Annotated in this window: 46 protein-coding genes (2 of these 46 only partly in view); 24 read left to right on the plus strand and 22 right to left on the minus strand. The window is 65.0% G+C overall.

Annotation, left to right across the window (positions count from 1 at the left end):
* On the plus strand, positions 1-82 hold the end of the coding sequence (locus BRAD285_RS21000) for a DUF2147 domain-containing protein (RefSeq protein WP_006613863.1). It extends 548 nt beyond the left edge of the window; 82 of the gene's 630 nt are visible here — the last part of the coding sequence; its start codon lies off the left edge, out of view; its stop codon occupies positions 80-82.
* Positions 83-155: 73 nt separating this feature from the next.
* Here BRAD285_RS21000 and BRAD285_RS21005 read toward each other — a convergent pair whose 3' ends face one another.
* A complete protein-coding gene (locus BRAD285_RS21005; protein WP_006613862.1) occupies positions 156-2,744 on the minus strand; it encodes an MMPL family transporter in 2,589 nt (862 codons plus the stop codon).
* A 479-nt stretch (positions 2,745-3,223) separates the two neighbouring features.
* Between BRAD285_RS21005 and ispH the strand changes: the two genes are divergently transcribed.
* Positions 3,224-4,150: a 4-hydroxy-3-methylbut-2-enyl diphosphate reductase gene (ispH, locus tag BRAD285_RS21010; protein ID WP_035647839.1), complete on the plus strand. Its 927-nt coding sequence runs from the start codon at positions 3,224-3,226 to the stop codon at positions 4,148-4,150.
* A 34-nt stretch (positions 4,151-4,184) separates the two neighbouring features.
* Positions 4,185-5,333: an adenosyl-hopene transferase HpnH gene (gene hpnH / locus BRAD285_RS21015; RefSeq protein ID WP_006613860.1), complete on the plus strand. Its 1,149-nt coding sequence runs from the start codon at positions 4,185-4,187 to the stop codon at positions 5,331-5,333.
* Positions 5,334-5,584: 251 nt separating this feature from the next.
* On the opposite strand, the gene BRAD285_RS21020 is transcribed toward hpnH, so the two are convergent.
* From BRAD285_RS21020 to BRAD285_RS21040, 5 genes are all read right to left on the minus strand, one after another.
* Complete coding sequence (locus tag BRAD285_RS21020) at positions 5,585-6,349, minus strand: phosphorylase (RefSeq protein WP_371507209.1); 765 nt, start codon at positions 6,347-6,349, stop codon at positions 5,585-5,587.
* A gap of 564 nt (positions 6,350-6,913) precedes the next feature.
* Complete coding sequence (gene hpnE / locus BRAD285_RS21025; protein ID WP_006613858.1) at positions 6,914-8,155, minus strand: hydroxysqualene dehydroxylase HpnE; 1,242 nt, start codon at positions 8,153-8,155, stop codon at positions 6,914-6,916.
* Complete coding sequence (gene hpnD / locus BRAD285_RS21030) at positions 8,155-8,994, minus strand: presqualene diphosphate synthase HpnD (protein WP_006613857.1); 840 nt, start codon at positions 8,992-8,994, stop codon at positions 8,155-8,157. The genes hpnE and hpnD overlap by 1 nt, the downstream gene beginning before the upstream one ends.
* A complete protein-coding gene (gene hpnC / locus BRAD285_RS21035) occupies positions 8,991-9,866 on the minus strand; it encodes a squalene synthase HpnC (RefSeq protein WP_006613856.1) in 876 nt (291 codons plus the stop codon). Before hpnC ends, hpnD begins: the two co-directional genes overlap by 4 nt.
* Before the next feature lie 222 nt (positions 9,867-10,088).
* The gene (locus tag BRAD285_RS21040) at positions 10,089-10,322 is read right to left on the minus strand and encodes a hypothetical protein (protein WP_006613855.1); all 234 of its coding nucleotides are present in this window, start codon (positions 10,320-10,322) and stop codon (positions 10,089-10,091) included.
* Between the two features lie 462 nt (positions 10,323-10,784).
* Between BRAD285_RS21040 and BRAD285_RS21045 the strand changes: the two genes are divergently transcribed.
* Complete coding sequence (locus tag BRAD285_RS21045) at positions 10,785-11,279, plus strand: hypothetical protein (RefSeq protein ID WP_006613854.1); 495 nt, start codon at positions 10,785-10,787, stop codon at positions 11,277-11,279.
* Positions 11,280-11,385: 106 nt separating this feature from the next.
* Here BRAD285_RS21045 and BRAD285_RS21050 read toward each other — a convergent pair whose 3' ends face one another.
* From BRAD285_RS21050 to BRAD285_RS21060, 3 genes are all read right to left on the minus strand, one after another.
* Positions 11,386-13,143 carry a tetratricopeptide repeat protein gene (locus BRAD285_RS21050; protein WP_244422313.1) on the minus strand — a complete coding sequence of 586 codons (1,758 nt, stop codon included), beginning with the start codon at positions 13,141-13,143 and terminating at the stop codon, positions 11,386-11,388.
* Positions 13,144-13,508: 365 nt separating this feature from the next.
* Entirely contained in the window at positions 13,509-15,866 is a 2,358-nt protein-coding gene (locus BRAD285_RS21055; protein ID WP_006613851.1) for an RND family transporter, read from the minus strand.
* A 374-nt stretch (positions 15,867-16,240) separates the two neighbouring features.
* A complete protein-coding gene (locus tag BRAD285_RS21060) occupies positions 16,241-17,827 on the minus strand; it encodes a B12-binding domain-containing radical SAM protein (protein WP_006613850.1) in 1,587 nt (528 codons plus the stop codon).
* A 558-nt stretch (positions 17,828-18,385) separates the two neighbouring features.
* Here BRAD285_RS21060 and BRAD285_RS21065 point away from each other — a divergent pair.
* From BRAD285_RS21065 to BRAD285_RS21105, 9 genes are all read left to right on the plus strand, one after another.
* On the plus strand, positions 18,386-20,122 hold the full coding sequence (locus BRAD285_RS21065; protein WP_006613849.1) for a methyl-accepting chemotaxis protein: 1,737 nt from the start codon (positions 18,386-18,388) through the stop codon (positions 20,120-20,122).
* Between the two features lie 109 nt (positions 20,123-20,231).
* Positions 20,232-20,852, plus strand: coding sequence for a GTP cyclohydrolase I FolE (gene folE, locus BRAD285_RS21070; RefSeq protein WP_006613848.1), 621 nt, complete (start codon positions 20,232-20,234; stop codon positions 20,850-20,852).
* Between the two features lie 207 nt (positions 20,853-21,059).
* Positions 21,060-21,605: a sigma-70 family RNA polymerase sigma factor gene (locus tag BRAD285_RS21075; RefSeq protein WP_006613847.1), complete on the plus strand. Its 546-nt coding sequence runs from the start codon at positions 21,060-21,062 to the stop codon at positions 21,603-21,605.
* The gene (locus tag BRAD285_RS21080) at positions 21,602-22,252 is read left to right on the plus strand and encodes a ChrR family anti-sigma-E factor (protein ID WP_006613846.1); all 651 of its coding nucleotides are present in this window, start codon (positions 21,602-21,604) and stop codon (positions 22,250-22,252) included. Before BRAD285_RS21075 ends, BRAD285_RS21080 begins: the two co-directional genes overlap by 4 nt.
* A 159-nt stretch (positions 22,253-22,411) precedes the next feature.
* Entirely contained in the window at positions 22,412-23,011 is a 600-nt protein-coding gene (locus tag BRAD285_RS21085; protein ID WP_006613845.1) for an RNA polymerase sigma factor, read from the plus strand.
* Between the two features lie 8 nt (positions 23,012-23,019).
* The gene (locus tag BRAD285_RS21090; protein ID WP_006613844.1) at positions 23,020-24,552 is read left to right on the plus strand and encodes a cryptochrome/photolyase family protein; all 1,533 of its coding nucleotides are present in this window, start codon (positions 23,020-23,022) and stop codon (positions 24,550-24,552) included.
* A 110-nt stretch (positions 24,553-24,662) separates the two neighbouring features.
* A complete protein-coding gene (gene nhaD / locus BRAD285_RS21095) occupies positions 24,663-25,946 on the plus strand; it encodes a sodium:proton antiporter NhaD (RefSeq protein WP_006613843.1) in 1,284 nt (427 codons plus the stop codon).
* A 9-nt stretch (positions 25,947-25,955) separates the two neighbouring features.
* Positions 25,956-27,995 (plus strand): sorbosone dehydrogenase family protein, encoded by a 2,040-nt coding sequence (locus tag BRAD285_RS21100; RefSeq protein WP_006613842.1) that lies wholly within the window; start codon positions 25,956-25,958, stop codon positions 27,993-27,995.
* 307 nt (positions 27,996-28,302) lie between these two features.
* Entirely contained in the window at positions 28,303-29,208 is a 906-nt protein-coding gene (locus BRAD285_RS21105; protein ID WP_006613841.1) for an SMP-30/gluconolactonase/LRE family protein, read from the plus strand.
* Between the two features lie 259 nt (positions 29,209-29,467).
* Here the strand turns inward: BRAD285_RS21105 and BRAD285_RS21110 are convergent, their stop codons facing one another.
* The 4 genes from BRAD285_RS21110 to BRAD285_RS21125 all read right to left on the minus strand — a co-directional run bounded on the left by BRAD285_RS21110 (position 29,468) and on the right by BRAD285_RS21125 (position 36,709).
* The gene (locus BRAD285_RS21110; protein ID WP_006613840.1) at positions 29,468-29,848 is read right to left on the minus strand and encodes a hypothetical protein; all 381 of its coding nucleotides are present in this window, start codon (positions 29,846-29,848) and stop codon (positions 29,468-29,470) included.
* A 101-nt stretch (positions 29,849-29,949) separates the two neighbouring features.
* Positions 29,950-30,828, minus strand: coding sequence for a transglutaminase family protein (locus BRAD285_RS21115; protein WP_006613839.1), 879 nt, complete (start codon positions 30,826-30,828; stop codon positions 29,950-29,952).
* A complete protein-coding gene (locus BRAD285_RS21120) occupies positions 30,825-33,362 on the minus strand; it encodes a circularly permuted type 2 ATP-grasp protein (RefSeq protein ID WP_006613838.1) in 2,538 nt (845 codons plus the stop codon). The genes BRAD285_RS21115 and BRAD285_RS21120 overlap by 4 nt, the downstream gene beginning before the upstream one ends.
* Before the next feature lie 32 nt (positions 33,363-33,394).
* Positions 33,395-36,709, minus strand: coding sequence for a DUF2126 domain-containing protein (locus BRAD285_RS21125; RefSeq protein ID WP_006613837.1), 3,315 nt, complete (start codon positions 36,707-36,709; stop codon positions 33,395-33,397).
* A 435-nt stretch (positions 36,710-37,144) separates the two neighbouring features.
* Here BRAD285_RS21125 and BRAD285_RS21130 point away from each other — a divergent pair, with 435 nt between their 5' ends.
* Entirely contained in the window at positions 37,145-37,342 is a 198-nt protein-coding gene (locus tag BRAD285_RS21130) for a hypothetical protein (protein WP_006613836.1), read from the plus strand.
* A gap of 196 nt (positions 37,343-37,538) precedes the next feature.
* Here the strand turns inward: BRAD285_RS21130 and BRAD285_RS21135 are convergent, their stop codons facing one another.
* The 4 genes from BRAD285_RS21135 to hpaR all read right to left on the minus strand — a co-directional run bounded on the left by BRAD285_RS21135 (position 37,539) and on the right by hpaR (position 41,847).
* On the minus strand, positions 37,539-39,062 hold the full coding sequence (locus BRAD285_RS21135; protein WP_006613835.1) for a UxaA family hydrolase: 1,524 nt from the start codon (positions 39,060-39,062) through the stop codon (positions 37,539-37,541).
* Positions 39,063-39,169: 107 nt separating this feature from the next.
* On the minus strand, positions 39,170-39,949 hold the full coding sequence (locus BRAD285_RS21140) for an HpcH/HpaI aldolase/citrate lyase family protein (protein ID WP_006613834.1): 780 nt from the start codon (positions 39,947-39,949) through the stop codon (positions 39,170-39,172).
* A gap of 120 nt (positions 39,950-40,069) precedes the next feature.
* Positions 40,070-41,155: a malate/lactate/ureidoglycolate dehydrogenase gene (locus BRAD285_RS21145; RefSeq protein ID WP_006613833.1), complete on the minus strand. Its 1,086-nt coding sequence runs from the start codon at positions 41,153-41,155 to the stop codon at positions 40,070-40,072.
* Positions 41,156-41,331: 176 nt separating this feature from the next.
* Positions 41,332-41,847 carry a homoprotocatechuate degradation operon regulator HpaR gene (gene hpaR, locus BRAD285_RS21150; RefSeq protein ID WP_006613832.1) on the minus strand — a complete coding sequence of 172 codons (516 nt, stop codon included), beginning with the start codon at positions 41,845-41,847 and terminating at the stop codon, positions 41,332-41,334.
* A gap of 115 nt (positions 41,848-41,962) precedes the next feature.
* Here hpaR and hpaH point away from each other — a divergent pair, with 115 nt between their 5' ends.
* From hpaH to BRAD285_RS21175, 5 genes are read left to right on the plus strand one after another with little or no spacing between them, the layout of a single operon-like run.
* Positions 41,963-42,769 (plus strand): 2-oxo-hept-4-ene-1,7-dioate hydratase, encoded by an 807-nt coding sequence (hpaH, locus tag BRAD285_RS21155; RefSeq protein WP_006613831.1) that lies wholly within the window; start codon positions 41,963-41,965, stop codon positions 42,767-42,769.
* 24 nt (positions 42,770-42,793) lie between these two features.
* Positions 42,794-43,186 (plus strand): 5-carboxymethyl-2-hydroxymuconate Delta-isomerase, encoded by a 393-nt coding sequence (locus BRAD285_RS21160; RefSeq protein ID WP_006613830.1) that lies wholly within the window; start codon positions 42,794-42,796, stop codon positions 43,184-43,186.
* A 15-nt stretch (positions 43,187-43,201) separates the two neighbouring features.
* Positions 43,202-44,740 (plus strand): 5-carboxymethyl-2-hydroxymuconate semialdehyde dehydrogenase, encoded by a 1,539-nt coding sequence (gene hpaE, locus BRAD285_RS21165; protein ID WP_006613829.1) that lies wholly within the window; start codon positions 43,202-43,204, stop codon positions 44,738-44,740.
* A gap of 12 nt (positions 44,741-44,752) precedes the next feature.
* Entirely contained in the window at positions 44,753-45,622 is an 870-nt protein-coding gene (locus BRAD285_RS21170) for a fumarylacetoacetate hydrolase family protein (RefSeq protein WP_006613828.1), read from the plus strand.
* Between the two features lie 19 nt (positions 45,623-45,641).
* Positions 45,642-47,270 (plus strand): thiamine pyrophosphate-dependent enzyme, encoded by a 1,629-nt coding sequence (locus BRAD285_RS21175; RefSeq protein ID WP_006613827.1) that lies wholly within the window; start codon positions 45,642-45,644, stop codon positions 47,268-47,270.
* Here the strand turns inward: BRAD285_RS21175 and alkB are convergent, their stop codons facing one another.
* A complete protein-coding gene (alkB, locus tag BRAD285_RS21180; RefSeq protein ID WP_006613826.1) occupies positions 47,271-47,924 on the minus strand; it encodes a DNA oxidative demethylase AlkB in 654 nt (217 codons plus the stop codon).
* Between the two features lie 3 nt (positions 47,925-47,927).
* Positions 47,928-48,671 (minus strand): 2OG-Fe(II) oxygenase, encoded by a 744-nt coding sequence (locus BRAD285_RS21185; protein WP_006613825.1) that lies wholly within the window; start codon positions 48,669-48,671, stop codon positions 47,928-47,930.
* A 229-nt stretch (positions 48,672-48,900) separates the two neighbouring features.
* Here BRAD285_RS21185 and BRAD285_RS21190 point away from each other — a divergent pair, with 229 nt between their 5' ends.
* The gene (locus BRAD285_RS21190) at positions 48,901-49,659 is read left to right on the plus strand and encodes a transglycosylase domain-containing protein (protein ID WP_035647834.1); all 759 of its coding nucleotides are present in this window, start codon (positions 48,901-48,903) and stop codon (positions 49,657-49,659) included.
* A gap of 15 nt (positions 49,660-49,674) precedes the next feature.
* Here the strand turns inward: BRAD285_RS21190 and BRAD285_RS21195 are convergent, their stop codons facing one another.
* The gene (locus tag BRAD285_RS21195; protein ID WP_006613823.1) at positions 49,675-51,027 is read right to left on the minus strand and encodes an amidase; all 1,353 of its coding nucleotides are present in this window, start codon (positions 51,025-51,027) and stop codon (positions 49,675-49,677) included.
* Between the two features lie 6 nt (positions 51,028-51,033).
* On the minus strand, positions 51,034-51,369 hold the full coding sequence (locus tag BRAD285_RS21200; RefSeq protein ID WP_035647861.1) for a hypothetical protein: 336 nt from the start codon (positions 51,367-51,369) through the stop codon (positions 51,034-51,036).
* A 190-nt stretch (positions 51,370-51,559) separates the two neighbouring features.
* Between BRAD285_RS21200 and BRAD285_RS21205 the strand changes: the two genes are divergently transcribed.
* From BRAD285_RS21205 to BRAD285_RS21220, 4 genes are all read left to right on the plus strand, one after another.
* On the plus strand, positions 51,560-51,973 hold the full coding sequence (locus BRAD285_RS21205) for a Zn-ribbon domain-containing OB-fold protein (RefSeq protein ID WP_006613821.1): 414 nt from the start codon (positions 51,560-51,562) through the stop codon (positions 51,971-51,973).
* Positions 51,974-51,977: 4 nt separating this feature from the next.
* A complete protein-coding gene (locus BRAD285_RS21210; protein WP_006613820.1) occupies positions 51,978-53,117 on the plus strand; it encodes a thiolase in 1,140 nt (379 codons plus the stop codon).
* 242 nt (positions 53,118-53,359) lie between these two features.
* Positions 53,360-54,274 carry an SDR family oxidoreductase gene (locus tag BRAD285_RS21215; protein WP_006613819.1) on the plus strand — a complete coding sequence of 305 codons (915 nt, stop codon included), beginning with the start codon at positions 53,360-53,362 and terminating at the stop codon, positions 54,272-54,274.
* 128 nt (positions 54,275-54,402) lie between these two features.
* Positions 54,403-55,518, plus strand: a complete 1,116-nt coding sequence (locus BRAD285_RS21220; RefSeq protein ID WP_006613818.1) for an SMP-30/gluconolactonase/LRE family protein — start codon at positions 54,403-54,405, stop codon at positions 55,516-55,518.
* A gap of 1,479 nt (positions 55,519-56,997) precedes the next feature.
* On the opposite strand, the gene ppc is transcribed toward BRAD285_RS21220, so the two are convergent.
* On the minus strand, positions 56,998-57,671 hold the end of the coding sequence (ppc, locus tag BRAD285_RS21225) for a phosphoenolpyruvate carboxylase (protein ID WP_371507210.1). The gene runs 2,095 nt beyond the window's last position; the window shows 674 of its 2,769 coding nt (coding positions 2,096-2,769); its start codon lies beyond the right edge, outside the window; its stop codon occupies positions 56,998-57,000.

Raw genomic sequence — 57,671 nt, forward strand, 5'->3', positions numbered from 1 at the left:
GGTTGCGGCTAAGCCGGCGGGCAAGCCCGCCGACCAGGTCGGCGACATCTGCCTGCTGCCGGAGGTCGCGCGCCCACACTGACGCGTCCCGCCAACCCAACAAAAAAGCGGCCGATTTGCATCGGCCGCTTTTTTCTTGTTGCGAATAGTTCGCCTTATTCATGCACCTCGCGGGGCTTGCCCATCAGCGCCGGCTGGAACAGCAGCACCGCGGCCAAGGTCGTCACCAGCGACAGCGCCAGCAGCTTGCCCATGCTGGAGGTTCCGGGATGGCTCGACAGCCAAAGGCTGCCGAACGCCGTCGCCGTGGTCAGTGCGCTGAAGAAGATCGCGCGGGTCAGGCTGGTCTGCAGCAGGTCGGTCCGGCCGCCGCGCCACGCCACCACGTAGTAGATCTTGAACGCCACACCGATGCCGAGCAGCAGCGGCAGGGCGACGATGTTGGCAAAGTTCAGCGGCAGCTTGATCAGCACGCAGATCTCGAGCGTGACGGCACCGGCAACCAACAGCGGCACCAAGGTCATCAGCACGTCGGAGAAACGCTTCAACGTGACCCACAGCAGCAGGCTGATCACGACCAGCGAGTAGATGCCGGCGTGGATGAACGCCTTCACGATCGTGTCACCCGACTTCAGGATCGACACCGGACCGCCGATTGCGTTGGGCTCGGCGCTCAGCACGGCATTGGCGAACCGCCGGAGATTGTCGTTGTCGTTCGGATCGCCCTTCGGCTGCGCCTCCACCCGAATCAGTCCGTCTTTGCTCTTCCACTGAGACACCAGCTCGGGCGGCAGGTTGGCGAGCGTCACCGGCTGCGCCTGCAGGGCGGCGCCGAGCTGCGTCAACGTGATCTTCCAGGGCTCGACAAACACGTCCTGCGCCTTGTTGCGCACGGCCTCGCTGGCGCCGGCCAACTTGGCGAGTGCGTCGGCCAGACGCCGTGATGCAACGGCGCCGGGACCCTTGCCGTCGCCGGCGGTGCGGCGGAGATTGTCGACGGTCGAGTTCAGCGCGTCGACATTCTCCTTGTCGGTCGGCGCCGCGTCGATCTGATCCGGATTGAGCGCGGGCCCGAGCACCTTCGCGCCCTGCGCGATCAGCTTCAGCTTGGTCTGCTGGTCCTCAGGCACGAAGCTGTCGAGCGACATCACGCGCGCCACCTCCGGCAGCTTCTCGAGCTTGGCCTCGATCGCCTTCGCCTCGGCCTCCGAACGCGTCAGCACGTCGATGGCATTGGCGCCGGTGTTCGGATCCTTGCGCAGGTCCAGATAGGTCGCAATCGATTCGGCGTGCGGGTTGCGCAGGTTCATCGGGTTGAAGTCGAACTTCATGTAGTAGAGCAGCGGCAGGCCGGCGATGACCAGGCCGAGCGTCCCGACGATGATCGGCACGCGGTGCTTTTCCAGGAAGTGGTCGACCGGCGCCAGGAAGGCGTAGCCGACCGGCTCCTTCTCGCCGGGCGGATTGAGGATCTTGAGCAGCGCCGGCAGCACGGTGATCGACGACAGGAAGGCGATGATCATGCCGGCGCCGGCGATCGCGCCGAGCTCGGAGATGCCCTTGTAGTCGGTCGGCAGGAAGCACAGGAAACCGGCAGCGGTGGCCATCGCCGCGAGCGACAGCGGCACCGCCGAGCGCCGCGCCGCTTCCGCGAGCGCCTCCGGCAGATTGTCGTTCTTGAACCGCTCGGAGCGATAGCGGACGCTGAACTGGATACCGAAATCGACGCCGAGGCCGATGAACAGAACCGCGAAGGCGACCGACAGCAGATTCAACGAGCCGACCATCATCAGGCCCACGGCCGTGGTGAGGGCGAGGCCGATGAACAGGTTGATGAACACGGCCGAGATGATCTTGGCCGAATGCAGAGCGAGCCACAGAATGATCAGCACGACGACCACGGTGCCGATGCCGTTGACCACCGCGCCCTCCTGCACGGTGGCGTATTCCTCGTTCGCGATCGGCACCGGCCCGGTCAGCCTGACGCGCGCGTGAAAGCGGTTCGGGAAATCGAGCTCGGCGGCCGCCTGGCGGATCGCGTCGGTGGCAGCCTTGCCCGGCTCCAGGGCCTGATAGTCGAGGATCGGCTTGAATTGGATGAAGGCGCGCTTGTCGCTGTCGGCGAGCGGCTTGTCGGAGATCAGCTGGCGCCAGGAGAAGGTGGCGTCGCCCTTGTCGAGCACGGTCTCGACGGTCTGCGAGATGTAGTCGAACGGCCGCGCGGTATTGTCGAGCTGAACCTGGCCGCGCTTGACGCCGGCAAGGCCGGTCTCCAGCGCGCCGGTCAGGCCGCGGATCGAGGGATCGCCAGCCATGATCTCGACCAGCGGCGCGGCCGCGGCGAACTGCTCGGTCAGCTGCTTGACCTGATCGGTCGGCAGGAACAGCAGGCCGTTCTTGGCAAAGAACTCGCCGCCGCCGAGCAGCTCGACCGAGGAGAAATTCGCGGTGTCGCCCTTCAGCTTCTTGGCGAGCGCGTCCGCTGCCACGCCGGTCAGCTCCGGCGTCGCCGCCTCGACGACGCCCAGGATCATGCGGTCACGATCGAACGCCTGCTCGTATTGCTGGTCGCGCTTGCGCCAGTCGAGATCGGGGGAGATCAGCTTGTTGATGTCGGTATTGATGGAGAAATGGCGGGCCGTGTAGACCCCCGCTCCCACCGACAAGAGCAGGCCCACAATCAATGTCGGCCACGCAAACCGGGTGCAGGCCCTGACGATCGAGACGACAAACGTTGTCAGCACTTCGTGACTTTCTAAGGTTTAAAGAGCTGGGCGGAAACGTCCGCTTCATGGCGGAGTTCCCAGGCCAGCGCCAAGCTCGGAGCATGCCCCGGCCGGGTCTGGCCCAGCCTTCGGAGACGAGGTTGGTCCCTGGACGGCGGATCAGGTGGAACGATGCACGGAACCGTCGGGGCGGCTGATATAGCGGCTGTTCTCGGCGGTAAAGTGACGAACGAGTGAGATCATAAGCTACTCAATTGATTGAATTAATCTATAATTACTTAATTACCTCCAGCCGGATTCCGGCTGTGTGCGCGCGATCACATGCGAGCGAGTTGCAAACCGGCTTTCCTATCTGCTCGATTTTTGACACAAAGCCCTGCGCTTCCATGCTCATCGGCGGGCAAAATGGGGCAATCGCTTGGTGCGGATATTGCAAACCCATCGCACGCACGGAGGTGGCAGGTCGAAAGTGAGGCAACGTGGCTGACGGACGTCCCTTGCAGGTGTATCTCGCGCAACCGCGCGGGTTTTGTGCTGGCGTGGTGCGCGCGATCGAGATCGTCGAGCGCGCGCTGGAGAAGTATGGCCGGCCCGTCTATGTGCGCCACGAGATCGTGCACAACAAGCACGTGGTCGAAAGCCTGAAGGCCAAGGGCGCCGTTTTCGTCGAAGACCTCTCCGAAGTGCCGCCGCGCGCCGTGACCGTGTTCAGCGCCCATGGCGTGGCGCGGACAGTGGAGGAAGAGGCCGCCGCGCGCGACCTGCCGGTGCTCAACGCAACCTGTCCGCTGGTGACCAAGGTCCACAACCAAGGCAAGCGCTATGTGTCGAAGGGCCGGACCCTGGTGCTGATCGGCCATGCCGGCCATCCCGAGGTCGAGGGAACCATGGGGCAGGTTCCCGGGCCGGTCTATCTGGTCCAGAATACCGCCGATGTGGCCGCCCTGCCCCTGCCCGTCGACACGCCGATGGCCTATATCACCCAGACCACGCTCAGCGTGGACGACACCAAGGACATCATTTCGGCCCTTCAGGCCCGGTTTACAGACCTTCAAGGTCCCGATATCCGGGATATCTGCTATGCGACACAAAACCGGCAATCTGCGGTAAGGGACTTAAGCAAGCTGGTGGACGTTATCCTCGTGGTAGGCGCCGCCAACAGCTCCAACTCGAACAGGCTGCGCGAAATCGGCACCGAGGCCGGCGTCGACAGCTATCTGATCGCAGATGGCAGCGAGCTCAACCCGGATTGGCTGAAGCATGCCAAGGCCGTCGGCATCACTGCCGGCGCCTCGGCTCCGGAAGTGCTCGTCGACGACGTCATTGAAGCCCTGCGGCGCATCGGACCGGTCGAGGTCGCGGTGGTCCCGGGGCGGGAAGAAAACATCGAATTCCGCCTGCCGGCCGAGTTGGTCGCGGGCTGATCGGTCCTCGTTTGGTCCAGAAAGAAGAGACGTAATGGCAATCCCCTTCCATAAGGAACTGCGTATCGGGGCCTATCTGATGAAGCAGAAGCTTCTCGGCCGGAAACGCTATCCGCTCGTGCTGATGCTGGAGCCGCTGTTCCGCTGCAACCTGGCCTGCGCCGGCTGCGGCAAGATCGATTATCCTGATGCGATCCTCAACCGCCGCATGAGCGCGCAGGAGTGCTGGGACGCTGCTGACGAGTGCGGCGCGCCGATGGTCGCGATCCCGGGCGGCGAGCCGCTGATCCACAAGGAGATCGGCGAGATCGTGCGCGGTCTGGTCGAACGCAAGAAGTTCGTCTCGCTCTGCACCAACGCGCTGCTGCTGGAGAAGAAGCTCGATCTGTTCGAGCCGTCGCCCTATCTGTTCTTCTCCGTGCATCTCGACGGCCTGCGCGACCACCACGACAAGGCGGTGTCGCAGAAGGGCGTGTTCGACCGCGCCGTCTCCGCGATCAAGGCAGCCAAGGCGCGCGGCTTCACGGTCAACGTCAACGCCACGGTGTTCGACGGCCACCCGGCCGAGGAGATCGCGAAGTTCCTGGACTTCACCACCGAGCTCGGCGTCGGCGTCACCATGTCGCCCGGCTATGCCTATGAGCGCGCGCCGGACCAGGAGCACTTCCTGAACCGCACCAAGACCAAGCAGCTGTTCCGCGACGTCTTCAAGCTCGGCAAGGGCAAGAAGTGGAATTTCATGCATTCGGGCCTGTTCCTCGACTTCCTCGCCGGCAACCAGGAATTCGAGTGCACGCCCTGGGGCATGCCCGCCCGCAACATCTTCGGCTGGCAGAAGCCCTGCTATCTGCTCGGCGAAGGCTATACCAAGACCTTCAAGGAGCTGATGGAGACCACCGACTGGGACTCCTACGGCACCGGCAAGTACGAGAAGTGCGCCGACTGCATGGCGCATTGCGGCTACGAGGCCACCGCCGCCAACGCGGCGCTGAGCAACCCGATCAAGGCGATGGCGGTGTCGCTGCGCGGCATCAAGACCGAGGGCCCGATGGCGCCGGAGATCGACCTCTCCAAGCAGCGCCCGGCGCAATACGTGTTCTCCTCCGAGGTGCAGAAGCGTCTGTCGGAGATCCGCAAGGACGAGGCCATCGAAGCGCAGCAGAAGGCCTCGACCGCGGCCTGATCCGCTGACAATCAAGAAAACAGCAAAAAGGCCGCCGAGCAATCGGCGGCCTTTTTCGTTTTCGCCTGTCCCCACGTCGTCATGGCCGGGCCTGTCCCGGCCATCCACGTCGTTCGGCACACTGAGAACGACGTGGATGCCCGGGACAAGCCCGGGCATGACGGAGTAACTAATTAACAGAAGCGTTAGTCGCGACAGCGCGCATATCAATGCGCAATAGGTCCTGCCGCTTTTAGAAGCTCGACGCGGCCTCACGCCTCGGCGGCGGCCAGCGTCTCGGTCTCGAGGAAATGCTCGGCGGCGAGCACGCCGCTCAGCAGAAGGTCGCGGGCGCCGCGGAGTGAGCGGAGAGCGCGGTTGAACTCGATGCCCGTCGACACCAGCCCACCCAGCACGGTCGGATTGCGGGCGACGCCGCGCAGGATCATCGGCAGGTCGATGTCGCCGTTCGGCTTGATCGCGTCCTTGGCCAGCGACGGCAGCGTGCGGTGGGCCGGATCGGAGATGACGCGCAGCGCCGCGAACGGCAGACCGTATTCGGCGGCATAGGCGGCTGCGATGTGGCTCTCCATGTCGACGGCGGCAGCGCCGGTCTTCATGCGCAGCGCAGCCTTGCGGGCCTTCGCCACCACCACTTCTTCGGCGCCTGCGAGCACGCCGCGGACCACGCGGCGCTTCTTCAGCGCGGCGCGGGCAATATGTTCTTCACGAAGGGACAGGCCTGAGAGCCAGCGCGCGTCGCCGGCCGTGACCTCGGTCGCGACGACGATGTCGCCGGCCTTGAGGCTCGGATCGAGACCGCCGGCGACGCCGAAGCTCACCACGCCGCGGATCGATGTCGGGTCGAACACCGTGAGCAGCGAGCGCAATTGCTTGGGATCGCTCGAGCTGCAGATCACCATCATGCCGGGCCCCGCAGCGATGCGAGCCTCCTGCACAAGTCCCGTCACGACCAAGACCGGCCGCGGATCAATCGGGCGATCCGTGGACGTTTCGTCCCCCATCCCCAACTTCACAATCCGACCCCTGACACCTTCTCGGACGTCGCGAAATCCGACGTCTCCGTCTCTTGTTTCAAAGCCTTAAGCCGCGGCGGCGCCAGAGCGGAAAGACCTTAACAAACCGAGGATTACGCAGAAAAAATCCGCGAGGAAACCCCGTTTGCGCCGCACTGCACCGGCACGTGATGCCTTTTTTACCCGGTGTTGCCATTTAGTCCCGCCGGCGCCTGTTCCATGCTGGAACAGAAGCGACGCAGCATCACCGCTGTTGGAACTTTAAGCAAAAACTGCGCCACGAAGATGTGAGACTCGCGTCATCGCCAGTCTCGCGCAAACAATCGGTGTCGTCCCGGACAAGACCGGCAACGCGCAGCGTTGGCGGGCGCCGATCCGGGATCCATACGCCGTGAAGCCCGTTGGTTGAACCCGCTCGACCGGCATCGCATGCGAACCACAACCGCCGCGGCGTATGAGTCCCGGCGCGGAGGCCGGGACGACACCGATGATGGGGCGCCCTGCTCGGCAGATCCGAAGGTAGGAGCGGGATCGACGACCCGCAGCCGGGTCGGGCGGTCATCCCTACCCTAGCAACAGATCCGCAGCCCGATCACCCGATCGGACCGAGCCCTCGATCGTGGCCGGCAGGCCGGTATCGGTCCAGTCGCCGGCCAGGGCGAGATTGCCGAAGGCGGTCTTCACACCCGGACGCAGCGCGTTCTGCTCCGGCGTCGCCTCGAAGGTGGCGCGGCGCTCGCGGACGATCTGCCAGGGCGGCAGCTCGGCCGAGATGCCGGCCGCCTTGCAGACGTCCGCCCAGATCGCGCTGGCGAGCTCCTCGCGGGGCATGTCGACCAGCCGGTCGCCATTGCTGATCGTCACCGACAGCCGCTGCGGGAAGGCAAACAGCCATTCTATGAGGCCGCCGACGACGCCGAGCAAGGCCGGCGAATCCTTCGGCGGCGTGATGCGGAAATGAGCATTGACGATGGCGCGGTACTTGGTCGGCCCGGTCAACCCGGGCAAGAGCCCCATCGCCGGCCGCGGCGGCACCGCCAGCACGACGACATCGGACGGCCCGAGCGCGACTGTCTCGTCACCGAACTTCAGGCCGGTCACGCGACCGCCCGCACTCTCGAGTCCGCGAAGCTCGCGGCCGATTCGCACGCTGCCACCCCTGCCTTCCAGGAACTTCACGGCCGGATCGATCAGGACGCCCGACAGGCCGTCGCGCGCGATCAACGGGCGGCAGGCTTGCCCGCCAGCCAGCAAGGTCTCGCGCACGATGGCGCCGGCGAGCCCTGCCGAGCCTTCCGGCGGATCGCAGTTCAGCGCCGCCAACAGCAGCGGCTGGACCAGGCGGTCATACAGCGTCCCCTTGCAAGGGATAGTGCTGCCGATGGTCTTGGAGGTGCCGGCCCAGATCAGCGGCGACAGCGCCAGATAGTCGCCGAGCTTGGTGTCGGGCACGCGGCGGCTTTCGTCGAACACCCACAGCGGCAGCCGGCCGCTGCCGAGATCGAGCAGCCAGCGCTGCCCGGTCTTGACGTCGACGAAGGCGAACTGCGCCTGCTTCGGCCCGACCAGCCCCGCTTCCGAGCCGATCGTGCGGGCATAATCCAGCACGTGATGGTTGGCCGACAGCAACAGATGGTTGCCGTTGTCGATTACGAGATCGGTCGCAGCATCATAATAGGAGCGGCAACGGCCGCCGAGCTGCTGCGTGGCCTCGTGGACATGGACGGTGTAGCCCGCATTGGCGAGCCGCACGCCGGCGGAGAAGCCGGAGATCCCGGCGCCGATGATGTGAGCGGTCTTGGTCATCAGATGAAAGCGTAGCGGAGGATGATGCCGATCTTGGTGAGCTTGCTCACGCGGACGGGCTCGCGCGGCAGCGCGAAGCCGCGGTCCATCAGGAGATCGAACACGGCGCGATAGTATTTCGACATGATGCGCGGCGCGCGCACCGCGCGGCGGCGATTGCGCCGCATGATCTCGTCGGCCTTCTCGAAGTGCGTCTTCGCCCGGACGGCGACGGAGTTGCAGACCTTCGGCAGCGCGCGCTCCTGCATCACCTTGGCCGGGTCGTCACCGGTGATGCCGGCGAACAGTAGCGCCTCGCGGGGAAGATAGAGCCGGCCGATGCCGGCATCCTCGTCGATGTCGCGCAGGATGTTGGTGAGCTGGAGCGCGCGGCCGAGATGATGGGCCAACAGGATGCCGTCCTCCTCGGGCATGCCGAAGATGCGCACCGACAGACGGCCGACAGCGCTCGCGACGCGGTCGCAATACAGGTCGAGCGTCGCCAGATCCGGCGCGCGGATCTCCTGCGGCACGTCCATCTCCATGCCGTCGATGATGGCGAGGAAATCCTCGCGCTTCAGCCCGAACGTCTTCACCGAATTGACGTAGTCACGCAGCCGCGGCGGCGGGTTGCCCCGGTACAGCGCGTCGATGTCGTCACGCCATTTCTGCAGCGCCGCCAGCCGCTCGGGGCGCGGGCCGTCGGAATCGGCGATGTCGTCGACCTCGCGGCAGAAGCTGTAGACCTGGAACATCGCGTCGCGCTGCGCACGCGGCAGGATGCGCATGGCGGCATAGAACGAGCTGCCGGAGGCCGCCGTGCCATGATCGATATTGTCTGCGGTTGCTTCGAGGGTCATGCGCCCGCCGATTTGGTCTGGGGGTGGCGACCGGCGACGCGGCGGCCGATCTCGCCCACCACCGACGTGAAGGTGAGGCCGAGCATGCCAGCCGGCGAAAGGTGCACGCGCTCGCTGAGCGGATCCCGCACCTGGAGCAGCGCGACGATACGGTCGGCAAACGCCTGAATGACCGCGATCTCCAGCCCGAAGCGGAAATCCTTGACGCCGCTGTTGAGGTCCCTGCCCTCCTCGAGCAGCGCCGCGTTGCGCACGGCGAGCTTCTGCAAACAGCTCAGCAGCTGAGGGGATGACTTGGCCTCGCCGAGCATCTCGACGGTCGCGCCGGCCTCCGCCAGCGCGTCGCGCGGCAGATACACGCGGTTGATCGCCTTGTAGTCCTTGCCGCAATCCTGCAGGTGGTTGTTGATCTGCAGGCCGGCGCAGATCGCATCCGAGGCCGGCCAGGTGGCGGTGGATTCACCGTGCACGTCGAGCATGAAGCGGCCGACCGGCATCGCCGAATAACGGCAGTAGTGGATGACCTCGTCCCAGTTCTCGTAGCGCAGCTTGGTCACATCCATGCGGAACGCGACCAGCAGATCGAGCGCATGGCGGGGCGGCATGCCGCGCTCGGCCAGCGCTCGGCGCAGACTGACGGCGACATCCTGGGTCTCGCCCGTTCCCGTCAGCTCGGCCTCGAGCAGATCGAGCAGCCGCAGCTTCTCATCGCCCGGCAGGCTGGGGTGATCGGCGATGTCATCGGCGGTGCGCACGAAATTGTAGAACGCGAGAATCAACGCCCGGTGCTCCGGACGGATGATCCAGGAGGCAACCGGAAAGTTCTCGTCCCGGTGTGTCTTGCCGGATCGCAAATCGCTCGCGGTGGTCATGGACGAAACAGCTATCAGGTTGAAGGGGCTTACGGAAAACAGTGCCCGCCGCTTCGCTTATGCGAACGGATTGCTGGCCCCCCATATAGGGCAAGATCCGGCCAAAACCAATGCAATCGATGCCGGGCCGCCCATACGGCGCGGCCGCCGTCCACCCCTGACGGGCGGGCCGACGGCCGTTAACCAAGATGGATCGGAAGCGCGCTCCCGATCGGCAACCGCTTACTGGTTGTGGTTCTTGAGCACCTTGTCGCAATCGGGGCTGATCTTGGGGCGGTTCTCCTTGAGACACGCCAGGATGGTGAAGTCGCCCTGATCGATCACGGAACGGCAGAACTTCTGAACGTCGCGGGTGCAGGCCGCCTGCTCCTCGGCGGTGCCACGCGCGCCTTGCGCGAAGGCGCCGGTGGAAACGGTCAGCGACAGCAGGGAAAGTGCCAGGCAAATCTTACGCATCGTGTTCCTTCATTTTGACAGCAGAGGCCACCTCCCGGGATCGCCGATGCGGACCGGGAAACACCTGTTTGGTTCGGCAAGGACCGCAAGCCCCCCAGCGCCGGAGCTACGCTGCCAAATGCGGCCAAATTCGCGCCCTATGTTGCCGAGCGATCAAGCTCGGCGATCACAGCTTTGGCACAAACAAGGCGTTGATACTAGGGCATTATTCTGACGCCACGTTTTTCGCATTTGGCTGTTGCAAGCATGCCGCGCGGACCGTTAGATGCAGCGCCGTCGGAGCTTTGAGAGCGAGCTCTGCAGCCGTTTTTCGCGCGGGCGCGGTCACGGCAGGCACGTGATGCCGTCTTGCAAAGCGCCGGACCGGTCGTCATTTGAACCTAACGTTCGGCGAGAACACCAAGTGTTCGAAGCGGCGACACACGCCGGCACAACGGTGTCATTTTGGATGGGAAACTCGATATGAAACTGTTCGGCTCACCTCTCTCGGGACGCCTCGTCAAGGCCGCCGGTCTCGGCGTCGCGCTCATTGTCTCGGCGTCGGCCGTTCATGCGCAGTCGGGCCCGTTCGCCGGCTTCGACGGCTCGTGGTCCGGCAACGGCACGGTCGCGCTGTCCGACGGCACCACCGAGCGCATCCGCTGCAAGGCCAGCTACAAGGTGGCCGGCGCCAATCTCAAGCAGAGCCTGCAATGCGCCAGCGACAGCTACAAATTCCTGCTGACCAGCGACGTCACCAGCCAGGGTGACCGCATCTCCGGCAATTGGAGCGAATCGAGCCGCAACGTGAACGGCGAGCTGCAGGGCACCGCCGGCAACGGCCAGATCGACGTGTTCGTCCAGGCCGCCGGCTTCGCCGCCAGCATCAACCTCCGGACCAACGGCAACAAGCAGGTCGTGCAGATCTCCTCCAAGGGCGAGATCCGCGGCGTCAACATCACGATGTCGAAGACCTGATCGGCTCGATCGGCCTCTGAATATGCAAACGGCCCTGACGATGTCAGGGCCGTTTTGTTTTGGGCGGCTGGGCTGTTGAATCCGGGCGCCGTTTGAAGTCCCACTGTCATTGAGCGGAATTACCGGCAAACAACGGCCTCCGGGCGATCACCTCGTGAAGAGTTGTTCTGACCTGCTCGACGACTTCCGCCCAGTCGCGTCTCTCGCGCTGCCGAAAAAGGCGCATCGTCGGGTACCAGGGGCTGTCGTCACGGTCGAGCAGCCAGCGATAATCCGGCGTGTACGACAGAAGCGTCCAGGTGGGACGACCAAGCGCGCCGGAGAGATGGGCGACACTGGTATCGACCGTAATCACGAGATCGAGGCAAGAGATCAGTGCGGCGGTGTCCGCGAAATCGGTGAGATGGCCTGTCAGGTCCAAGATCCGACTCACCTCTTGCAGCGCAGCCTTGTCTTCCGGCTTGGGCTCTTTCTGCAGGCTGATGAACGTCGCCTCGTCGCTGAGCAAGCGGGACAGCGTGGTCAACGGGATGGAGCGATTGTGGTCGTCCAGATGATTTGGATTTCCTGACCAGACCAGACCGACACGCAGCTTTTCATGCGGACCGAGACGCTCCTCCCAGAACTGGACCCGTTTCGGATCGGGCGCAGGCAAATAGGAGACGGGTGCAGGAATCGTCTCCAGCGATGTTCGACATGCGAAAGGAAGGCTCATGATCGGGCAATGGACATCGATCGCCGTTAGCTCGGCCGCCTCCGAAACCGAAATACACTGCGAAACCCCTGGCATATTCAACAAGAGAGGAAGCAACGACTTCTGGACCGCGAGAATGACGCGCGCGCCGAGCGCTGCGACCATGGGCACATAGCGGGCAAACTGAATCGTATCGCCCAGTCCTTCGTCGGCTGCGATGACGATGGCCTTGCCTGTTATGTCGCCCTGCCCCTGCCACATCGGCTGCCGGAACCGGGGATAGGCACTCGGCAATTTCCAACGAGCCTCTCGCCCCGCCCAGCCCGCGTCGAAATGCCCCAGCAAGAGGTTCAGATGCGCCGTTCCCAAATCGGCCAAAGCATCGTTTGGATCGACGTCTTTCAGCCGCCTGTAAATGTCGAAAGCCTCGTCGAATCGACGAAGCTTGGTCAGAACGGCAGCCTTGTCGTGCAGCGCATTCCTGGAGTGAGGTTGAAGAGCGAGCGCTCGCTCGAACCATTCCAAAGCTTCTTCATCCCGGCGCATCGTGCGCAAGACAATGCCGGTCTTGACGCAGATATCGGAGTTACCAGGCTCGATCGCGTGAGCTCGCTGACAGATCGAAAGAGCCTCATCGAAGCGCTTCAGGGCGTTCAGAAGCGCACCACGCATCAAGAGAGTTGGCACATGATTGGGCCGCAAAGCGTCGCTCAGATCGAGATAGGCGAGCGCTTCGTCGAGTCGCCCCAACCGTTGGAGTGTGATGCCGCACTGGTTTGCAGCATCCCAATTCTGCGGATTCAGCTCCAGCACGCGTTGAAAGCTCGATACGGCGTCGGCCAGCTGCTGCAGACCAATCAGGGCATTGGCCCTCAGCATCCATAGATCGGGGCTTTCAAGACCGAGCGTCCGTGCCTTATCGAAGACCTTGATCACCTCATCAGAGCGTCCCTGGACCTGCAGCACCGTACCAAGGGTCAGGAGGTATTGCGGCTGAACATCCTGCTGAATCGCGCGGGATACCCACTGGAGCGCGGCATCATGGTGCCCAGCCTGCAGCGCAAGGATACTCAGCAGGTTGAGTGTCGGCGCATGCCCTGCATCGATCGCAAGCGCCAAATGGCAACAGCCTTCGGCGTCCGCATGGCGCCCATTCGCGATCTCGCGCAAAGCCGTCTCGTATAGGATTGCAGCGCCATCGGGTTGAACAGGCTTGGGCTTCGCAGTCGTATGCGACGCTCGACGCTCACGGTGGCTCATTGTTGCAAGTTACTCCAGCGGCCCTGCTGGAGTAGGTGATTCTCACTGTGGTTGAAAGTCGAATTCTATCTCAAATTGCAATCCCGCACTCAATAGTTGCAATTCAAGCATCAACTGTCGCGATAACCTACATCTTCGGGCGGCCGTCGTGCTCGCTGCTACCGAGGCCATTTAAGGCTCCGGCACGCCTTTCGGTTCGTGGCCGCCCCGAAGTCAAAAGGCTTAGACGGGTCGGGCGATGACAGTTGGGGGTGGGGCTTGGACAAGCCCCTTTCTCACACCGGCTTGCGCTTCAGCTTCTGCGACAGGTTGATCAGGAACATCGCGGTCGGCCGGAGGATGAAGAGGTCGGCAAACAGCGCTGCCACCATCGAGAACGCGCTGAGCCAGCCGAACAGCCGCAGCGACGGCAGGTCTGAGAACACGGTGACAACGAGGCCGCAGGCCAGCACCACCGTGGTGAGGATCAGGGCCGGCCCGACCAGCACGGTCGCGCGCTCCACGGCCACCGCGGCGCTGACGCCGGGCGCGCTCTCCATGCGCAGCCGGTTCAGGAAGTGAATGGTCGCCGACAGGCCGAGGCCGAACGAGACGGTCAGCGCCACCACGCTGGCGAATTGCAGCCCCTCCCCCATCGCCCACAGCAAGGTGCCGGACATCACCACCGGGAAGATGCCCGGCAGGATGCAGGCCAGCATCACCACCCAGGAGCGGAAGGCGAGGCCAATGAACATCGCCACCAGGGCGAATTCGATGGTCAGGCCGTGGTTCAGCTTCTGGATCATGCTGGCCGAGTTGCGCGCGGCGATGGCCGCAAGACCGGTCACCGCGACCTCGTAGCCGGGGTGCTTCTTCCTGACCGCATCGAGCTCGCGATCGAGCTTGTCGACCACAGGCAGCAGCTGGCTGGAGTCGAGATCGGGCACGCGGCCCGCGACGACAACGGCGTCCTGCTCCTTGTCGATGAAGCGGCGCACCAGGTGCTCGGGGATCAGGTTGACGTATTCCTGCAAGGTCGCGGTATCCGACGACTGCGCCTTCTCGGCCAGCCACCGCCTGAGCGTTTCGACCGACCAGACATTGCCGACGCCGGCGGTCTTCTCGACGGTCGCATGGACGTCGGCGATGGTCTGCAGGGTCTCCGGCGCGTAGAGCGAGGCCCCCTTGGGGAACTGAATGAGCACGTTGACCGGATTGGCGCCGGTCAGCTTGGCATCGAGCCGGTTGCTCGCCGCCACCGCCTGCTGCTTGTCCGGCACCTGGTCGGCCAGACGGTAGCGCGGCTCGAGGCTGGCATAGACCACCGCGAGGCTGCCGACGAAGATCACCGCGATCAGGCTGAACAGGCCGGGCCGGCCGACCATGCGCACTGCGATCCAGTAGCAGAAATTGCGCAGCGCCTGCACGCCGGCATCGGCGCCCTGGAATTTGACCGCGAACGTCTTCTCATTGCGCACCAGCAGCACGCCGAACACCGGCACCAGCGACAGCACCGCGATCAGGGCGATGACGGTCGCAGCGAGGCCCGCCTCGCCGAACTTGCGGATCAGGTCGCTGTCGGAGAACTGCAGGGCAATGAAGGAAATGCCTGCGGTGGCGTGGGTCAGCACGCAGGCGGGACCGACGACCAGCACGGCGTTCTTGAACGCCGTCACCTTGTCCTGCCCTGCGATCAGGCGGTCGCGCGCGGCGAAGGTCAGCTGCATCGAGTCGGAGAAGCTGATGACCATGATGAGCGGCGTCATCACGTTCAGGAACATGTTGAGATTGAAGTTCGCCCAGCCGAGCGCACCGAGCGCGAGCAGGATCGCGATCAACGGCGGAAACGCCGCCGCGATCATGAAGGACACCTTGCGGAAGAAGATGATGGCGATGATGCAGCCGGCGAGAATGCCGAGAACGTTGTAGGTCAGCCCGTCACGCGCGACCGCATTGCGGATCTCGAGCTGCATGACCGGGACGCCGGAGAGCTGCACGTTCAGGCCGGTATCACCGAGGTCGTCGGTCATCAGCTTGCGGATGTCGCCCACGACCTTGCCGAGATCGTTGGAGGCGACCACCTTCGGCTCGAGCGACAGCACGATCAGCGCGAGCGTCCCGTCCTCGGACAGCAGCTTGCCGCGGATGATCTCGTTGGACTTCACCGTCTCGATGAACTTGTCATAGGCCTCGCCCTCCGGAAGCTCGGAGGGAAACAGCGCCGCCGGCAGCTTGCCGGGCGCCGGCGCCTGGCGGGCCGAGAACAGCGACACCAGGCCGCGGGTCCCCTCCACCAGCTGCAGGTCGGTAACGAAGTCGCGGAGCTTCTCGAGGTTCTGGCGTGCCAGCAGCGTCTTGCCCTCGACCACGACCAGGACGTCAAATTCCTCAGCCGGGAACTTCTTGGTGACCTCCTCGTACTGGTGGAATTCCTTGCTGTCGGAGCGAAACAGCTGGCTCAGCGAATCGTCGATCTGGATGCGCTTGATGCCGAACACGGCGGCAACGATCAGCAGCAACAGGACGATGCAGGACAGGACCGGCACCTTGACCGCCAGGAGGCCGACGCGCTCCAGTCCGAAGGCGATGCTGTCGGCCGGCCGCTGCTCGACCTTCTCGACATGGACTTCGTTGTCGTGCCTGACTTCAAGCATACGGGGGGTCCAGTGATTACGGCGCGGCCCCATTCGGGGGGCCTTGAGCGCATAGGGCAGAAATAAGGCCGCTCAGCGAAGCTGACATGACCGCATTGTGGCCCACAGCCGAAGCTAATCCTTGAAAACACGCAGAAATTTGTCGGGGCCGGGTCTAGCAGGGTTCACGCCCCGGCCGCAACCGTGCGAGCCACACAACACGGAGAGCCTGCACCGGATGCGATCACGCCACGATTCTATCCGGCTTGAAAAGAGTTCGAGCGGCGGCGTGAGGCGACCCGACTCCTGACGAACTCAAGCATCCCCGGGGATGGCCATCAGGGGATGGGCATCAGAGGAGCTGCCCGACCACGAGACCAATCCGAGTGAGGCCTTTAGCCTGCCGGAAGGGCGGCCTCCCGCAGGCGAATCGAGTAGTTCGACGCGTTCTGATGCCCCCGAGATGCAGCGCGCGCGAACATGATCAGGTGATGCGCGATCAGGGCAACCGCGATGAAGTTCTCGATCTCGCCGCGCCTGAGCTGGCTCCAGGCGAAGCGCCAGAACGGCCGCTTGTAGTCGCCGAGCACGCCGACCTTCCAGAAGATCTTCCCCATCATCACGAGGCCGCGCCTGATGTTCGGCCAGCTCTTCATCTCGTCGCTGACGGGCATCTTGATGCGGTTGGAATAGGTGTTGTCGCATTGATGCTTGAAGCGCGCGAACAGCCGCTCGGGCTCGTAGGCCACCTCCATGCAGCGCCGCCAGGCGGTGACCACCTCGTCATAGGGCATCAGGAACTTGACGTTGGAATCGCGGCTGTCGTCGAGCACCAGCCTGCCCTCCCGCTCCAGACGATCCCAGAGCGGCGTCTTCGGCAGCGCCTGCAGCAGATTGATCGTCAGCAGCGGAATCCGGCTCTCTTCGACGAACTGCAGCAGCGCGTCCGCGGTCTGCGGCGTGTCGGTGTCCAGCCCCATGATGATGCCGGAGACCACCTCCATGCCGTAGCTGTTGATGGTCCTGATCCCCTCCAGGATCGGTACCATCATGTTGTGATCCTTTTGCATCGCCGTCAGCGCGTCCGGATCCGGCGTCTCGATGCCGCAGAAAATGGTGATGAAATAGGCCTCGCGCATCTTCTCCAAGATCTCGGGCCGCTTGGCGATGTTGAGCGTGGCCTCGCAGGCCAGCCGCATCACATAGCCGGTGCGCTTCTGCCACTCGATCAGATGCGGCAGCAGGTCCATCGCCGCCTTGCGGTTGCCGATGAAATTGTCGTCGACGAAATAGACCGACCCGGTGACGCCGCATTCCCTGAGCTTGTCGAGCTCGGCGATGATCTGCTGCGGCGTCTTGATCCGCGGGTTGCGGCCATACAGGCCGGGGATGTCGCAGAACTCGCACTGATACGGACAGCCGCTGGAATACTGGATACTGCCGAGGAAGTATTTCTTGACCTCGGCGAGCTCATAGGCCGGGACCGGGAAGTCGGTCATCGCCACGCGCTCGCTCGTGCGCAGCACGACCTGCTCGGCCGGCCGGGACGGATCACGCGCCAGCCGCCTGATCAGCTCATCGGTCGCATCGCCGAGCTCACCGACATGCAGATAGTCGAAGCTCGGATAATCGCCGGGACAGGCGCTGACCGACGGCCCGCCGAGCGCGACCGGAAGATCGAACGCGTGCGCGCGCTGGCAGATGTCGTTCATCTGCTGCCGCTGGATGTGCATGCCGCTGACGAACACGGCTTCAGCCCAGGAAAAATCCTCCGCCTGCGCCGGGCGGATGTTCTCGTCGATGAACCGCACCTGCCACGAGCTTGGAAGATAAGCCGCGATCAGCAACAGGCCCTGTGGCGGCATGAACGCCTGGATGCCGTCCGTGAGCGGATAGGCATGCTCGAAGGTTCCGAACGACGACGTGTAGCGCGGAAACACACAGAGAATGCGACGCACTGTTTCGATGCCTTCGAATCTCATCGACTGCCCTCGCGACAACCCGCTATCTGGTTACCTTACGTCTGAAGATGAAGCTTCGCCACCCCTTCCGGAAAAGTTGAGCCGCCGCCCGATGCGGCGTGTCGGCGCGGCTTGGCAACTGCATCTTGTGAGCAGCCAGACAGCCCGACTCGCTCCAACGCGGCGGGCCCCGAGCCGAAGTTCCGCCCCGTCCTGCTTGCTTGCCGACTCCGGTTTGAGCGCCGGTGCTTCATCGTTGCTGATGATGCGATGCGGTCTCGGGCATGGGCAGAGCGCGAGCCAGGCCTCTGATGCGAGTCCTGAAAGCTACCAGTTGCAATGCATTTGCAGGGCAACAGGCTGCCTACGGCCCGCTTTTTCGGTCCGTAGTCCAACGGATGTCACGGTGTCTCAGCAGCACCCCGAGACTGTACTAATCGATTGAAAAACAAGACGAAGTACGCAGGGGTTGCATCATACTCATAGTCCCCACTTAACGCTTTCTCCATGAAGGTTTTGCATAACTATTAACGAACAAGCGTTCCTGCGTCGTAGTCCAACTCTGCGGTATCCCACCTCATGACCTCCCGCCCGACGTCAACGAAGACGGCCACCCGCCATTCCATCGCAGTCAAGCTCTACGCGATCTTCGCGTTGTTCGCGCTGTTGACCGCAGCGATCACCTGGTTGTCGGACTACAATTCGCGACGCTCGGCCGAACTCACCAAGGCGATCGAGACGGCGAATCTCGCAGCCCTCAACGTGCAGCTGGTCAATGGCCTCGTCTACGCCGTCGTCATGGAATCGCGCGGCGTCTACATGTCGACCGATCCGGCCGTCGTCAAAAGATACGGCGAGGGCCTGCTCAAATTCAACGCCGAGATCCTCAAGGTCGTCGACAGATGGCAGTCCATCGTGCAGGCGGACGACGCGCAGCAATTCGCGACCTTCAAGAAGCGCATCGAGCAGTTCGTGGACTTCCGCAAGGAGCTGGTGCGCCGCGCCAATGAGATCAGCCCCGCCGCCGGGCGCGAATGGGGCGACAACGATGCCAACCGCTCGGTCCGCTCCGCCCTGAACAAGGACCTCGACGAGCTCTCCAAGGTCTATCTGGAGCGCGGCCGCAAAATCGGCGAGGACACCGAGATCAACCGCAAGCTCTCGCTGGTGCTCACTTTGCTCGGTGGCGTGATGCTGCTGCTCGTCGTAGCCGGCGTCGTCATCATCGCCCGCTCGATCGCGCGTCCGCTGTCGCAGATCACCGAGACCATTCGCCAGGTCGCCACCGGCGCCGAGAACGTCGCGGTGCCGCATGCCGGCCGTGCCGACGAGGTCGGCGAGCTCGCCCGCGCCATCGGCGTGTTCCAGCAGGCGATGGCGCACAACCGCGACCTCAACAATCAGGTGTCGCAGGATTCGGAAATCCGCGAGGCCCGCGCCCGCCATATCGAATCCGCCGTCGAAGAGTTTCGCACGGCGATCGGCAGCGTGATGCGGACCGTCACCGAGAACGCGGCGGCGATGCGCAACACCGCTGAGACGATCACGCGCCTGACCTCGGATGCCAACGAGCGGGCCGTCACGGCGGCCGGCGCGACCTCACAGGCTTCGACCAACGTCTCCGCGGTCGCGAGCGCCGCTGAGGAACTGTCGACGTCGGTCGAGGAGATCGGCCGCCAGATCCAGCAATCCGCCGGCGCCGTCGCGCAGACCGGCCAGCGCACCGAGAAGTCGATCACCGAGATCGAGGGCCTCGCCGCCGCTACCCAGCGCATCGACGGCGTGCTGACCCTGATCCAGACCATTGCCGAGCAGACCAACCTGCTGGCGCTGAACGCCACCATCGAGGCCGCACGTGCCGGCGATGCCGGCCGCGGCTTCGCGGTCGTCGCCCATGAGGTCAAGGCGCTGGCCGGGCAGACCGCCAAGGCCACCGAGGAGATCAGCCAGAATGTCGGCCTGATCCAGGCCTCGACCAAGACCGCGGTCGACGCCGTCCGCGAGATCGGCGATGCGGTGCGCGGCATCAATGAGATCACCTCGAACATCTCCAACGCCATCCAGCAGCAGGATCAGGCCACCCGCGAGATCTCGGCCAATGCGCAGTCGACCGCGCATGGCAACCAGACGCTGGTCATGAACATCGGCTCGCTGCGCGACGCCATCGGCGAGACCTCGACGGCCGCTGCCTCCGTGCTGTCCGCCTCGGGCGACCTCAGCTCGACGGCGCAGACGCTGGCCCACGAGGTGGAAAAGTTCTTCCAGAACCTGCGCTCCGGCCCGTCAACCGAGACGCGGCTGCGCAAGGCGAGCTAAGGGCAATCCTCAGCTGATGACCAACGCCGGCGCGGCGGACATACAAATGTCCGCCGGACGGTGATCCACCGCGCCCGGGGTTCCGTTTCCCTGCTTTCGGAGAGCCCCCGTGCGCAACACAGCTAAGAAACTCCCCTTCGTTTGCGATCCCGTCACCGTCACCCAGGATGACGTCGAGGATGCCATCCGCACCATCCTGACCTGGATCGGTGAGGATCCGTCGCGCGAGGGCCTGTCCGAGACGCCGGCCCGCGTCGCCCGCGCCTACAAGAGCTACTTCGCCGGCTACGACCAGAACCCGGAAGACTACCTCCGCAAGACCTTCGAGGAGACCGCCGGCTACGACGAGATGGTGCTGCTGCGGAACATCCCGTTCCAGAGCCATTGCGAGCACCACATGGCGCCGATCATCGGCCGCGCCTGGGTCGGCTACGTGCCGCGGAGCCGTGTCGTCGGCATCTCCAAGCTCGCCCGCGTGGTCGAGGCTTATGCGGCCCGGCTGCAGATCCAGGAGCGGATGACGGCGGAGATCGCCAACATCATCGACGAGGTGCTGCAGCCCGAAGGCGTAGCGGTCGTGATCAAGGCTGCCCACCACTGCATCAGCTCGCGCGGGGTCAAGAAGCACGGCGTCGACCTCACCACCAGCCGGATGCTCGGCTGCTTTCGCACCGACCCGATGAGTCGGCAGGAGTTCCTGGCGATGGTGAATTCCGACCTCAAGGATTGAGGCCATCGGAAAAATCTGCGCCTCCCTGTGATCCAGCCCGACACCCCGTGCGTTCCCCGGTATCAAGCATGCGTGCCGGGGACCATGACCACGCGAATGAGAGCGGCTAGATTAACGCCCTGGAACGTGGCATCGTCCCGGCATAGGTTTGCACGGGCCTCGGGCGCGCGTGCCAGGGCAAATACGAGCAGAGAGCCGAAGGCAACTGTGGACTGGGCGGAATTGATCGGACGTGTCGCCGCGCGCGGCGACCGTGAGGCGTTCAAGGCCCTGTTCGAGCATTTCGCGCCCCGCATCAAAGGCTTCCTGATCAAGACCGGCTGCAATGCCGACGAGGCCGAGGAGATCGCCCAGTCGACCATGGTGGCGGTCTGGACCAAGGCGGCCCAATTCGACCCAACGACGGCGGGCGCGGCGGCCTGGATCTTCACGATCGCCCGCAATCAGCGCATCGATGCCGCGCGCAAGGCAATCCGCGAGGGTCGGCTGAGCAAGGAGATCGTCCTCGACGAGGAGGCTGACCCGACGCTCGCTGCCGACCAGATCGTGTCGCGTGTCGAAGATGCCACACGCGTCGCGGCTGCGATCGAAAGATTGTCGGTGGAGCAATCCACCGTGATCCGCTTGTCGTTCATCGAGGAACGACCGCATTCGGAAATCGCGGCAGTGCTCGGACTGCCGCTTGGTACGGTAAAATCACGCATCAGACTGGCGATGAATCGCCTGCGAGACCTGTTGGACGACGCGATATGACGATCAGCCATCACCCGCCGGAAGACCTGTTGGCCGACTTCGCCACCGGTGCGCTCGACGAGGCCGAGCGGCTCGTTGTCGGCGTCCACGTTGCCGAGTGCAGCCGTTGCCGGCGCTTCGTTCGCGCCATCGAGCAGTTGGCCGGCGCCGCGCTCGACAAGGTCGAGCCCGTCGCCATGGCCACGAACGCGTTCGATGCCGTAATGGCGAGGATCGATCGCGGCCCCCGGTCCGTTCCGCAGGTCAGCGAGATCGCCGAGATCGATCCGGAGCTAGCCGACCTGCCGGAGATGGTCAAACGCTATAAGATCGGTAAGCGCCGCCGGGTGGCGCCGGGCATCAGCATGCGGCCCATCCAGCTCTCCCGTACCGGCAAGTCGCGCGCCTTCCTGCTGCGCTCCGAGCCGGGCGCGCGGATGCTGGAGCATACTCATTCCGGCAACGAGCTGACCTGCGTGCTGAAGGGCAGCTTCAGCCATCTCGGCGGCTATTACGGCCCCGGCGATTTCGACTATGGCGACGACGAGGTCGATCATCGTCCCGTAGTCGGCGACGAAGGGCCGTGCCTGTGCCTCGTGGCCATGACCGGCGACCTGCGTATGCACGGCCTGCTCGGCCGCATCATCAGTCCGTTCGTCCGGCTCTGACCCCCTCGCTCATCGCCGCGAGCACCATGACGTCATTCAGACGGACGCACCCGTCTGGATGATCAGCCAGTTGCGCTCCCAAGCTGACGTCTGCACGTTAGCGGTGATCCGCATCACCCCCTGCCCCGTTTCAATCGAGGAAGCGGATGGAGGTGAAGGATGCGATCAGCAAGCGCGGACCAGAAGAGCTACGTCGCACATCTCAGCGGCCTTCTGGCTCGGGCCGGACGGAACGACGAACAGGCTTTTGCCGAGCTCCATGCCGCAACCCTCGTAAAGATGCGCAAGACCGTGCGTGCCCTGCTGCCCTCCTCGGCCGACCTCGATGATATCCTGCAGGACGGCTATGTGAAGATCTGGCGTCATGCGGCGAGCTTCGATCCGGCGCGGGCCTCGCCGATTACGTGGATGTGCACGATCATGCGCAACACCGCGATCGACAGCCTGCGGGCGACCGGCATGCCGACGTCGGAGCTCGACGAGGCGCTCACGGTCGCCGATCCTTCCGCGACGGAGACCGATGACGAGTTCGACTACGCGCAGGCTGAGCCGATCGCCCGCGAGGCGCTCAAGCGCCTGCCGGAGGAGCGCAGGCGTCTGCTCGCGCTCGCTTATCTGGAGGGCGAAAGCCGGACGCGGCTGTCGGAGCGGTTTGGCGTGCCGGTCGGCACGATCAAGACCTGGCTGCATCGCAGCCTGGTCACGGTGCGCAAGGACTGCCTCGGCCGGGCCTCCACACTCACAGCAGCGGCGGCCTGATCTGCTGCATGGCCAGAGCGCATCCTATCAAGATCAGGCATCTCGTCGTCGTGCTGGGTGACCAGCTCGACGCTGACTCGGCTGCGTTCGACGGCTTCGATCCGGAGCAGGACGTCGTGCTCCAGATGGAGGTCACCGACGAGGCGACCTACGTCCCGCAGCACAAGATGCGCATCGCCTTCTTCTTCGCGGCGATGCGCCACTTCCACGCCGATCTCCAATCCCGCGGCCGCAACGTGCACTACGTGCAGCTCGACGATCCCGCCAACACCGGCGCGCTCGACAGCGAGATCGCACGTCACCAGGCTCTGTTGCAGCCCGAGGCCACGATCGTGCTGGAGCCCGGCGATTTTCGCGTGCGCGAGAGCTTGCGCAAGCTGCCGCAGCGGCCGGACATCCGGCGCGATCGCCACTTCCTGTGCACGGCCGACGAGTTCGACGCCTTCACCGAGCGCCATCCGCGCCCGATCATGGAAACTTTCTACCGCGCGATGCGGCGCAAGACCGGTCTCCTGCTCGACGAGAGCGGCAAGCCCATCGGCGGCAGCTGGAATTTCGATGCCGAGAACCGCAAGGGCTTTGGCAAATCGCGCCCGCCGATCCCTGTCCCCCGCTCCTACACGCCCGATGCGATCACGCAGGACGTCATCAAGCTCGTTGCCAATCGCTTCTCCAACAGCCCCGGCAAGCTCGAGCGCTTCGACCTGCCGGTCTCGCGCGTCGACGCGCTGACCGAGCTGTCGGATTTCGTGGCCTGGCGCCTCTCGTTGTTCGGCACCTATCAGGACGCGATGCTGACCGACGAGCCGTTTCTGTATCACTCGCGGTTGTCGGGCGCGCTGAACCTGCACATGCTCAACCCGCGCGAGGTGGTCGACGCCGCGCTCGCCAACCGCAACGCGCCGCTCAACGCGCTCGAAGGCTTCGTGCGTCAGATCATCGGCTGGCGCGAATTCGTGCGCGGCATCTATTGGCAGCGCATGCCTCACTACGCCGACGAGAACGCGCTCGACGCCAATCTGCCGATGCCGCGCTTCTACTGGACCGGCGAGACCGAGATGCGCTGCCTGTCGCAGGCGATCGGGCACACCATCGACCACGCCTATGCGCATCACATCGAGCGGCTGATGGTGCTCGGCCTGTTCGCGATGCTGCTCGGCGTCAAGCCGCACGACGTGCATCTCTGGCACATGTCGATGTTCCACGACGCGATCGACTGGGTGTCGCTGCCCAACACGCTCGGCATGAGCCAGCATGGCGACGGCGGCGTGGTCGGCACCAAGCCCTACGCGGCCTCGGGCCACTACATCGACCGCATGAGCGACCATTGCCGCCACTGCCGCTACGACCCGAAGCAGGCGACCGGCGACAAGGCCTGCCCGTTCACGACGCTGTATTGGAGCTTCCTCGCCAAGCACCGCCGCCGCTTCGCCAACAATGGCCGGATGCGCAACCAATACGTCAATCTAGAACGCCGCAGCGCAGCCGAGATCCGCGCCATCCGCAGCCACGCCGATACCATCACCGCGGCGATGGTCTAAAGTCCTCCCCGCCTGAACGGCGCTCACGGCTTGCTGGCGGGCGGACGATGGGTCATATCTTGGGCAGTTCCTTCCTCGCCCGCCGATCTTAAGCCCGGAATGCCCCGCCCATGACCGCCGCCATCGTCGCCGTGTTCGCGCTCGCCTATGCCGTGGTCGCGCTGGAGCATCCCTTCCGGATCAATAAGGCGGCCACCGCCCTGGTCGGCGCCGGGCTGATGTGGACGATCTACGCGGTGGTGGGCGCGACACCCGCCGCGGTGGCGAGCGAGCTCAACGAGTCCGTGGCCTCGACGGCCCAGATCATCTTCTTCCTGATCGGCGCCATGACCATCGTCGAGGTGATCGATGCGCATAACGGCTTCGAGGTCGTGACCTCGCTGATCGGCACCCGCAACCAGGTGACGCTGGTCTGGCTGGTCGGCTTCGTCACCTTCTTCCTCAGCGCCATGCTCGACAATCTTACGACAGCGATCGTGATGGTGTCGCTGATGAAGAAGCTGTCCGGCCGCGACGAGGACCGGCTGGTGTTTGCCGCCATCATCGTCATCGCGGCGAACGCCGGCGGCGCGTGGTCGGCGATCGGCGACGTCACCACGACGATGCTGTGGATCGGCGGTCAGATCACGCCGCTCGCGATCATGAAATCGGTGTTCATCGCCTCGCTGCTGAACCTGCTGGTGCCGCTCGCAGTCGTGAGCTTCAGCCTGCGCGGCAAGCAGCTGGTGCCCCCGGCCAGCGCGGGCCTCGCCTCGATCAGCCCGATCCTGCCGTTCGAGCGCAACCTGATGTTCTTCATGGGCCTCGGCATTCTCGTCGCCGTGCCGCTGTTCAAGGCGGTGACGCATCTGCCGCCGTTCATGGGCATCCTGTTCGGCCTCGGCCTGCTCTGGATGGTCGGCGAGATCATCCATCGCGAGAAGGCGTCCGAGCAGAAGCAGCGCCTGACGCTCGTCCATGCGCTGACCCGCATCGACATGCCCTCGATCGTGTTCTTCATCGGCATCCTCTTGGCGGTCGCGGCCCTCGAGCACACCCACATCCTTCAGGCGCTCGCGCAATGGCTCGACCGCACGGTCGGCCGGCTCGACCTGATCGTGATCGTGCTCGGCCTCGCCAGCGCCGTGATCGACAACGTGCCGCTGGTCGCCGCCTCCATGGGAATGTACAGCCTGAGCCAATATCCTCCGGACAGTTTTTTGTGGGAGTTCGTCGCCTACTGCGCCGGCACCGGCGGCTCGATCCTGATCATCGGCTCGGCGGCGGGCGTCGCCGCGATGGGGCTCGAGAACATCCACTTCTTCTGGTACGTCCGCCGCATCAGCGGCATCGCGCTGCTCGGCTATTTCGCCGGCGCCGCGGCCTACATCATCCAATACAATCTGCTGCACTGAGGAGAGCGGATGAGCCGGTCGTGGCGCATCCTCGCAATGATCGCGACCGTGCTGCTCGGCGCAGCCGCCGGCCATGCCGACGATGCGACGATCAAGAGCGGCTATGCGCTTGACCAAGCCAGTTGCGGCGAAGGTCCCCTCGCCTTCCCGCGATTGCAGATCGACATGAAGGCCGGCTTCTGCGCCGGACTCGTTGCCAGCCGCGACGATGGCCTGAGATTTCCCCGCAGCATCGTGCAGATCCCCGGCAAGCCGCTGTTCGTGGTCGCCGACATGGGCGGCTGGGGCCATGACGACGGGCGGCTGCTGATCCTCGATCCCACGGCGCCAGCCGGACAACGAATTCGCGAAGCGATCACCCGGCTGTCCTATCCGTTCGGTCTCGCCGTCGGGCCTGCGGGCAAGATCTACGCATCGACCGACACATCGATCTTCCGCATCGACCCGCTGGCAGCGAATCCGAAGTCGACGATCGAGACCATCATCCGCGACCTGCCTGGACGCAGGCTCACGCTGCCGGACGGCACACGCATCACCGAGAGCGCGCATCCGCTGAAGGCCATCGCCTTCGACCGCACCGGCCGGCTGTTCGTGAATGTCGGCTCGCACAGCGACAACTGCCTGTCCTCGGCGCCGGATCGTTGCGCGGCAGCCGAAGGCGCCTCGCCGCTCGCGGCGATCTGGCTGTTCACGCCTCCGGCCGGCGGCGTGTTTCCGGCTCTGGCCTCCGGCGACTCCGATCCGCCGCATCAGGTGTTCGCGCGCGGCCTGCGCAACTCGATGGCGCTCGCGCTGCATCCGCGCTTTCCCGATTCCGGGATGGCCTTCCTGCAGGGCGAGAACGCGCGCGATCTGCAGGACGTCTTCGCGCCCAATGAGGAAATCAACGCGATCGAGCAAGGCCGCCACTATGGCTGGCCCTATTGCTACGATCTCGCCACGCCGAGCCCCGAGTTCAAGCGCGCGCTGCAGTCGGGCGGCCTCAAGGACTTCTGCAAGACGACCGCGCTCTACAAGCAGCCCTGGTCGCTGCTGCCGCCGCATGGCGCACCGCTCGGCATGCTCTACTACACCGGCGAGCGGTTCGACGATCTCAAGGGCAAGCTGCTGGTCGGCCTGCATGGCTATCGTCCCACGGGCAGCCGCCTGGTCGCCTATGAGGTCGATGAGCGCGGCTTCCCGAAGGTGAGCCCGCCGCCGGTGCGCTATCACGTCAGCTGCGCCGCCGAACCGACCCGCGCCTTCCAGACATCGGCAGGCCCCGCGCCCGCGGCCGCCTTCGACGAGATCATCTCCGGCTGGCATCGCGTCAACGGCATCCGCCCGCAAGGCGCGCCGGTCGGCATGACCATCGCCGACGACGGCGCGATCTGGCTGGTCGAGGACAAGAACCAGACCGTGATCCGCATCGATCGCACCAGCGAGGCCGCGCCGGAGCCGCTGCCCTGCGACACCAGGAGTAATCAGCTGATCGACCAGCTCGTTGCCTTCGTGATGGATGATGCCGCGAGCCATCAGCGACTGGCGACCGTGCGAAAGAACCTGGTCGAGAAACATTGCAGCGGTTGCCATTCGGAGTTCGGCCTGAGGCCGGGACAATCCGAGCGCGACAAGGACAGCGCCGTGCTGCGCTTCATGCTGGCGCAGGACGGCTGGATCACTCCGGGCGATCCCGAATCCGGCCGCCTCCGCCAGCGGCTGCGCGGCCTCGGCGCCGAACGGCAGATGCCGCCCGGTGGCAACCTCATCAAGACGGAACCAGGCTACGCCAAACTGCTTGGTGTCGCCGACGACCTCGTTGCACGCATGGTTCCGGGCACACGGATGCGCGTGAAGGCCGGCGGCCCGCCGCATCGCAAGTTCTTCGCTCGGGACGGTCGCGACTGCGGCGACATCCCGTTCGGCAAGGTCGTGGTCGTGACGGAAAAGTCTGCCGTCAATAAGCCCGGCTTCAGCCGTTTATTCCGGCCCGCCGACACCTACCTCAACGGCACCTGCACGGACGACAATGGCTATTACATCCAACAACAATTCCTGGTGCCGCTCTGACAGCAAGCTGCATCCGCTCCCGCCGCGGCCCATCCTTCGAGACGCCCGCCTCCGGCGAGCTCCTCAGGATGAGGGTGGCATGCGCGGTGACACTCGTGCCCCTCATGGTGAGGAGCGCCGCGCGCGGCGCGTCTCGAACCATGAGGCCACAGATCGTAGGGTGGGCAAAGCGATCGCCGCAGGCGATGCGTGCCCACCGGCCGCGGGCACCGGTGCTCGTGATGATGGGCACGGCGCGCACGAGACCGCATTCGGACGCCGGCATTGTCACACCGCGCCTTTGCCCACCCTCCGCATCTCAGGCTTGGTGACGGCCGTCCTCCTCACCCTCACAACCGTCCCTGCCCTCGCTGCATCAAAACTATTCGAAAGCACCCAACTCACCCCCTCAGGCGAATACACCTTCGGCATCGAAGGCCCCGCCGTCGACCGCGACGGCAACCTCTTCGTCGTCAATCTCGGCAAGCCCGGCACGATCGGCAAGCTCGCCCCGGAAGCCACGGCATCCGAAAAATTCACCGAGTTGCCCGCCAGCAGCATCGGCAATGCGATCCGCATCGACGCAGCCGGCACGATGTTCATCGCCGATTACAAGAAGCACAACATCTTCGCCATCGCGCCCGGCAGCACCGAGCCGCAACTCGTCTTCCACGCCGACGAGATGAGCCAGCCCAACGACATCACGCTGACGCGCGACGGCACGATCTATGCGAGCGATCCGGCCTTCAAGGCCCGCAGCGGCCGCATCTGGCGGATCGGGAAGGGCCCCGACGGCACGATGCAAGGCGCTGCAATGACCGCGCCCCGCGCCATGGGCACCACCAACGGCATCGACCTCAGCCCCGACGGCCGCACGCTCTATGTCGGCGAATCCAACAGCGGCGAGATCTGGTCCTACGCGATCGGGGGCGAGACCCTCACCCAGCCCAAATTGATCGCGAAGTTCGAGCCGAACACGATCGACGGCCTACGCACCGATGCCAGCGGGCGGCTGTTCGTCGCCCACATCCTGAAGGGCAGCATCGCCGTACTCACGCCCGATGGGCGTATCCTCCGCGAGGTCGCCTTGAAAGCCAAGGAGCCCACCAACCTCGCCTTCGGCGGCAGCGATGGCAAGACGGTGTACGTGACGCAACGCCAAGGCGGCTTCATCGAGTCGTTTCGGACTGACGTCGAAGGCCGCGAGCATTGCCTGCAGCGTCGTGCGTGTTGACGCTCGCCGCACACTCGCTGTCGTCCCGGACAAGCTGCGCCAACGCAACAGCGTTGGTGCGGCGCCGATCCCGGACCCATACTCCGCGGCGGGAGTGATGAGCAAGTTGGTGCTATCTGCGTGCCGCCCAACAAACAGTTGGGGTTATGGGTCCCGGCTTTCGCCGGGACGACACGGGGTGTTGGGCGCGCGCATTTCCAACTCACTGGAAACGGAAAACCCCCGCCTGCGCGAGGGTCTCCCTGACAACGGCGATCACTTACCGCCCATACACGACGGGCCCGCGTTGAACGATCAGCGGCGGCGGCAGATCGCGTTGCCAGACGCGGCCGTCGTCGAATTGGATGCGCATGCCGTCAGGCGAATACACCGCGCTTTCGTCGCGCGCATCGATCCACAGCCGGCTGTTCGGCGCATTCCAGTCCGGCCATGCCTGCAGCGACTCGCCGGTCTCGGTAGTCAGGTTCACGGAATCGCCGTTCTGGGTCACGAAAGCCGGCGCGCCGATCATGCCGTCGCGGCACATCTGGATGCAGCGGTAGGTGCCGGTGAGATTGGCGCTCGGCTGAGCGGAGGCGGAGCCGGCGACGCAGGCGCCGACCAGGCCAATGAGGATTGCAACACGCTTCATATCGATCACTCCATCGCTCGAAAGGGTCAACCAGCCCCCATTCGGGCCCCTCGGGCGGATCAAGTGCGATGCGGGAAAAATGTTCCCTGGTTCCCCAGCCGGGAACCGCCCTATTCGACCAGCACGACGTCGACGGCGACGCCGAGCTTCTGCTTCGGGGAGCCGACGATGATGCCGTCGATCGGCGACACATCCGAAAAGTCGCGGCCCATGCCGAGGATGATGTGATCATTGCCGACCACGAGATCATTGGTCGGATCGAAGCCGACCCATCCGAGGGCGTCGCCGCACCACAGCGACACCCAGGCATGCGTCGCATCCGCGCCCTGCAGCCGCGGCTGGCCCTCCGGCGGAATGGTCCGCAGATAGCCGCTGACATAGGCCGCCGGCAGACCGAGGCCGCGCAGCCCCGCGATCATGACATGCGCGAAGTCCTGGCAGACACCGTGGCGATTGTCGAACACCTCGGCGAGCGGCGTCGAAATCACCGTGGCCTTGGGATCGTATTTGAACTCCTTGCGGATGCGCCGCATCAGGTCGGCGGCAGCGGCCAAGATGCCGATGCCCGCCGTGAAGCTTTCCGCTGCGTAGTCCGTCACCGGCTTCAGCACCGGCACCAGCGCGCTGGCGAAGACGTAGCCGATCGGCGACGACGGGCCAAGGCTGGTGGCCTCGAACGCCGCGTCGCGTACACGCTCCCAGGCCATGCTCGGCGCATCGCGCTCCGGAGAGCTGCGCGACAGCTTCACCCGGGAACGCGAGTCGATGCGCAAATGGCGGTGCTGGGTATCGATCACGATGCTCTCGGTCAGCGTGCCGAAGAAATCGCGGCGCGCGGTGCGCTCCGACGGGCGCGGCCGGATATCGACACTGTGCGAGATCAGCTCCTGGCCGTCCCCGCTCAGAGGCTCCAGGCGGAGCGAGCAGCGCGCGAAACTGACCGCGCTTTCGTACTCGTAGGTGGTGACATGCCGGATGTCGTAGATCACGCCAGGCCCGTGAGCTTTTCCGGCCGCGTCGCATTCGGCCCGTGCGGGAAGTAATGCTGCCCGATCGCTTCCGACAGATTGAGCAGGTCCTGCTCCAGCCCGAACAGCGTGCGGCCGTCGAGATGCGCGGCCTCGGCCGCCGTCAGCCGTGCGCCCAGCGACACCGACAGCCGCTGCGGCCGCTCGATCAACCCGTTCTCCTTCAGGATCGGGAGACCCGCGATGTGCTCGTTCAAGGTCTCGATCTGGAAGGCGACCGAGCGCGGATTATAAAGGTCGAGCACGACGAGATCGCGGATCGGCGCCAGCGACGGACCGATCAGATAGCGCGAACGGTAGGTGATCTGGCAATCGACCAGGGTCAGCAGGACGTCGAGGTCCTCCGGCGTCGCCTCGTCATAGCCGAACTGGCGCGCAAAGCGCGCGGTGTTGATGGCGCGCTCGGCGCGGCGGCCCATGTCGAGGAAGCGCCAGCCGGCGGCGCGATTCATGTTCTCCTGGGCGAGCCCTGCAAAGCTCGCGAGCTTCTCCAGAATGAACTCGGCCGTGCTGACGACCGCGTCCTCATCCTCGGCCTCCTGCGCCAGCCGGCCCGGCATCTCGGTGATGACCTGCCAGGCATCGGGCGACAGCCGCTCGCGCAGCGAGGTGGCCGTGCGCTGGGCCGACCTCAGCAGCGACAACGCCGAGCCGAACTGCGCCTCGGATTGCAGCGCCTCGGCAGCCGCCTGCGCGCCCCGCATGCGCGAGGTCTGCGAGATCGCGCCCCATGCCAGCAACAGCCGCTGGATGCGCTCGGCGGTGTTGAGCTGCGCCGGCGAGTCCTTGCCGGGGTCGCGGTTCTGCGCGGCGAGCACGCGGATCAGCCGCAACGTCGCCTCGGCGCGTTCCAGATAGCGGCCGAGCCAGAACAGATTGTCGGCGGCACGGCTCGGCAGCACGCCGGCGATACGGCGGATGCGGACATTGTCGGAGCCGGGCAGCAGACTGCGTGTTGCCACCGCCTTGTCGCCGACCACCCAGACGTCGGCGGCGCGCGCGCCGTCACCCATCGAGATCGCGCGCGCGTCGAGCTTATCGGCGATGCGGCAGAAGCCGCCGGGCATCACGGTCCAGCCACCGTCCGGCGTCACGGCCGCGAACACGCGCAGCACGAAGGGGCGCGGCGCGATCCGGCCGCCTTCCCACACCGGCGTGGTCGACAGCCGCACCACCTCCTGGCCGACATAGTCGATGCCGCGCTGGCTGATCGCGGCGCGCAGGCGATCGCGCTCGGCCGCCGAGAGCTCGCTCGCCAGCACCGGGCCGTGGCTGGCGATGCCCGGCACCGCACGGCCATAGGCGCCCTCGATGGCAAAATCCTCGAGCCGCGACAGCACCTCGTCGCGCGCCGATTTCTGACCGCACCACCAGGTCGCGATATGCGGGATCTTGAGATCCTCGCCGAGCACGCGCCGCGCCAGGCTCGGCAGGAAGCCGAGCAGTGCGCGCGCCTCCAGTACGCCGGAGCCCGGCATGTTGGCGAGCACGACGCCGCCCTTGCGCACGACGTCCATCAGGCCGGCGACGCCGAGCCGCGAGGCGGCGTCGAGCTCCAGCGGATCGAGCGAGTTGGAATCGAGCCGCCGCAGCAGCACGTCGAGGCGCTTCAGCCCCGCCACGGTGCGGATGTGCACGCGATCGCCGCTGACGGCGAGATCATCGCCCTCCACCAGCAGGAAGCCGAGATAGCGCGCCAGCGTGGCGTGTTCGAAATAGGTCTCGCTGAAGGTGCCCGGCGTCAGCACGCCGATGCGCGGCTCGTCGCGATCCGCGCTGGCGCGCAGCGCATCGCGGAAGGTCTCGAAGAACGGCGCGAGCCGCTCGGCATTCATCGACTTGTAGATCGAGGAGAACGCGCGCGACAGCACCAGCCGGTTTTCGAGCGCATAGCCCATGCCCGATGGCGCCTGCGTGCGATCGCTCAGCACCCACCAGCGGCCGTCGGGCCCGCGTCCGATGTCGGCAGCGTAGATGCTGAGGAAGCGGCCGCCCGGCGGCTTGATGCCGCAAACCGGGCGCAGATATTCGCTGGAGCCGGCGACGGCGGCTGCGGGCAGCGCGCCGCTCGCGATCAGCCGCCCTTCGCCGTAGATGTCCTGCAGCACGCGCTCCAGGAGCTCGGCGCGCTGCGCGATGCCCTGGGACAGCTGCGCCCACTCGGCCTCGTCGATCAGCAGCGGCAGATGGCTCAGCGGCCACGAGCGCTCGGCGTTGTCACCGGGCGATCGATAGGTGACTCCCGCCTCACGCAGGTGCCGGTCGGCCGAGGCAAAGCGGCGCTCGATGTCGGTCGGCGCCAGTGCGGCAAAGGTATCGGCGAAGCGCGTCCAGACCGGACGCGGCTGGCCGTCAGCCCCGATGAATTCGTCGGGAATGCCGGGCAGTTGGGCATAATCACGGGCCCATTGGGCGGCGCGGCGCAGCTGAGGGCGCGCCGCCGGCCGACCGGCGGCGGGTGTCGCTCCCTGGTCCTGGCCGCTCGGGCCGTCCATGCCCTGCTCCTCCGCACAAACTTAGGGCTCAATCAATGCCGGAGCGGCCTGCGCAAGTCGAGGGTCATGGGGAATTCATTTGTGCGTTCTTCCGGCGGCAGCGCGATTCGTCCTGGAGTGTGGCCGTGATCCTGGAATCGCGCGAGCCGCCGCGCCTCCGCCTCATAGGAGTTGATCGGCTTGGTGTCGTAGTTGCGGCCGCCGGGATGGGCGACGTGATAGACGCAGCCGCCGAGCGAGCGGCCATTCCAGGTGTCGATCAGGTCGAAGGTCAGCGGCGAATGCACGGGAATGGTGGGGTGCAGGCCGGACGCCGGCTGCCACGCCTTGAAACGAACCGCCGCGACCGCCTCGGCGGAGCGGCCGGTCGGGGTCATCGGCATTCTCCTACCATTGCAGGTGATGAGATGGCGGCCCTCGATGAAGCCTTCAGCCTTCACTTGAAGTCGTTCGACCGAGCTATCGACGTAGCGCACGGTGCCGCCGGCCGCGCCCTCCTCGCCCAGCACGTGCCAGGGCTCCAGCGCCTGCCGCAGTTCGAGCGTCACGCCGCCATGCTGCACGCGCCCGAATGTCGGAAAACGGAACTCGAGCTGCGCCTGATACCACTCCGGCGAGAAGTTGTAGCCGGACGAGCGCAGCTCATCCAGCACATCAAGAAAGTCTTCCCAGATGAAGTGCGGCAACATGAAGCGGTCGTGCAGCGCCGTGCCCCAGCGCACGAACCTGCCCTCCTGCGGCTCGCGCCACAGCTTGGCGATCAGCGCGCGGATCAGCAGTTGTTGCGCCAGCGACATGCGCGGATCGGGCGGCATTTCGAGCGCGCGGAATTCGACCAGACCGAGACGCCCGGTCGGTCCTTCCGGCGAATACAGCTTGTCGATGCAGATCTCAGAGCGATGCGTGTTGCCGGTGATGTCGACCAGGAGATGCCTGAACAGGCGATCGACCAGCCACAACGGCACGCTCTGCCCCGCAGCGGGCACATTGGCGAGCGCGATCTCCAACTCATAGAGACTGTCATGGCGCGCCTCGTCGATGCGCGGCGCCTGGCTGGTCGGCCCGATGAACATGCCGGAGAACAAATAAGACAGTGCCGGGTGGCGCTGCCAATACAGCACGAGGCTCTTGAGCAGATCCGGCCGGCGCAGGAACGGCGAATCCGGCGGCGACGAACCGCCGACCACGACATGATTGCCGCCGCCGGTGCCGGTGTGACGGCCGTCGATCAGGAAGCGGTTGGCGCCGAGCCGCGTCTTCGCCGCGTCCTCATAGAGTCCGAAGGTGATGTCGACCGCCTCGCGCCAGCTCTGAGCAGGCTGGATGTTGACCTCGATGACACCAGGATCGGGCGTCACCTTGATGACGTCGATGCGCGGATCGAACGGCGGCGCATAACCTTCGACATGAACCTTGATCTGCATCGCCTCGGCCGTTGCCTCGACGGTCGCAATCAGCTCCAAATAATCCTCGATGGTCTCCACCGGCGGCATGAAGACGCAGAGAATGCCGTCGCGGATTTCCACCGACATGGCGGTGCGCACGCCGAGCCCGCCCCAATACTGATACTGAACGTCCTGCTGCGGCTGCGGCGGCCGATCGAGCGCCTTCAGCGGTGGCACTTGCGGGACGATCACAGGGCGGCCTTGCGTGTAGGCCGGCAGCGGGCCGCGCTGCTCCATCGGGTCCTGCTCGTGAATATACGGGAAATCTTCCGGCGGAATGTAGACCAGCGAATTGATCGGCAGCCGCAGGCCCAGCGGCGAGTCGCCCGGAATCAGGAACAACCGCTTGCGCCGAAGGCCCCAGCGCTCGCTGCGCCAGCGCGCAGGTTTCGCATTCCAGCGCTGGATCGGCAGCACGAAGCCGCGCGGAATATGCAGCCCCTCGTCGAACACACGCGCCATGCGTGCGCGCTCCTCGGGATCAGCCAGCTTGGAGTCGATTGCGTCGACGTTCTCCGGCAGCGCCGCTTCCTTCTGCAACCAATGCGCGGGATCCTCGAACGCCGGCAGCACGTAGTCGGGCTCGAGGCCGAGCGTCTGCGCCGTCGTATCGAGAAATCGCTCGGCATCCGCGATGGTGGCCATGCGCGGGCCATCGACGCTGGCGATCAGGTCGGGATTGCGCCAGATCGGCTCGCCATCCTTGCGCCAGTACAATCCGAACGCCCAGCGCGGCAGGCTTTCGCCCGGATACCACTTGCCCTGGCCATAATGCAGCAGACCGCCGGGCGCGAACCGCGATCGCAGACGCCTGATCAGGCTGTCCGCCAGCCCGCGCTTGGCCGGGCCGACTGCGGCCGTATTCCACTCGGCGGATTCCATGTCGTCGATCGACACGAAGGTCGGCTCGCCGCCCATCGTCAGCCGGACATCATGAGCGGCGAGATCTGCATCGACGGCTTCGCCGAGCCGGTCGAGCCTGTCCCAGGATTCGTCGGAGAAAGGTCGCGTGATCCGCGGCGCTTCGCGGATCCGCTTCACGTTCATCTCGAAGGCGAACTCGACCTCGGCAACTCCGGCGCTGCCGCTGATCGGCGCGGCCGAGTGATAGTGAGGAGTCGCAGCGACCGGAATATGTCCCTCGCCGGCGAGCATGCCCGACGTCACATCGAAGCCGATCCACCCAGCACCGGGCAGATAGACTTCGGCCCAGGCATGCAGATCGGTGAAATCGCTCTCCACCTCCACCGGCCCTTCGACCGGATCGATATCAGGACGAAGCTGTATCAAATAGCCGGAGACGAACCGGGCGGCGAGCCCGAGATGACGCAGCGTCTGGATCAGCAGCCAGGCCGAGTCGCGACAGGAGCCGGCGGCGGAAGACAGCGTCTCCTCCGGCGTCTGAACGCCAGGCTCCATACGAATGATATAACGAATCTTTTTCTGCAACTGTGCATTGAGATCGACGAGGTAGTTGACCGTGTTGTCGGCCTCGCGCGGGATCGACTTCAAGTAGGCTGCGAACTTTGGACCGGGCTCGATCGTTTCGAGATAGGGCGCGAGTTCCGTTTTCAGGCCCTCCGGGTAGGCGAAGGGAAAGCTGTCCGCGTAAGGCTCGACGAAGAAATCGAACGGATTGATCACGGTCATCTGTGCCGTGAAATCCACCTCGATTTTCAGTTCGTTCACCTTCTCGGGAAAAACATAGCGCGCGAGCCAGTTACCTTGCGGGTCCTGCTGCCAGTTCACGAAATGGTTCGGAGGAGTGACCTGGAGCGAATAGCTCAGCACAGGGGTCCTGGTATGTGGTGCCGGGCGCAGACGGATGGTCTGCGGGCCCAATCCGACCGGACGATCATACTTATAATGAGTGACGTGATGTAATGCGACGTAGATTGACACGTGGGTTCACCGCTCCAGCAACTTTTTTGAGCAGAACATTGCCGTGCTCAGGGATCAAGCACTAACAAAGGGCAGAGCTGCCTATTGAACCGTCCTGAACCCGAAAGCTGGCGTTTCGGCCACTTTCGATCTCCCTGACCGCGCTCATGTGTCCGAACTGCACGCACCGGTGGCTTTTGCGGCGAGACCATGACCAGCTCAGGCGTCCTAACAAGAACGAGAGCAGAACAAACAACCCCTCGCCCCCCTGTTCCATCGGAGTTGTCCACAGGGACGCCCCGAATGCGGTCACGGAAGATTGACCACGCTGCAATAGCAGGGATTAACCCCGAAATGTGAACTAACAAGAACTAATAGCGTTGCATTCGCCGCAATCGCTTGATAGCTCGACTACACGTGCTATCTAGGACGCCCATTGCCAAAAGGAGAATCACGTTGGCCAAGACAGCTAAGAAGGCAGCTACCAAGAAGTTGGCGCGCAAACCGTACACCGCCGCCGACATCAAGCTGCTGAAGCAGCACTCGAAGTCGAAGACCCCGGTTGCCAAGATCGCCAAGGCGATGAAGCGGACGGAAGGCTCGCTGCGTCAGAAGGCCCTGGCGCTCGGCATCGGCCTCGGCCACCAGCGGTAATTTATTCGGCGCCGCTGTCGCGCGCGCGTCAGCGCGGCCAGCCCGGGTCCGTGTGCCGAGGCGGCGCTATCAGCCTGTCATCTGATCTCAGTTGCGATCGAGTCTCAGCTATGCGGCAGATCCCAGCTGCGATCAGATGCCGGTCGAGAAACAACCGGCAATCCTCTTCCACAGCTGAATAGCTGGCCCCTCCCGACTACATCGTCGCGCCGAGCACCCAGGGCGCGAACTCGGCCCCGCCGAAATCGAAGCTCTCGCTCTTGGTCGGCTGCCCTGACGCCGTCTTCAGCATCAATTCGAAGATCCGCTGGCCGCATTCCTGCACGCTCTCCTCGCCATCGAGGATGGTGCCGCAATTGACGTCCATGTCGTCTTCCATCCGCTTGAACATCGGCGTGTTGGTCGCCAGCTTGATGGATGGCGCCGGCTTGCAGCCGAACACACTGCCACGCCCGGTGGTAAAGCAGACGAGATTGGCCCCGCCGGCCACCTGCCCGGTCGCAGCGACGGGATCGTAGCCGGGCGTGTCCATGAACACGAAGCCCTTCTTGGTGACGGCCTCGGCATAATGCAGCACATCCACCAGATTGGTGCTGCCGGCCTTGGCCATTGCGCCGAGCGACTTCTCCAGAATGGTGGTGAGGCCGCCGGCCTTGTTGCCCGGGCTCGGATTGGCGTTCATCTCCGCGCCTTCACGCGCTGTATACTCTTCCCACCAGCGCATCAGCGACACCAGCTTCTCGCCGACTTCGCGACTGACCGCGCGGCGCGTCAGCAGATGCTCGGCACCGTAGGTCTCAGGGGTCTCCGACAGAATCACCGTGCCACCATGTCGCACCAGCAGATCACTGGCGGCGCCGAGCGCTGGATTGGCCGAGATGCCCGAGTAACCGTCCGAGCCGCCACATTGCAGAGCGACCGTCAGTTCGCTTGCGGGGACCGTCTCGCGGCGGACCTTGTTCGCATCCGCAAGCGCTTCCTTGACGAACGCAATGCCCGCCTCGACAGTCTTGCGGGTGCCGCCGACCTCCTGGATGTCCATGGCACGCAGGCGGCCAGCGAGCTTCTGCTCCTCCATCAGGCCGCCGATCTGATTGGCCTCGCAGCCGAGGCCGAGCACGATCACCGCAGAGAAGTTCACGTGACGCGCGTAGCCGCCGAGGGTTCGCCGCAACAGCTTTAACGGCTCATCCATCGTCATGCCGCAGCCGGTCTTGTGCGTCAGGGCGACAACGCCGTCGACATTGGGGTAGTCGGCGAGCGGATTGTCGCCGGTGAACGGATTCCTCTTGAAGACATCGGCAACCAGGCTCGCGACATGGGCACTGCAGTTCACCGAAGTCAGAAGCCCGATGTAGTTGCGGGTCGCGACGCGGCCGTCGGGGCGGCGAATGCCCTCGAACGTCGCGGGAAGATCGAAATTCGGCGTCGGCTTGACGTCGACGCCATAGGCGTAGTCCTTGGCGAAATCGCCCATGCCGCAGTTCTGTGTATGAACATGCTGGCCCGGCGCGATCGGCGCGGTCGCGAAGCCGATGATCTGGCCGTAACGGCGGATCGGCTCACCCTGCGCAATCGGACGCACTGCGACTTTATGCCCCGCCGGAATGCGGTCGGCCGTGATCACCCCATCAGCCAGCGCGAGCCCGGGCGGCAGGCTCGCCCGCGCGATCAGGACGCTATCCTCGGGATGAAGCCGGATGACGGGGGCGGGAGCCATGGCAGTCTCTCTCGTTTGAATAGATCGCTCGCGTAGACATGCGCTGACAGCGAGTGCGAATAGCGGTGGAGTGCCCCCTATTCGCTACTCCCTATCAGCAATTCGCCTCAGGCCTTGCCGCCGGAGTCCTTGCGCGTCTGGGCGACCTGCTGGCGGGCATAGACCTGCATCAGGCCGACCTCGTTCGACAAGGTCACCAGCTTGAAGCCCATGTTGATGGCCCGCACCGCGCCCTCGGCCCCACTGCAATGGATGCCGGGATTGAGGCCGCGCTTGCCGCACTCCTTCACGATCTTCTCATAGATCTTGAGGATCTCCGGCTCGTCGCGATCGAGCTTCGGCACGAGGCCGTAGGAGAAGCCGAGGTCGGAGGGTCCGATATAGACGCCGTCGATGCCCTCGACGTCGAGGATGGCTTCCATGTTCTCGACCGCCGTCCTGGTCTCCATCATCGGCAGCAGCACGATCTCGTCATTGGCCGTCTTCTGGTACTCACCCGCGCTGCCATACATGCCGGAGCGGATCGGGCCGTTGGAGCGCACGCCCTTCGGCGGATACTTCGAATAGGACACGAGATTGCGGGCTTCCTGCGGCGTATTGACCATTGGGCAGATCACGCCATAGGCGCCGCCGTCGAGCACCTTGCCGATGATGCCGGGCTCGTTCCACGGCACGCGCACCATCGGCGTCACCGGATGAGCGTGCATTGCCTGGAAACACTGCACCATGGACAGATAGTCCTGCACGCCATGCTGCATATCCACGGTGACGCTGTCGAAGCCGCACTGCGCCACGACCTCCGCGGAAAACCCCGAGGGGATCGCGAGCCAGGCATTCACCACCGTCTTGCCTTCGGCCCAGAGCTGCTTGACTTTATTATTCGCCACGACTGCGTTTCCTTCCCTTGTTGTTCGATTGACGTTGTTGAACTCGTTCTCGCCGATGCGCGAGTACGATGCAATCCTGCTCACCCCGGATACTTCGCGCCACCGGCAGTCACACTGACATCACGATGTCGCCCGCTGAATGCTCGCTTCGCTGACACCCACTTCGCGGGCCGTGCTCACGATCGCTGCCCAGGTATCATCCGGCAACGGCACGCCATTGGCGGTCCGATCAGCCCGCGTCTTGCGCTCGACGTCGCCCGGCACCAGCACCTGATCAACGCCCGCCACGGGCTTCGTCCCGCGGATGAAATCCGTATAGCGGGTGATCTCGCCGTCGAAGAAGCTGGCAGGATCGACCACCTTCGGGTCGATGTAGATCGCCAGCATGCCATTGGCGAAGCGCCGGCCGGACGAGGTCGCGCCTGTGCCGGTCAGCGCACCGCCAAGCAATTCGCAAATGAAGGCGAGGCCCGAGCCCTTGTGCTCGCCGAAGGCGCGGATCGCTCCCGTTCCCTTGGTGTGGTCGCGCGGACCTTCCGCCTCGTAGGGCCCGTAAAGCACGGAGGGATCCTCGCTCAGCGTCCCGTCGGCATCGATCAGCGCACCCTTGGGCAGCTTCTTGCCGCCACGGCTCGCCACCAGCACCTTGCCTTCGGCAACGATGGAAGTCGCGAAATCGAGCACGATCGGATCCTGGCCCTGCCGGGGGATGCCGACACAATAAGGCGCAGTGGAGAACCGCTTCTCGACGCCGCCATAGGGCGCCACCAGCAGCGAGCCGGCAGCGGTGACGAAATGGATCGAGACGAGCCCTTCGGCGGCGGCCATTTCTGCCCAGTCCCCGACGCGACCGAGATGGCCGGAATTCCGCAGCGCCAGCGCGGCCAGGCCGCTCCTCTTGCAGCGCTCGATGCCGATCTTCACCGCCTGCGGTGTCACCGTCTGGCCGTAGCCGAATTTGCCATCGACCACCACCAGCGAAGGCGTATCCACCACGATGTCAGCGGTCTGATTGGGAACGATCGAGCCCATCTTCTGCCAGCGGATGTAGACGGGGACGCGGATCACGCCATGGCTGTCATGCCCGGTGAGATTCGCCGTTGTGAGGTAGGTGGCAATCCGGCGCGCCTCCTCCGGCGAGGAGTGAGCATGTTCGAAGACGTCGGCGACGAAATCGATGAGGCGCGCAACCTTGATTGTGACCATGACAACTCGCGGGTTCGATCAGCATGCAAAGCAGAGTTAGCATGGATTGCCATGCCTGCGACGCACGCCCTCTCCGCTCGACTGCATCGCTTCTTATCAAACTGTTGAAGTGACTGCCAAGCACGAGGACTGTTCGGGGGCGAGATTGCGCGATGCTTGCTTCCTTCGGCACGGCGTCAGTCATCGCCCCCAGCATCGGTCTCGCCACCGCCGCCGATGCTCTGCTCGAGTTCGCCCAGCATTTTGTGCAGCGCGGCAAGCTTGCGTGCGCCATAGCGCCGGGCAATCGTGGCGTAGATCGCCTCGGAATTCGGCGCAACCTGCGCAATCAGTTTCAAGCCCTTGGTCGAAATCGACAACACGCCTCTCCGCATGTCGCGCGCATCCACCTCGCGCTGAACGAGGCCACGCGCCTCCAGATCGCGCAGAATGCGCGACAGGCTGGGACCGAGCAGGAAGGCGACGCGCGCCAGCTCCGTCACCTCGATCGCATCGACAGCCGCCAGCGCACGCAGGATGCGCCATTGCTGCTCCGTCAATCCATGCGCGCGTAGATTCGGCCGGAACTGCCGCATGACCGCCTCGCGCGCCCGCAGCAGCGCCATCGGGAGCGATTGCGAGAAGTCGCGCATCGGCACCTTGCGGGCCTCCTTGGCCGGCGGCCTTACGCCCCTTGGCTTGCTCTCGCTCATCTCACGATCCCACCGCCCGTTATTTGCACTGCAACAACAACCGTTTCGATTTGCCGGCCAAAACTTAACATGTTAATCAACTGCCGCCATCTGTTTCCTGCAGGGAATACGCCTCATGCCGCTGTCGAGCGACCAGATTCACAGCTGCGCGCTGCGCCTTGATCAGGCCGAGAAGTCTCGCCGCCAGATTCGTCAGCTGTCGCAGGAGCATCCGGACATCACGATTGCCGATGCCTATGCGATCCAGAAGGCCTGGATCGACATCAAGGTGGCCGAGGGACGCATCATCAAGGGACACAAGATCGGGCTGACGTCGAAGGCGATGCAGAGCGCGCTTGCTATCGACGAGCCGGATTCCGGCGTGCTGCTGGACGACATGTTCTTCGCAGACGGCGGGATCGTGCCGTCCGACCGGTTCATCGCCACGCGGATCGAGGCCGAGCTGGCCTTCGTCATGAAGCATCGTCTCGCAGGGCCGGACTGCACGCTGTTCGACGTACTCAACGCGACCGACTTCGTCGTGCCAGCGCTGGAAATTCTCGACACCAGGATCGAGCGCGTCGATCCCCAGACCAAGGCAACGCGCAAGATCTTCGATACGATCGCGGACAACGCTGCCAATGCGGGTATCGTGGTCGGCGGCCGGCCATTGCGACCTGTTGATACCGATCTGCGCTGGGTCGGCGCCCTCTGCTATAAGAACGGCCAGCTCGAAGAGACCGGGCTGGCTGCCGGCGTGTTGAACAATCCCGCCACCGCCGTGGCGTGGCTCGCCAACAAGATCGCCGCGCATGGGCTAGCCTTGGAGCCAGGCCAGGTCGTCCTCGCGGGCTCCTTCATTCGGCCGATCGAGGCGCGCAAGGGCGATACGATCCAAGCCGACTACGGTCCCTATGGGACGGTGAGCTGTTACTTCGCCTGACGCCTGGACCGGAGCGATTGCACCATGCCGCATTTCAGCATCGAATACTCAGCCAATCTTGACGCCCGCGTCGACGTGGCCGCGGTCTGTGAGATCGTCCGCAAGGCGGCGAGCGAGACCGGGATCTTCCCGATCGGCGGCATCCGGGTCCGTGCCCTCCGCTGCGAGCACTACGCCATCGCCGACGGCAAGGCCGACTACGGTTTTCTCGCCATGCTGCTGCGGCTCGGCGAAGGACGCGACCTGCCGGCGCGGCAGAAGGCCGGCGAATACGTCTTCAAAGCGCTCTCTGACTACCTCGATCCGGTGTTCGCGAGCAGCAAGTTCGCGCTGTCCTTCGACATGCAGATCAACGACGCGGCGACCAGCTGGAAACGCAACAACATCCACGACGCCCTGAAAGCCAAAACGCCCTGAAAGCGGAGGCATCCCATGGATAAGGCCACTCCCAAAGCCGACATCTACAAGGCCAATCTCGATCGCGCTGCCCCCCTGCTCGCGAAACTCAAGGACGAAGGCATCGGCCATTTCATCGACGGCAAGGTGGTGCCGGCGATTTCGGGCGCGACGTTCGAGACGAAGTCGCCGATCGACAATGCCGTACTGGCCACGGTGGCGCGCGGCAATGCCGAGGATATCGACCGCGCCGCGACCTCGGCGGCGCTGGCGTTCAAATCCTGGCGCGACATGGCGCCGGCGCTGAGGCGCAAGCTCTTGCATCGCGTGGCCGACGCGATCGAGGAGCACGCCGACGACATCGCCGTGCTCGAATGCATCGACACCGGACAGGCCTATCGCTTCATGGCCAAGGCCGCGATCCGCGCCGCCGAGAATTTCCGTTTCTTCGCCGACAAATGCACCGAGGCGCGCGACGGCCTGAGCACGCCGAGCGAGGAGCACTGGAACATCTCGACCCGGGTGCCGATCGGCCCGGTCGGCGTGATCACGCCGTGGAACACGCCGTTCATGCTGTCGACCTGGAAGATCGCGCCCGCGCTCGCCGCCGGCTGTACGGTCGTGCACAAGCCGGCGGAGTGGTCGCCGATCACGGCGCAATGGCTGGCGAAGCTCGCCAAGGACGCCGGCATTCCCGACGGCGTGCTCAACACGGTTCATGGCTTCGGCGAGGAGGCCGGCAAGGCGCTGACCGAGCATCCCGCGATCAAGGCGATCGGCTTCGTCGGCGAGAGCGCGACGGGCTCCGCGATCATGGCGCAGGGCGCACCGACCCTGAAGCGCGTGCATTTCGAGCTCGGCGGCAAGAACCCGGTCATCGTGTTCGACGATGCCGATCTCGACCGCGCGCTCGATGCGGTCGTATTCATGATCTACTCGCTCAACGGCGAGCGCTGTACCTCCTCGAGCCGCCTGCTGGTGCAGCAGAGCATCGCCGAGACCTTCACGGCCAAGCTCGCCGCGCGCGTGCGCGCATTGAAGGTCGGCCACCCGCTCGACCCCGCCACCGAGATCGGGCCGCTGATCCATGAGCGACATCTCGCCAAGGTCTGCTCCTATGCCGAGATCGCACAGCAGGACGGCGCGATCATCGCCGTCGGCGGCAAGCCGTTCGCGGGTCCGGGCGGCGGCCATTATGTCGAGCCGACGCTCATCACCGGCGCGAGCCAGACCATGCGCGTCGCGCAGGAAGAGGTGTTCGGCCCGTTCCTCACCGTGATCCCGTTCGCCGACGAAGCCGACGCGATCGCGATCGCCAACGACGTGCAGTATGGCCTCACCGGCTACGTCTGGACCGGCGACATGGGCCGCGCGCTGCGCGTCGCCGACGCGCTCGAGGCCGGCATGATCTGGTTGAACTCGGAGAACGTCCGCCATCTGCCGACGCCGTTCGGCGGCATGAAGGCGTCGGGCATCGGCCGCGACGGCGGCGACTATTCGTTCGACTTCTACATGGAGACCAAGCACGTCTCGCTCGCGCGCGGCACCCACAAGATCCAGCGGCTCGGCGTGTAAGGAGAAATGCCCATGACATCCCCTCGCCTCGCCACCTATTCCGCCAATGGCTCCGATCGTTACGGGCTCGTGACCGACAAGGGCCTCGTCGATCTCTCGGCGCGCTTCGGCAATGACTATCCGACCTTGCGCGAGGTGATCGCCGCGGGTGCCCTGCCCCGGCTGATCGATGCTGCCGCCGGCTTGTCGCCGGATCATGGTCTCGATGCCATCACCTTGCAGCCGCCGATCCCCTCGCCCGAGAAGATCATCTGCATCGGGGTCAACTATCCCGACCGCAATGCCGAGTACAAGGACGGTCAGGACGCGCCGAAATATCCGTCGATGTTCATGCGCACGCCGCGCTCCTTCGTCGGCCACGAGACGCCGCTGGTGCGCCCGCGCGCCTCGCCGCAGCTCGACTACGAGGGCGAGTTGGTGCTGATCATCGGCAAGGCCGGCCGCCACATCCCGGAGGCCCAGGCGCTGGATCACATCGCCGCGCTGACCTTGTGCAACGAAGGCACGATCCGCGACTGGGTCCGGCACGCCAAGTTCAACGTCACGCAGGGCAAGAACTTCGACTCCACCGGCAGCCTCGGGCCCTGGATCGTGCCCTACACCAGCGAGAGCCAGATCGCCGATATCCGGCTGACCACGCACGTCAATGGCGAGCTGCGGCAGGACGACCGCACCTCGCGGCTGATCTTCGGCTTCCGCTACCTCATCAACTACATCTCCACTTTCACCACGCTTCAGCCCGGTGACGTGATCGTGACGGGCACGCCGACCGGCGCCGGTGCGCGGTTCGATCCGCCGCGCTATCTCAAGCCCGGCGATGTCATCGAAGTCGCGGCCGAAGGCGTCGGCATCCTGCGCAATGGCGTCGTCGACGAAGCCTGATAAGAAACGGAAACTGATCATGACCACATTGACCGGCGGCGAAGCCATTGTCAGCGGGCTCGTTGCTCACGGCGTCGACACCGTGTTCGGCCTGCCCGGCGCGCAGGTCTACGGCCTGTTCGACGCCTTCCATCAGGCGCAGCTGAAGGTCGTCGGTGCGCGGCACGAGCAGGCCTGCGGCTACATGGCGTTCGGCTATGCGCGGGCCAGCGGCAAGCCCGGCGTGTTCAGCGTCGTCCCCGGCCCCGGCGTGCTCAACGCCGGCGCGGCGCTGCTGACCGCGTTCGGCTGCAACGAGCCGGTGCTATGCCTCACCGGCCAGGTGCCGACGGATTATCTCGGCCGCGGCCGCGGCCATCTGCACGAGATGCCGGACCAGCTCGCCACCTTGCGCACCTTCGTCAAATGGGCCGAGCGCATCGAATATCCCGACAGCGCGCCGACGCTGGTCTCGCGCGCGTTCCAGGAGATGCTGTCGGGACGGCGCGGGCCGACCGCGCTGGAAATGCCGTGGGATGTGTTCACGCAGAAGGCCGAGACATCAGCGGCGAGGCCGCTGCTGCCATTCACGCCGCCGCAGCCCGATCCCGACCGCATCGCCAAGGCCGCCGCGCTGATCGCGGGCGCCAAAGCGCCGATGATCTTCGTCGGCTCCGGCGCGATCGAGGCACGCGAGGAGATCCTCGAACTCGCCGAGATGATCGACGCGCCGGTCGTCGCGTTCCGTTCGGGGCGCGGCATCGTCTCCAATGCGCATGAGCTCGGGCTTACCATGGCCGCGGCCTACAAGCTGTGGCCGACCACCGATCTGATGATCGGCATCGGCACTCGCATGGAGCTGCCGACGACCTTCCGCTGGCCGTTCAAGCCGGACGGCTTGAAGTCGATCCGCATCGACATCGATCCCGCCGAGATGCGGCGCCTGATCGTCGATGCCGGCATCGTCGCCGACGCCAAGGCCGGCACGGCCGCGCTCTCGGCGGCGGTCAGCAAGGCGGGCACCCGCAAGACCTCCGGCCGTCGCGCGGCCATTCGCGAGGCGACCGCGGCGACCTTGCAGGAGATCCAGAAGGTGCAGCCGCAGATGGCCTATCTGAACGTGCTGCGCGAGGTGCTGCCGCATGACGCCATCGTTACCGATGAACTATCACAGGTCGGCTTCGCCTCCTGGTACGGCTTCCCGGTCTACGAACCGCGCACCTTCATCACCTCAGGCTATCAGGGCACGCTGGGTGCCGGCTTCCCGACCGCGCTCGGCGCCAAGGTCGCGCATCCCGACAAGCCGGTGGTGGCGATCACCGGCGATGGCGGCTTCATGTTCGCGGTGCAGGAGCTGGCGACCGCCGTGCAATACAACATCGGCGTGGTCACCCTGGTGTTCAACAACAACGCCTACGGCAATGTCCGGCGCGACCAGCGCGAGCGCTTCGACGGCCGCGTCGTCGCCTCCGATCTGGTCAATCCGGATTTCGTCAAGCTCGCGGAATCGTTCGGTGTCGCGGCCAGCCGGGTCACCGCGCCGGATCAGTTCAAGGCGGCGCTGGAGACCGCGCTCGCGCATGGCGGGCCCTATCTGATCGATATCGAAGTGCCGCGCGACTCCGAGGTCTCGCCGTGGGCCTTCATCCATCCGGCCAAGCCGGCCTGATCAGCGCGCGCGACGAAAGGTCAGGTTGATACGCTGGCGGCCGAGCAGCGCATGCTCGCCGTCGGCCAGCGCCGCGACGCCGTGAAAAGCGAGCCGCGCCGGCCCGCCCCAGACGACGACATCGCCGTGCACGAGACGATAGCGTTGCGTCTTGTCGGTTCGCTTGAAGCCGCCGAACAGAAAGGTCGCCGGCAGGCCGAGCGACACCGAGACGATCGGCGCGCCGACGTCCCGCTCGTCGCGATCCTGGTGCAGCGACATCTTGGCGCCGGGCTCGTAGCGGTTGATCAGGCAGGCATCTGGCGCGAAGCCCGCAAAGCCGGCCTCGCGCGCGGCCGTCTCGGCGAGTTCGCGAAACAGCACCGGCATCGCCGGCCAGGGCTGCCCGCTCTGCGGATCGATCGGATCGTAGCGGTAGCCGCCGCGATCGGTCACCCAGCCGACCGGACCGCAATTGGTCATCGCCACCGACATCTGATGACCGCCGGGAGTCACCATCCGGCGGAACGGCGCCTGCGCGGTAATGGCATCGATGGCGGCGAGAAGCTCCGCCTGCTGCGGCCGCGCGAAGCCGCGCAGCAGCACAGCGCCCGGCGCGAGCACTTCGCGCGCCGGACCTGCCGCCTCCAGGCCGTCGAACAGATCTGCCGTCATGCCCTACTTCGCATCGTGAAAGATCACTCCCAGCGTATGCCGCCGGCCGGCGCGGAGTCGGCTGACGCCGTGGCGCATGTTGACCCGGTAGCTGCCGCGCGTGCCTTGGACAGGTCGATGATGAACAGCGAACACGACGGCATCGCCTTGCCGCAGCGGCACCACCTCCGCGCGCGACTGCATCCGCGGCCGCTGCTCGGTCAGCACGAACTCGCCGCCCTCGAAATCGCGCCCCGGCTCGGACAGCAGAATCGCGACCTGCAGCGGAAACACGTGCTCGCCATAGAGATCCTGGTGCAGGCAATTGTAGTCGCCTTCGTCATATTGCAACAGCAGCGGCGTCGGCCGCGTCTGGCCTGCATCGTGGCAGCGGACGAGGAAGTCGGCATGCTCATCAGGATAACGGACATCGATGCCCATGGTCGCGTTCCAGCGATTGGCGATCGCGACCAGTTGGGCATAAAGCCGCGGCCGCAGCTCCGCGATCGGACCCGGCAGCGGATAGCTGAAATATTTGTACTCGCCGCGCCCGAACCCATGCCGCGCCATCACCACGCGGCTGCGGAAGTAGCTGTCGTCCGAATAACGCGCGGCAAGCGCGCGACAAGTGTCCGGCAAGACGAGCTGCGGCAACACGGCGCAGCCGCCGGTATCGAGGTCACGTTCAACCATCGGCCAGTCGATTGCATCGATCCCGTTCGCTGCGAGAGGATCGCTAATGGGCACTGCATGCTTGAGTCTGGCCATTCAATCCATCCCAGCTGTCATTCCGGGGCGGCGCGGAGCGACGAGCCCGGAATCCATACGCACGATCGTGGTTATGGATTCCGGGCCTGCGCGCAAGGGCGCGCATCCCGGAATGACGAGGATGCGACAGAATGGGGAGCGATGGCCACCCGTTTCCTGGCGCTCTGCATGATCGTGCTGGGACGCCCTGATGAACCGAAATGCTTCGGGTGGAACCTATCTTCTGACGATGCAACATCCCGGCACACACCGCGTCTTCATCCTGCTCGGCAAGTCGATCCTGGCCGTGCTCTCGCTCACTATCGCGCTGCTGCTCTATGCCGAAGCCTACACGATATGGTACGCCGAGTATCATCTTGGCGTTCCCACCGAAGCCGAGATCGCAGCGCTTCCTGCGACTGGCCATCTTTGTCCGCTCGAGGCAGGATCGCCCTACGTCGCGCTGGCCGACATGCCCCTGCTGCTGCGCCAGGCCGTCATCGCGTCGGCTGGCGCCGACTTTCAGACGCGGCCCAATCTCGTTCTGCCGGCGATGGCGGCAGCCATTGTCAAAGGTGACGGACGGCCCGATACGAGGATCACGTTTGCGGTCACCCGCCATTGCCTGCATGCCTTGGCTCCAGACTGTTGCCGCGGCCTGGATTGGCACATCGGAAGCACGGTCTTCATGGGCCGTCTGGAACGAACCTTGTCGCGCGAGCGTATCCTGGACGCGTACCTGAACGACAGCTATCTCGGCCGCAACGCCTATGGTGTCGCAGCCGCGGCAACCGCACATTTCGGCAAGCCTCTGGCAGACCTCGATATCGGCGAGGTCGCCCTGCTTATCGCGCGTTTCCAGACGCCAAGGCCCTCCGAACGCGACAGCGAGCGACGCAGTTACATCCTCGACAGAATGCTGTCAGCCGGCCTCATCGACGAGGCACAGGCGACCGCTGCCAAGGCGGCACCACTGTCCTTGATCGCTGCCCCGCCCCGCAATCCCTGATCGCTTGCTGCCGCCTCACCCCCGCACCACGCCCTCGACGCCCGCCGCGATCTCCAGCAGCTTGCGGTCGTGGCCGCCGGATTGCGCCAGCATCAGGCCGACCGGGACCTCGCCGTGGCGATGGGCCGGCAGCGAGATGGCGCAGCCGTCGATCATGTTGATGAAGGTGCAGTTGCGCAGCGCGCGGATGTTCTCGCGGGCGAAGGCGGCGTCGTCGGCGAGATCGGCGATGGCAGGCGGCGCGTTGGCGGTGGTCGGCATCACCAGCGCATCGTAGGGCGCGATGCGCGCGGCGGCGCGCTTCACCAGGGAGCGGCGGGCGTTCAGCATCTCGATGTAGTCCGGCACCGTGATCGCCTCGCCGCGCGCGATGCGCACGGAGACGCGCGGGTCGTAGACGTCGCCCTTGGCCGTCAGCAGGAAGCGGTGCCAGGCATAGCTCTCGGCCGCGGCGAAGCCGCCCTTCATGCCGATGATGCCGACGTCGAGAAACTCGGGGAATTCGATGCGCTCGATCAGCGCGCCCTGCCGTGCCAGCGTGTCCAACGCGCGCTCGAACGTCTCGGTGATCACCGCATCGAGCTCATCGAGCACGACCGTGGTCGGCACCGCGAGCCGCAGGCCCTTCACAGGGCGCGCGACCAGCGGCCGGATCGGCTCATCGGCGAGCACCGAATCCAGCACCGCGCAGCACCCCACCGTGTTGGCGAGCGGGCCAAAGCTGTCGAGCGTCGTCGACAGCGGCACGCCGCCGTCGAGCGGCACGCGCGACTGCGTCGGCTTGTAGCCGACGATGCCGTTGAACGCCGCGGGGATGCGGCAGGAGCCGCCGGTGTCGGTGCCGAGCGCGCCATAGGCCATGCGGTCGACAACCGAGACCGCGGCGCCCGACGACGAGCCGCCGGGCACGTAGCCGATGTCACGCTTCCAGGCGCTCTTCGGCGTACCGTAATGCGGATTGATGCCGATGCCGGAATAGGCGAACTCGGTCATGTTGGTGCGGCCGATCACGACGAAGCCCGCCTTGCGCAGCCGCGCCACCGCCGGCGCGTCGGCGTCGGCCGGCGCCGAATCCTCCAGCGCGCGCGAGCCGGCGCGGGTCACCTGGCCCTTGATGTCGAACAGGTCCTTGATCGAGACGGGAATGCCGGCATAGGGCGACGGCGCGGCATTGGCCTTGCGCAGCGCGTCCATGCCGTCGGCGGCCGCGAGCGCCGCGTCCTTGTCGACGTGGATGAAGGCGCGCTGTCCCTCGCCGGCGGGATCGGCGATGCGGACAAGACAGTCCTCGACCAGCTTGCGCGAGGTCGTGCGTCCCGCGGCGAGATCGTCGGCGAGCGCGGCGAGGGTCGGATTGGCAGCGGTCATGGCATCCTAACTTGCGTCTAGATTTGGGTCAGCGGTATCAGCCGAAATGTCGAGATCGAGCAGCGCGGAACTCAGCGATTTGCCGTGCGCATCCAGCGCCAGCGAGCGGGTCACCCCGCCGCCGAGCGCCCGGCTCATCACGAAGTTCAGCGCAGCGATGTTGGGCAGCTCATAGCGGACCACCTCTCCCTGGACAATGCCGGTAAAGTGCGCCCTGACCCGCTCCGCCGTCACCTCTGCGAGCAGCAGCGGATAGTGCTTCGGGTCATAGGCGATGACCGAGATGTTCGAGGTGTCCCCTTTGTCGCCGGTCCTGGAATGGGCGATATCACGCAGCTTCATCTCGGCTCCGATCATGTGATCACATCAAAGACCAATTTTCATCGGGCGGCAATTGCCACCACGGCACCTCTGCACCATCAGGAGGGCCGCATGCGCGGCGCGATGGACCGTTGACGCCCCCTCGCCAAATGGCGCATCAAACCAACAAAGCAGCGGGCGACGGAGCCCGCCTCACGGGAGGATCACCGGGATGGCCGAGCCGATGCGCGCACGCCCCAAGCCGACGCCGGAGACGCAGCATTTCTGGGACGGCACCCGCGCCGGCGAGTTGCGCCTGCAGCGCTGCGACGCCTGCGCGCACGTGTATTTTCCACCGCGCCCGTTCTGTCCGTCCTGCGCGAGCCGCAAGGTCAGCATCTTCAAGGCTTCAGGCAAGGGCACGCTCTACAGCTACGTCATCAATCATCGCCCGGCGGCGCCCGGCTTCACGCCGCCCTACGCGATTGCCGTCGTCGCGCTGGAGGAAGGCCCGCGGATGATGAGCAACATCACCGGCTGCCCGCAGACACCCGAGGCGCTGGAGCTCGACATGCCGCTTGAAGTCACCTTCGAGACGCTCGACGAGAAGATCACCCTGCCCCTGTTCCGTCCAGCGAAGGGCTGAGCCGATGCGCCAAAACCAGGTTGCCGTGGTCGGCGCAGCCGAGACCACCGAGCTCGGCGTCATTCCGAACATGTCGCAGATCCAGCTGCATGCGGACGCGGCGCTGAACGCGATCGCCGATGCCGGTCTGAAGCTCTCGGACATCGACGGCTTCGCCACCGCGGTCGAGACGCCGCAGCAGATGTGCCACTACCTCGGCATCACGCCGACCTGGGTCGACGGCACCTCGGTCGGCGGCTGCTCGTTCATGCTGCATGTCCGCCACGCCGCCGCCGCGATCGAGGCCGGGCTGTGCAAGACCGTGCTGATCACCCATGCCGAGAGCGGCAAGTCGATGATCGGCAAGCTGCCGCGCTCGATTCCCGCGGACAGCCTGCAGGGCCAGTTCGAGGCGCCGTTCGGCGTCTACGGCCCGCCCAGCATGTTTCCGATTCCCGTGCTGCGCTACATGAAGACCTACGGCATCACCCATGAGCAGCTCGCGATGGTCGCCGTCGTGCAGCGCGAATGGGCGGCGAAAAATCCGCGCGCGATGATGAAGGACCCGATCACGGTCGACGACGTCCTGAACTCGCGCATGATCGCCTATCCGTTCCGGCTGCTGCAATGCTGCCTCGTCACCGATGGCGGCGGCGCGCTGATCCTGACCTCCGCCGATCGCGCCCGCGATTTTCCGCGCAAGCCCGTGTACATTCTCGGCACCGGCGAAAGCGTGGAGACGCCGATGGTCAGCCAGATGGAGACCTTCACCTCGTCGCGCGCCTTCAAGGTCGCGGGCCCCCTCGCCTTCAAGGAGGCCGGCATCACGCATGCCGATGTCGATCACCTCATGATCTACGACGCGTTCGCGCATCTGCCGCTGTTCGGCCTCGGCGATCTCGGCTTCATGCCGCATGAGGAGACCGGCCCGTTCATCGCGGCCGGCCACACGCGGCCCGGCGGCAAGCTCCCGCTCAACACCAATGGCGGCGGCCTGTCCTACATGCATTCGGGCATGTACGGCATGTACGCGCTGCAGGAGAGCGTCCGCCAGATGCGCGGCATCGCGCCCGCGCAGGTGCCGAATGCGAAAATATCCGTGTGCCACGGCGTCGGCGGCATGTTCGCCGCGTCGGGCACGATCATCTTCACCAACGAGAGGTAACGACGCGGGACAGTTCGTGGCAGTCAGCACGGCCTCCAACGTCCTTCGAGACGCCCGCCTTCGGCGGGCTCCTCAGGACGAGGACTGATTTCGCGGAAAGAGAACTGATACCTGGGGAGAGATCTCAACCCTCATGGTGAGGAGCGCCTCTTCGGCGCGTCTCGAACCATGAGGCCCCACCGCCAAATATCGCCCCCTGCGGCGGGCGAGGTAATAACACACATCCAGCCGAGGAAACTCTCATGACCAAATCACTCCAGGACAAAGTCATCATCGTCACCGGCGCCGGCCGCGGCATCGGGCGCGAGATCGCGCTGCTGTGCGCCGCCGAGGGCGCCAAGGTCGTGGTCAACGATCCCGGCGTCGCCTCGGACGGCTCGGGCACCAGCGCCGCACCGGCGGAGGAAGTGGTCGAGGAGATCCGCAAGGCCGGCGGCACGGCGGTCGCAAACTTCGAGAGCGTCTCCGAGGCGATCCCCGCCAGCAAGATCGTGAAGGCCGCGACCGATCATTTCGGCCGGCTCGACGGCGTGGTCAACAATGCCGGCATCCTGCGCGACATGATCTTCCACAAGATGAGCATCGAGGCGTTCGAGGCCGTCATCAAGGTCCACCTGATGGGCTCGTTCTACGTGTCGCATTCCGCGGCGCGGCTGTTCCGCGAACAGGAGAGCGGCTCGTTCGTGCACTTCACCTCGACCTCCGGCCTGATCGGCAATTACGGCCAGGCCAACTACGCCGCCGCCAAGCTTGGCATCGTCGGCCTGTCGAAGTCGATCGCGCTCGACATGGGCCGCTTCAACGTCCGCTCCAACTGCGTGTCGCCATTCGCCTGGAGCCGCATGATCGGCACCATTCCGGCGGAGACCGAGGCCGAGAAGGAGCGGGTCGAGCGCATGAAGCGCATGGGGCCGGAAAAGATCGCGCCGGTCGTCGCCTATCTGCTGGGCGATGCCTCGAAGGACGTCACCGGCCAGATCTTTGCTGTCCGCATGAACGAGATCTTCCTGATGGGCCAGTCGCGCCCGCTGCGCTCTGTGCATCGCGGCGAAGGCTGGACGCCGCAGACCATCGCCGAGCACGGCATGCCCGCGCTGAAGCCGTCGTTCTACAAGCTCGATCGTTCCGCCGATATCTTCGGCTGGGATCCCATCTGAGCGCTGCGACGCGCAAGAACCGGTTTGCAGCGCACACCATCTCAAGTTGTTATTTCTCTAAACGACCCGCACGTCGCCACGATTCCGTCGTATGGTCGCCTCCCAACGAAAAACGTTTGGAGGAAACCATGACGAATTCGCGACACGATCTCATCAAGGACGTGCCGGCCGAAGCCGATCGCTTCGACCGGCGCACGCTCCTCAAGGGCGTTGCAGGCTTTGCCGCCGCGGCTGCCGCGGTCTCCCCGGCGATCGCGCGCGACTATGGGCCGCATGCGGAGCCGCAGCGCTATCCCGATCCCGATATCGTCGTGATCGACGAGAAGCGCTTCAAGGCCAAGGTCGGCAACACCGTCATCAAGCGCCTGTTCACCGGTTGCCTGTGGGCGGAAGGACCGGCGTGGAACACGCAGGGCCAGTATCTGGTCTGGAGCGACATCCCCAACAATCGTCAGCTGCGTTATCTCGACGACGACGGTCACATCTCGCAGCAGTTCCGCAACCCCTCCAACGAGTCGAACGGCAACACCTTCGACTATGAAGGACGGCAGATCACCGCGGAGCGCACACGTCTCGTCCGCTTCGAGCACAACGGCACGGTAACCGTGCTGGCCGAGAAAGCGAACGACAAGGCGCTCAACGGCCCGAACGACATGGTCGTCAATCCCGCCGACAAGTCGATCTGGTTCACCGATCCCGGCTACGGCTCGATTAATCTGTATGAGGGCCAGAACGTCCGCAACGGCTCCAACCAGCCGTTCCAGAAGGAAGCGGTGTATCGCGTCGACGCGCAGTCCGGTGCGGTGACCAAGGTGGCCGACGAGCCGTTCAAGCCGAACGGCATCGCCTTCAGCCACGATTACAAGAAGCTCTATGTCTGCGACACCGGCACCACGCATTATCCCAACGCCAAGAACGTGGTCTGGCAATACGACATCAACGGCGACAAGCTGTCGAACCCGAAGGCGTTCATCGACATGACGCTCGACGGCAAGTCGGGCCTGCCCGACGGCCTGCGCGTCGATATCGACGGCAACATCTGGGTCGGAGCCGGCTGGGTCGGCGAAGGCTATGACGGCGTCCATATCTTCGCCCCCGACGGCCAGCGCATCGGCCAGATCAAGCTGCCGGAAATCTGCGCCAACGTCTGCTTCGGCGGCAAGAAGCGCAACCGCCTGTTCATGACCGCGAGCCAGTCGCTGTATGCGGTGTATGTGGAGACACAGGGGGCGCATATCTGTTAGCAGAACTGCTGCTCCCGGCGCGCGCTGTTCGTCCGTCTCGCGTCAGCGCGCGCAGGCGATCGTCATCTGCCTCCTCTCAATGAGGACGCGGCTCTTGGTTCATTTGCAGCTCCGGCTTCGGAGTTGGCCCCTCTCCATGAACACGCTGCCCATCGATGCGTCACAGCAAGAAATATCGCGGACAGACCTATCCTCCTCACCGTACGCAAGTCCGCCAAGACCGCTTCCTCCGTCATTGCGAGCGCAGCGAAGCAATCCAGAGTCCTTGCTGAGCCCTGGATTGCTTCGCTGCGCTCGCAATGACGGAGAATAGACGGCGCTCATCCCTTTCCATGAACACGCCTCTCGGCGTGTTCATGGTCGAGTGTGCAGTGCCGCCCCGGCTGTGGCCCCTCATGGTGAGGAGCGCCGCGGTCCGGTCGTACCATCAGCGAGGGTCTATATCGCGGCGCGTCTCGAACCATGAGGCCCCGGCCGGGCCTCGCCCTTCGAGACGCGCGCTAAAGTGGCGCGCTCCTCAGGGTGAGGGGTGAAAGTGTGCTGTAACGTATGAGGCGCTTCAATGGTCCAGACCTTTGGCCTTGGCAACAGCTTCATTTGCTCCGCATAAAATTCTACAAAAAATAATTATCTTGCTATTTTTCAGCATTCATGCTTTTCTCCCCCCATCCCGCCTCAAGCAAGGGGCGTAGCGCGCGATCGTCACGACACGCGAGGCGGGGATGCGATGACCGCAGTGGGCCGCAGCGTGTCTTCACCGATGCGCGGACGAACGGCTTCGTTGCGGACGTGAAATCGCGTGGTCCTGGCGCCCCGACGCAGGCGTCAAGTTCGTGTGGTGCCTACGCATCGCAGGGGCGACGGTGTCTACGAGCCGGCACACCGGGGAGATCGCGTATAAGCGTGAAGACATCGCGCGGGGAATGCCGGATGTTCGGCTGAACCTGTGGTGACTGCCGCCTGCTTATCTTTCTGCAGGCGGGCCATGGGTGAGGCCTTCACCCGGCATTCCCCGCGCCCTTGCATGTTTGCGAGGGACGAACTCATCGCAAGAGCTCGGGCATGATGTGCCGCGAGAACGCGATGCCGTGTCCCATGCTGTTTGAGACTGTGAAACGGAAGATGTCCAAGCGACGCTGCCGTAGGGTGGGCAAAGGCGCGCCTCCGAACTTGCGTTGCACGCCGCACTATCTCGCGCGCCGTGCCCACCATTGCATCCGACGACGTCGCTGCACGGTGGGCACGCAACCGCCCTCCGGGCGGCCGCTTTGCCCACCCTACGGTTTTCACGACACCCACCGCTGTCGTCCCGGACAAGCCATGCCGCGCCAGCGCGGCATGGCGCCGATCCGGGACCCATACTCTGTGGCGGTCGGGTTGGGCAAAAGGCCAATGACCAGCGTGCCTCGAACCGCTCCCTGGGGGTATGGGTCCCGGCGTGCGCCGGGACGACAGCGAGTGTGTGGCGGCCGGCTCGGCCTACCCCGTATTCCTCAACCCCGCCGAGATGCCGTTGATGGTCAGCTGAATCCCGCGCAGCACCTGCTCGTCCGGATTCTGCGCGCGGTGCGCCTTCAAGAGCTCGACCTGGACGTGGTTGAGCGGATCGAGATACGGAAACCGGTTGCGCACCGAGCGCTCCAGCAGCGGGTTGCCCTGCAACAGCCGCTCCTGGCCGGTGATGTCGAGCAGAGTCTCGATCACGAGATTCCATTCACCGCGGATGCGGCCGAAGATCTTTTCGCGCAACGCCTCGTCGGGCACCAGTTCCGCATAGCGCGAGGCGATCGCGATCGAGCTCTTGGCGAGCACCATGTCCATGTTCGACAGCAGCATGCGGAAGAACGGCCACTCGCGATTGAGCTCGCGCAGGAACGGCATGCCCTGGTCCGGATTTTCCGCGATCCAGGTCTCGACCGCGCTGCCGAAGCCGTACCAGCCCGGCAGCATCAGCCGGCACTGCGCCCAGGAGAACACCCAGGGGATCGCGCGCAGATCCTCGATCGCGCGGGTCTTCTTGCGCGAGGCCGGACGGCTGCCGATGTTCAAGGTCGCGATCTCGTTGATGACAGTCGAGGCCCAGAAATAGTCGACGAAGCCGTCGGTCTCGTAGACCAGGCCGCGATAGGCCTTGAAGGCGAGCTCGGAGAGCC

The sequence above is a fragment of the Bradyrhizobium sp. ORS 285 genome, from assembly GCF_900176205.1.
In the GTDB taxonomy this organism is placed as follows: domain Bacteria; phylum Pseudomonadota; class Alphaproteobacteria; order Rhizobiales; family Xanthobacteraceae; genus Bradyrhizobium.

Coding starts and splice junctions, on each gene's coding strand:
- BRAD285_RS21210 (WP_006613820.1), top strand. CDS start 51,978: ATGCGCCAAAACCAGGTTGCCGTGGTCGGCGCAGCCGAGACCACCGAG.
- BRAD285_RS21060 (WP_006613850.1), bottom strand. CDS start 17,827: ATGAGATTCGAAGGCATCGAAACAGTGCGTCGCATTCTCTGTGTGTTT.
- BRAD285_RS21090 (WP_006613844.1), top strand. CDS start 23,020: ATGGCCAGAGCGCATCCTATCAAGATCAGGCATCTCGTCGTCGTGCTG.
- BRAD285_RS21205 (WP_006613821.1), top strand. CDS start 51,560: ATGGCCGAGCCGATGCGCGCACGCCCCAAGCCGACGCCGGAGACGCAG.
- BRAD285_RS21220 (WP_006613818.1), top strand. CDS start 54,403: ATGACGAATTCGCGACACGATCTCATCAAGGACGTGCCGGCCGAAGCC.
- BRAD285_RS21175 (WP_006613827.1), top strand. CDS start 45,642: ATGACCACATTGACCGGCGGCGAAGCCATTGTCAGCGGGCTCGTTGCT.
- BRAD285_RS21055 (WP_006613851.1), bottom strand. CDS start 15,866: ATGCTTGAAGTCAGGCACGACAACGAAGTCCATGTCGAGAAGGTCGAG.
- BRAD285_RS21190 (WP_035647834.1), top strand. CDS start 48,901: ATGCAACATCCCGGCACACACCGCGTCTTCATCCTGCTCGGCAAGTCG.
- BRAD285_RS21195 (WP_006613823.1), bottom strand. CDS start 51,027: ATGACCGCTGCCAATCCGACCCTCGCCGCGCTCGCCGACGATCTCGCC.
- BRAD285_RS21160 (WP_006613830.1), top strand. CDS start 42,794: ATGCCGCATTTCAGCATCGAATACTCAGCCAATCTTGACGCCCGCGTC.
- BRAD285_RS21040 (WP_006613855.1), bottom strand. CDS start 10,322: ATGCGTAAGATTTGCCTGGCACTTTCCCTGCTGTCGCTGACCGTTTCC.
- BRAD285_RS21185 (WP_006613825.1), bottom strand. CDS start 48,671: ATGGCCAGACTCAAGCATGCAGTGCCCATTAGCGATCCTCTCGCAGCG.
- BRAD285_RS21085 (WP_006613845.1), top strand. CDS start 22,412: ATGCGATCAGCAAGCGCGGACCAGAAGAGCTACGTCGCACATCTCAGC.
- BRAD285_RS21135 (WP_006613835.1), bottom strand. CDS start 39,062: ATGGCTCCCGCCCCCGTCATCCGGCTTCATCCCGAGGATAGCGTCCTG.
- nhaD (WP_006613843.1), top strand. CDS start 24,663: ATGACCGCCGCCATCGTCGCCGTGTTCGCGCTCGCCTATGCCGTGGTC.
- BRAD285_RS21170 (WP_006613828.1), top strand. CDS start 44,753: ATGACATCCCCTCGCCTCGCCACCTATTCCGCCAATGGCTCCGATCGT.
- BRAD285_RS21145 (WP_006613833.1), bottom strand. CDS start 41,155: ATGGTCACAATCAAGGTTGCGCGCCTCATCGATTTCGTCGCCGACGTC.
- BRAD285_RS21200 (WP_035647861.1), bottom strand. CDS start 51,369: ATGAAGCTGCGTGATATCGCCCATTCCAGGACCGGCGACAAAGGGGAC.
- alkB (WP_006613826.1), bottom strand. CDS start 47,924: ATGACGGCAGATCTGTTCGACGGCCTGGAGGCGGCAGGTCCGGCGCGC.
- BRAD285_RS21100 (WP_006613842.1), top strand. CDS start 25,956: ATGAGCCGGTCGTGGCGCATCCTCGCAATGATCGCGACCGTGCTGCTC.
- hpnD (WP_006613857.1), bottom strand. CDS start 8,994: ATGACCCTCGAAGCAACCGCAGACAATATCGATCATGGCACGGCGGCC.
- hpnE (WP_006613858.1), bottom strand. CDS start 8,155: ATGACCAAGACCGCTCACATCATCGGCGCCGGGATCTCCGGCTTCTCC.
- hpaR (WP_006613832.1), bottom strand. CDS start 41,847: ATGAGCGAGAGCAAGCCAAGGGGCGTAAGGCCGCCGGCCAAGGAGGCC.
- hpnH (WP_006613860.1), top strand. CDS start 4,185: ATGGCAATCCCCTTCCATAAGGAACTGCGTATCGGGGCCTATCTGATG.
- hpaE (WP_006613829.1), top strand. CDS start 43,202: ATGGATAAGGCCACTCCCAAAGCCGACATCTACAAGGCCAATCTCGAT.
- BRAD285_RS21065 (WP_006613849.1), top strand. CDS start 18,386: ATGACCTCCCGCCCGACGTCAACGAAGACGGCCACCCGCCATTCCATC.
- BRAD285_RS21120 (WP_006613838.1), bottom strand. CDS start 33,362: ATGGACGGCCCGAGCGGCCAGGACCAGGGAGCGACACCCGCCGCCGGT.
- hpnC (WP_006613856.1), bottom strand. CDS start 9,866: ATGACCACCGCGAGCGATTTGCGATCCGGCAAGACACACCGGGACGAG.
- BRAD285_RS21215 (WP_006613819.1), top strand. CDS start 53,360: ATGACCAAATCACTCCAGGACAAAGTCATCATCGTCACCGGCGCCGGC.
- BRAD285_RS21080 (WP_006613846.1), top strand. CDS start 21,602: ATGACGATCAGCCATCACCCGCCGGAAGACCTGTTGGCCGACTTCGCC.
- hpaH (WP_006613831.1), top strand. CDS start 41,963: ATGCCGCTGTCGAGCGACCAGATTCACAGCTGCGCGCTGCGCCTTGAT.
- BRAD285_RS21045 (WP_006613854.1), top strand. CDS start 10,785: ATGAAACTGTTCGGCTCACCTCTCTCGGGACGCCTCGTCAAGGCCGCC.